At 72.8% G+C, this 57,362-nt stretch carries 44 protein-coding genes and 5 pseudogenes (1 of these 49 running past the window's edge); 11 read left to right on the top strand and 38 right to left on the bottom strand.

What is annotated here, in order from left to right; translation table 11 throughout:
• Positions 1-16: 16 nt before the first annotated feature.
• The 5 genes from ACFWVE_RS19425 to ACFWVE_RS19445 all read right to left on the bottom strand — a co-directional run bounded on the left by ACFWVE_RS19425 (position 17) and on the right by ACFWVE_RS19445 (position 6,345).
• Entirely contained in the window at positions 17-1,039 is a 1,023-nt protein-coding gene (locus ACFWVE_RS19425; RefSeq protein ID WP_384015503.1) for a TIGR03842 family LLM class F420-dependent oxidoreductase, read from the bottom strand.
• An 11-nt stretch (positions 1,040-1,050) separates the two neighbouring features.
• The gene (gene hydA, locus ACFWVE_RS19430; protein ID WP_384015505.1) at positions 1,051-2,451 is read right to left on the bottom strand and encodes a dihydropyrimidinase; all 1,401 of its coding nucleotides are present in this window, start codon (positions 2,449-2,451) and stop codon (positions 1,051-1,053) included.
• Between the two features lie 157 nt (positions 2,452-2,608).
• Positions 2,609-3,895: an aspartate aminotransferase family protein gene (locus tag ACFWVE_RS19435; protein ID WP_384015507.1), complete on the bottom strand. Its 1,287-nt coding sequence runs from the start codon at positions 3,893-3,895 to the stop codon at positions 2,609-2,611.
• Positions 3,892-4,734, bottom strand: coding sequence for a nitrilase-related carbon-nitrogen hydrolase (locus ACFWVE_RS19440; protein WP_384015509.1), 843 nt, complete (start codon positions 4,732-4,734; stop codon positions 3,892-3,894). Before ACFWVE_RS19440 ends, ACFWVE_RS19435 begins: the two co-directional genes overlap by 4 nt.
• A 186-nt stretch (positions 4,735-4,920) precedes the next feature.
• On the bottom strand, positions 4,921-6,345 hold the full coding sequence (locus ACFWVE_RS19445; RefSeq protein WP_384015511.1) for a hypothetical protein: 1,425 nt from the start codon (positions 6,343-6,345) through the stop codon (positions 4,921-4,923).
• A 175-nt stretch (positions 6,346-6,520) separates the two neighbouring features.
• On the opposite strand from ACFWVE_RS19445, the pseudogene ACFWVE_RS19450 reads away from it, so the two are divergent.
• Positions 6,521-6,868 (top strand): annotated as a pseudogene (locus tag ACFWVE_RS19450) (M24 family metallopeptidase); the annotation flags it as partial.
• Positions 6,869-7,110: 242 nt separating this feature from the next.
• Positions 7,111-9,810, top strand: coding sequence for an ATP-dependent Clp protease ATP-binding subunit (locus ACFWVE_RS19455; protein WP_384015513.1), 2,700 nt, complete (start codon positions 7,111-7,113; stop codon positions 9,808-9,810).
• Between the two features lie 68 nt (positions 9,811-9,878).
• On the opposite strand, the gene ggt is transcribed toward ACFWVE_RS19455, so the two are convergent.
• Positions 9,879-11,705 carry a gamma-glutamyltransferase gene (ggt, locus tag ACFWVE_RS19460; RefSeq protein ID WP_384015515.1) on the bottom strand — a complete coding sequence of 609 codons (1,827 nt, stop codon included), beginning with the start codon at positions 11,703-11,705 and terminating at the stop codon, positions 9,879-9,881.
• A 165-nt stretch (positions 11,706-11,870) separates the two neighbouring features.
• Between ggt and ACFWVE_RS19465 the strand changes: the two genes are divergently transcribed.
• Entirely contained in the window at positions 11,871-12,665 is a 795-nt protein-coding gene (locus ACFWVE_RS19465) for a hypothetical protein (RefSeq protein ID WP_384015517.1), read from the top strand.
• A gap of 395 nt (positions 12,666-13,060) precedes the next feature.
• Here ACFWVE_RS19465 and ACFWVE_RS19470 read toward each other — a convergent pair whose 3' ends face one another.
• The 6 genes from ACFWVE_RS19470 to ACFWVE_RS19495 all read right to left on the bottom strand — a co-directional run bounded on the left by ACFWVE_RS19470 (position 13,061) and on the right by ACFWVE_RS19495 (position 18,171).
• Positions 13,061-13,471 carry a DUF6278 family protein gene (locus ACFWVE_RS19470; RefSeq protein WP_384015519.1) on the bottom strand — a complete coding sequence of 137 codons (411 nt, stop codon included), beginning with the start codon at positions 13,469-13,471 and terminating at the stop codon, positions 13,061-13,063.
• 73 nt (positions 13,472-13,544) lie between these two features.
• Positions 13,545-14,324 carry an exodeoxyribonuclease III gene (locus tag ACFWVE_RS19475; protein ID WP_384015520.1) on the bottom strand — a complete coding sequence of 260 codons (780 nt, stop codon included), beginning with the start codon at positions 14,322-14,324 and terminating at the stop codon, positions 13,545-13,547.
• A gap of 62 nt (positions 14,325-14,386) precedes the next feature.
• Positions 14,387-15,022, bottom strand: coding sequence for an MBL fold metallo-hydrolase (locus ACFWVE_RS19480; RefSeq protein WP_384015522.1), 636 nt, complete (start codon positions 15,020-15,022; stop codon positions 14,387-14,389).
• Positions 15,023-15,071: 49 nt separating this feature from the next.
• Positions 15,072-16,370 (bottom strand): 4-carboxymuconolactone decarboxylase, encoded by a 1,299-nt coding sequence (pcaC, locus tag ACFWVE_RS19485; RefSeq protein ID WP_384015524.1) that lies wholly within the window; start codon positions 16,368-16,370, stop codon positions 15,072-15,074.
• A gap of 399 nt (positions 16,371-16,769) precedes the next feature.
• Positions 16,770-17,102 (bottom strand): hypothetical protein, encoded by a 333-nt coding sequence (locus ACFWVE_RS19490; RefSeq protein WP_384015526.1) that lies wholly within the window; start codon positions 17,100-17,102, stop codon positions 16,770-16,772.
• Positions 17,103-17,607: 505 nt separating this feature from the next.
• Positions 17,608-18,171, bottom strand: coding sequence for a Uma2 family endonuclease (locus ACFWVE_RS19495; RefSeq protein ID WP_384015528.1), 564 nt, complete (start codon positions 18,169-18,171; stop codon positions 17,608-17,610).
• 364 nt (positions 18,172-18,535) lie between these two features.
• On the opposite strand from ACFWVE_RS19495, the gene ACFWVE_RS19500 reads away from it, so the two are divergent.
• Positions 18,536-18,781, top strand: coding sequence for a transposase (locus ACFWVE_RS19500; RefSeq protein WP_384015588.1), 246 nt, complete (start codon positions 18,536-18,538; stop codon positions 18,779-18,781).
• On the opposite strand, the pseudogene ACFWVE_RS19505 reads toward ACFWVE_RS19500, so the two are convergent.
• The 3 genes and pseudogenes from ACFWVE_RS19505 to ACFWVE_RS19515 all read right to left on the bottom strand — a co-directional run.
• Positions 18,730-18,927: pseudogene (locus ACFWVE_RS19505) on the bottom strand (IS630 family transposase); the annotation flags it as partial. The gene ACFWVE_RS19500 and the pseudogene ACFWVE_RS19505 sit on opposite strands and share 52 nt — an antisense overlap.
• Positions 18,928-18,952: 25 nt before the next feature.
• Positions 18,953-19,210, bottom strand: a pseudogene (locus ACFWVE_RS19510) (hypothetical protein); the annotation flags it as partial.
• A 126-nt stretch (positions 19,211-19,336) separates the two neighbouring features.
• Entirely contained in the window at positions 19,337-20,350 is a 1,014-nt protein-coding gene (locus tag ACFWVE_RS19515; protein WP_384015530.1) for a LacI family DNA-binding transcriptional regulator, read from the bottom strand.
• A 372-nt stretch (positions 20,351-20,722) separates the two neighbouring features.
• Between ACFWVE_RS19515 and ACFWVE_RS19520 the strand changes: the two genes are divergently transcribed.
• Positions 20,723-21,688: a glycoside hydrolase family 6 protein gene (locus ACFWVE_RS19520; protein ID WP_384015532.1), complete on the top strand. Its 966-nt coding sequence runs from the start codon at positions 20,723-20,725 to the stop codon at positions 21,686-21,688.
• Between the two features lie 348 nt (positions 21,689-22,036).
• On the opposite strand, the gene ACFWVE_RS19525 is transcribed toward ACFWVE_RS19520, so the two are convergent.
• The 14 genes from ACFWVE_RS19525 to ACFWVE_RS19590 all read right to left on the bottom strand — a co-directional run bounded on the left by ACFWVE_RS19525 (position 22,037) and on the right by ACFWVE_RS19590 (position 41,306).
• Positions 22,037-22,921 (bottom strand): endo alpha-1,4 polygalactosaminidase, encoded by an 885-nt coding sequence (locus tag ACFWVE_RS19525; protein WP_384015534.1) that lies wholly within the window; start codon positions 22,919-22,921, stop codon positions 22,037-22,039.
• Entirely contained in the window at positions 22,918-23,592 is a 675-nt protein-coding gene (locus ACFWVE_RS19530; protein ID WP_384015536.1) for a spherulation-specific family 4 protein, read from the bottom strand. Before ACFWVE_RS19530 ends, ACFWVE_RS19525 begins: the two co-directional genes overlap by 4 nt.
• Positions 23,589-24,593, bottom strand: coding sequence for an NAD-dependent epimerase/dehydratase family protein (locus ACFWVE_RS19535; RefSeq protein ID WP_384015538.1), 1,005 nt, complete (start codon positions 24,591-24,593; stop codon positions 23,589-23,591). The genes ACFWVE_RS19530 and ACFWVE_RS19535 overlap by 4 nt, the downstream gene beginning before the upstream one ends.
• A gap of 6 nt (positions 24,594-24,599) precedes the next feature.
• Positions 24,600-25,313 carry an NDP-sugar synthase gene (locus ACFWVE_RS19540; protein WP_384015540.1) on the bottom strand — a complete coding sequence of 238 codons (714 nt, stop codon included), beginning with the start codon at positions 25,311-25,313 and terminating at the stop codon, positions 24,600-24,602.
• An 80-nt stretch (positions 25,314-25,393) separates the two neighbouring features.
• Positions 25,394-26,395 (bottom strand): GDP-mannose 4,6-dehydratase, encoded by a 1,002-nt coding sequence (locus ACFWVE_RS19545; RefSeq protein ID WP_384015541.1) that lies wholly within the window; start codon positions 26,393-26,395, stop codon positions 25,394-25,396.
• A gap of 85 nt (positions 26,396-26,480) precedes the next feature.
• Positions 26,481-27,893, bottom strand: a complete 1,413-nt coding sequence (locus ACFWVE_RS19550) for a hypothetical protein (RefSeq protein WP_384015543.1) — start codon at positions 27,891-27,893, stop codon at positions 26,481-26,483.
• Positions 27,890-29,488, bottom strand: a complete 1,599-nt coding sequence (gene pelF, locus ACFWVE_RS19555) for a GT4 family glycosyltransferase PelF (protein WP_384015545.1) — start codon at positions 29,486-29,488, stop codon at positions 27,890-27,892. Before pelF ends, ACFWVE_RS19550 begins: the two co-directional genes overlap by 4 nt.
• 118 nt (positions 29,489-29,606) lie before the next feature.
• Positions 29,607-31,757 carry a hypothetical protein gene (locus ACFWVE_RS19560; RefSeq protein ID WP_384015546.1) on the bottom strand — a complete coding sequence of 717 codons (2,151 nt, stop codon included), beginning with the start codon at positions 31,755-31,757 and terminating at the stop codon, positions 29,607-29,609.
• 422 nt (positions 31,758-32,179) lie between these two features.
• Positions 32,180-32,704: a hypothetical protein gene (locus tag ACFWVE_RS19565; RefSeq protein WP_384015549.1), complete on the bottom strand. Its 525-nt coding sequence runs from the start codon at positions 32,702-32,704 to the stop codon at positions 32,180-32,182.
• Between the two features lie 361 nt (positions 32,705-33,065).
• The gene (locus tag ACFWVE_RS19570) at positions 33,066-35,249 is read right to left on the bottom strand and encodes an SWIM zinc finger family protein (protein WP_384015551.1); all 2,184 of its coding nucleotides are present in this window, start codon (positions 35,247-35,249) and stop codon (positions 33,066-33,068) included.
• Positions 35,246-38,332, bottom strand: coding sequence for a DEAD/DEAH box helicase (locus tag ACFWVE_RS19575; protein WP_384015589.1), 3,087 nt, complete (start codon positions 38,330-38,332; stop codon positions 35,246-35,248). The genes ACFWVE_RS19570 and ACFWVE_RS19575 overlap by 4 nt, the downstream gene beginning before the upstream one ends.
• A gap of 162 nt (positions 38,333-38,494) precedes the next feature.
• Entirely contained in the window at positions 38,495-39,073 is a 579-nt protein-coding gene (locus ACFWVE_RS19580) for a sugar kinase (RefSeq protein WP_384015553.1), read from the bottom strand.
• Positions 39,070-40,254 (bottom strand): ROK family glucokinase, encoded by a 1,185-nt coding sequence (locus ACFWVE_RS19585; protein ID WP_384015555.1) that lies wholly within the window; start codon positions 40,252-40,254, stop codon positions 39,070-39,072. The genes ACFWVE_RS19580 and ACFWVE_RS19585 overlap by 4 nt, the downstream gene beginning before the upstream one ends.
• Before the next feature lie 314 nt (positions 40,255-40,568).
• Positions 40,569-41,306, bottom strand: a complete 738-nt coding sequence (locus ACFWVE_RS19590) for a GntR family transcriptional regulator (protein WP_384015592.1) — start codon at positions 41,304-41,306, stop codon at positions 40,569-40,571.
• A 128-nt stretch (positions 41,307-41,434) separates the two neighbouring features.
• Between ACFWVE_RS19590 and ACFWVE_RS19595 the strand changes: the two genes are divergently transcribed.
• Positions 41,435-42,457 (top strand): Gfo/Idh/MocA family oxidoreductase, encoded by a 1,023-nt coding sequence (locus ACFWVE_RS19595; RefSeq protein ID WP_384015556.1) that lies wholly within the window; start codon positions 41,435-41,437, stop codon positions 42,455-42,457.
• Between the two features lie 67 nt (positions 42,458-42,524).
• Here ACFWVE_RS19595 and ACFWVE_RS19600 read toward each other — a convergent pair.
• Positions 42,525-42,659: pseudogene (locus ACFWVE_RS19600) on the bottom strand (thioesterase); the annotation flags it as partial.
• A gap of 77 nt (positions 42,660-42,736) precedes the next feature.
• On the opposite strand from ACFWVE_RS19600, the gene ACFWVE_RS19605 reads away from it, so the two are divergent.
• Complete coding sequence (locus ACFWVE_RS19605) at positions 42,737-42,937, top strand: hypothetical protein (protein ID WP_384015558.1); 201 nt, start codon at positions 42,737-42,739, stop codon at positions 42,935-42,937.
• A gap of 93 nt (positions 42,938-43,030) precedes the next feature.
• Here the strand turns inward: ACFWVE_RS19605 and ACFWVE_RS19610 are convergent, their stop codons facing one another.
• From ACFWVE_RS19610 to allB, 4 genes are all read right to left on the bottom strand, one after another.
• Positions 43,031-44,980 carry an FHA domain-containing protein gene (locus tag ACFWVE_RS19610; RefSeq protein WP_384015560.1) on the bottom strand — a complete coding sequence of 650 codons (1,950 nt, stop codon included), beginning with the start codon at positions 44,978-44,980 and terminating at the stop codon, positions 43,031-43,033.
• 192 nt (positions 44,981-45,172) lie between these two features.
• Positions 45,173-47,095 (bottom strand): protein kinase, encoded by a 1,923-nt coding sequence (locus ACFWVE_RS19615; protein ID WP_384015562.1) that lies wholly within the window; start codon positions 47,093-47,095, stop codon positions 45,173-45,175.
• A gap of 333 nt (positions 47,096-47,428) precedes the next feature.
• Positions 47,429-48,586 carry an allantoicase gene (alc, locus tag ACFWVE_RS19620; RefSeq protein WP_384015564.1) on the bottom strand — a complete coding sequence of 386 codons (1,158 nt, stop codon included), beginning with the start codon at positions 48,584-48,586 and terminating at the stop codon, positions 47,429-47,431.
• A gap of 49 nt (positions 48,587-48,635) precedes the next feature.
• Positions 48,636-49,976 (bottom strand): allantoinase AllB, encoded by a 1,341-nt coding sequence (gene allB / locus ACFWVE_RS19625; RefSeq protein WP_384015566.1) that lies wholly within the window; start codon positions 49,974-49,976, stop codon positions 48,636-48,638.
• Positions 49,977-50,213: 237 nt separating this feature from the next.
• Between allB and ACFWVE_RS19630 the strand changes: the two genes are divergently transcribed.
• On the top strand, positions 50,214-51,020 hold the full coding sequence (locus tag ACFWVE_RS19630) for an IclR family transcriptional regulator (RefSeq protein ID WP_384015568.1): 807 nt from the start codon (positions 50,214-50,216) through the stop codon (positions 51,018-51,020).
• Positions 51,021-51,123: 103 nt separating this feature from the next.
• Here ACFWVE_RS19630 and ACFWVE_RS19635 read toward each other — a convergent pair whose 3' ends face one another.
• Entirely contained in the window at positions 51,124-51,441 is a 318-nt protein-coding gene (locus ACFWVE_RS19635; RefSeq protein WP_384015570.1) for a DUF5955 family protein, read from the bottom strand.
• A 307-nt stretch (positions 51,442-51,748) separates the two neighbouring features.
• Here ACFWVE_RS19635 and ACFWVE_RS19640 point away from each other — a divergent pair, with 307 nt between their 5' ends.
• On the top strand, positions 51,749-52,399 hold the full coding sequence (locus ACFWVE_RS19640) for an NTP transferase domain-containing protein (protein ID WP_384015572.1): 651 nt from the start codon (positions 51,749-51,751) through the stop codon (positions 52,397-52,399).
• A 213-nt stretch (positions 52,400-52,612) separates the two neighbouring features.
• Positions 52,613-54,238, top strand: coding sequence for a malate synthase A (gene aceB / locus ACFWVE_RS19645; RefSeq protein ID WP_384015574.1), 1,626 nt, complete (start codon positions 52,613-52,615; stop codon positions 54,236-54,238).
• A gap of 75 nt (positions 54,239-54,313) precedes the next feature.
• On the opposite strand, the gene ACFWVE_RS19650 is transcribed toward aceB, so the two are convergent.
• A complete protein-coding gene (locus tag ACFWVE_RS19650; RefSeq protein ID WP_384015576.1) occupies positions 54,314-55,228 on the bottom strand; it encodes a HipA family kinase in 915 nt (304 codons plus the stop codon).
• Positions 55,229-55,609: 381 nt separating this feature from the next.
• Between ACFWVE_RS19650 and ACFWVE_RS19655 the strand changes: the two are divergent.
• Positions 55,610-55,774: pseudogene (locus tag ACFWVE_RS19655) on the top strand (IS1380 family transposase); the annotation flags it as partial.
• A 252-nt stretch (positions 55,775-56,026) separates the two neighbouring features.
• Here ACFWVE_RS19655 and ACFWVE_RS19660 read toward each other — a convergent pair.
• Both ACFWVE_RS19660 and ACFWVE_RS19665 read right to left on the bottom strand, forming a co-directional pair.
• On the bottom strand, positions 56,027-56,806 hold the full coding sequence (locus ACFWVE_RS19660; RefSeq protein ID WP_384015578.1) for an SDR family NAD(P)-dependent oxidoreductase: 780 nt from the start codon (positions 56,804-56,806) through the stop codon (positions 56,027-56,029).
• 40 nt (positions 56,807-56,846) lie between these two features.
• Positions 56,847-57,362: the 3' portion of an MBL fold metallo-hydrolase gene (locus tag ACFWVE_RS19665; RefSeq protein WP_384015580.1), read on the bottom strand. It continues 438 nt past the right edge of the window; only the last 516 of its 954 coding nucleotides appear in the window; the start codon falls outside the window, past its right edge — the gene reads right to left on this strand; its stop codon occupies positions 56,847-56,849.

Here is a 57,362-nt window from a genome sequence, read left to right on the forward strand (position 1 = left end):
GGCCGCACGGGCCGGATCAGCCGTTGACCGCCGGGATCACGTGGGTCCCGTACACGTCGATCACTTTTTCCGGGGCGTCGTGCATGTCGTAGACGGCGAACTGGTCGACGCCCAGGGCGCGGAGCGCCTTCAGCTTCCCGACGTGCTGCTCCACCGTGCCGATCAGGCAGAACCGGTCGACGATCCGGTCGGGCACGAACGCGGTGTCGGGGTTGCCGCTGCGGCCGTGGTGGGCGTAGTCGTACTCCTGGCGGGAGGCGATGTAGTCGGTCAGTTCGTGCGGGACGACGCCGCTGTCGGTACCGTACCGGGCGACCAGGTCGGCGACGTGGTTGCCGACCATCCCGCCGAACCAGCGGCACTGCTCGCGCGCGTGGGCGAGGGCCTCCGGGGAGTCGTCCTCGGTGACGTAGGCCGGGGCGGCGACGCAGACGGTCACCTCGGCGGGGTCGCGACCGGCGGCGACGGCGGCGTCCTTGACGGCCTTGACCATGGTCTCGGTGAGATAGGGGTCGGCGAGCTGGAGGATGAACCCGTCGGCCTCCTCCCCGGCCATCTTCAGCGCCTTCGGCCCGTACGCGGCCATCCACACGGGGAGGCGGGAGCCCTCCCCGATCCAGGGGAAGCGGACGACGGTGCCGCCGCCGAGGTCTGCCTCCCCGCCCTCGGCGAGGGTGCGGATGACCTTCATGGCCTCGCTCATGCGGGCCAGGGTGTTGGGGGCGCGGCCGGCGACCCGCATCGCGGAGTCGCCCCGGCCGATGCCGCAGACGGTGCGGTTGCCGAACATGTCGTTGAGGGTGGCGAAGGTGGAGGCGGTGACCTCCCAGGCGCGGGTGCCCGGGTTGGTGACCATCGGGCCGACGGTGAGCGTCGTCGTGCGGGCGAGGATCTGGCTGTGGATGACGAAGGGTTCCTGCCAGAGCACGGCGGAGTCGAAGGTCCAGCCGTGGGTGAAGCCGGCCTGTTCGGCGCGCTTCATCAGGTCGACGACCCGCGAGGCCGGCGGGTCGGTCTGCAGAACGAGTCCGAAGTCCATCCGTGCTGCTCCTAGGTGAGGTACTGGCAGGTGGACCGCGGGGTGTAGACGCCGTGACCCGCGCGGCCGGTGTACTCCCGTTCGGTGATGACGGGTTCACCGCGCGAGAGGACGGTCTCGACGCGGCCGGTGACGCGCTTGCCCTCGTAGGCCGAGTAGTCGACGTTCATGTGGTGGGTCGCGGCGGAGATGACCTGCTCGGCGTGCGGGTCGTAGATCACGACGTCGGCGTCGGCTCCGGGCGCGAGGGTGCCCTTCTTCGGGTACAGGCCGAACATGCGGGCCGGGGTGGCGCAGGCGATCTCGATCCAGCGGCGGCGGGTGAGGTGCCCGTCGACAACTGCCTGGTGGAGCAGGTCCATTCGGTTCTCGACGCCCGGCAGACCGTTGGGAATCCTGGAGAAGTCGCCGCGGCCGAGGTCCTTCTGGCCGGTGAAGCAGAACGGGCAGTGGTCGGTGGAGACCACCTGGAGGTCGTTGGTGCGCAGGCCCCGCCACAGCGCGGCCTGGTGCTCCTTCGGCCTCAGGGGCGTGCTGCACACGTACTTGGCACCCTCGAAGTCAGGCTCGGCGAGGTTGTCGGTGGACAGGAACAGGTACTGCGGGCAGGTCTCGCCGAAGACGTTCAGGCCCTCGTCGCGGGCGCGCGCCAGTTCGGCGACCGCCTCCGTCGCGGAGACGTGGACGACGTACAGCGGGGCACCGGCGACCTGGGCGAGGCGGATGGCGCGGTGGGTGGCCTCGGCCTCCAGCAGGGCCTTGCGGACCTCGCCGTGGTGGCGGGGATCCGTCTCGCCGCGGGCCAGGGCCTGCTCGACGAGGACGTCGATCGCGATGCCGTTCTCTGCGTGCATCATGATCAGGCCGCCGTTCCCGGCGGAGCGCTGCATGGCACGCAGGATCTGTCCGTCGTCGCTGTAGAAGACGCCGGGGTAGGCCATGAACTGCTTGAAGGAGGTGACGCCCTCCTCGACCAGCCGGTCCATCTCCTTGAGGGTGTCCGGGTTCACGTCGGAGACGATCATGTGGAAGCCGTAGTCGACGGCGCAGTTTCCCTCGGCCTTGGCGTGCCAGGTGTCCAGTCCCTCGCGCAGGGAGTGGCCGACGCTCTGCACGGCGAAGTCGACGACGGTCGTCGTACCGCCCCAGGCGGCGGCCCGGGTGCCGGTCTCGAAGGTGTCGGAGGCGAAGGTGCCGCCGAACGGCAGCTCCATGTGGGTGTGGGCGTCGACGCCGCCCGGGAGGACGTACTTCCCGGTGGCGTCGATGGTCCGGTCCGCGGTGAACGTCTCGGCGGCCGGGGTGTCCGAGGCGGCCAGGGCCGCGATGCGGCCGCCCTCGATCAGGACGTCGGCGTGGAGTTCGTCGGAGGCGGTGATGACGAGGCCACCACGGATGACGGTACGGCTCATGCGTGCACGCTCCGCTGGGTCGTGGTCGAAAGGTGCGGGTCGTCGGTGGCTGGTCGCGCCCGCGCGGCGGCAGCCGCACATCGATCCCGGCCCCGCACCCCTTGAGGGCTTCGCCCCGCACGGGGGACGCGGGCAACCGGGGGCGGGCGTCGGGCCACTACTCGAGGCTCCGCAGGGCCTGTTCGAGGACGGCGGCGCCCTCCTCGGCCTCCGCGACGGTGAGCGACAGGGGCGGGGCGATGCGCAGGACGCTGGTGTTGTGGCCGCCGCCCTTGCCGATGAGCAGTCCGCCCTGGCGGGCGGCCTCCAGCACGACGGAGGCGGCCCGGGGGTCTGCCTCGTCGGTGCCCGGTCTGGTCAGCTCGACGCCGATCATCAGCCCGCGACCGCGGACCTCCCGCACGGCGGGCACCTGGGCGGCGACGGCCCGCAGGCGTTCGATGAGCAGGCCGCCGACCCGCCGGGCGTTGCCCTGGAGGTCGTGTTCGAGGAGGTAGGCGAGGTTGGCCAGGCCGGCGGCCATGGTGACCTGGGTGCCGCCGAACGTCGAAATGCTCTGGGAATCCAGGCAGTTCATGATCTCGGCACGGGCGACGACGCCGCCGACGGACATGCCGTTGCCGATGCCCTTGGCGAAGGTCACTATGTCGGGCGGGCCGTTTCGGGCGTGTGCCTGCCAGCCCCAGAAGTGGTCGCCGGTGCGGCCCCAGCCGGTCTGCACCTCGTCGGAGATCCACAGGACGCCGTGTGCGTGCAGGACTTCGCGGAACGCCGCGTACAGTCCGTCGGGCGGTGAGGTGAAACCGCCGACGCCCTGGATCGGCTCGGCGATCAGGGCCGCGGGCGGCCTCGTGTGGCCGAGCAGGTCCTTGAGATCGTCGACGCAGGCCGCGATGAACTCGTCGTCGCCGAGCGGGGCGTACGGGCCGCGGGTGCGCACGCCTCCGTGCACGTACAGGGTCTGCAGCGGGGACAGCCCGGTCGGGGACCATCCGCGGTTGCCGGTGATGCCGACGGCGCTGAAGGAGCGGCCGTGGTAGCTGTTGCGCATCGCCAGGACGGTGTTGCTGCGCCGGTGGGCGGTGGCGAGCAGCAGGGCGGTGTCATTGGCCTCGGTGCCGGAGGTGGTGAAGAAGACGCGGGCGTCCGGGATGCCGCTCAACTTGGCGACATGTTCAGCGAGTTCCACCATCCGCCGGTTGAGGTAGAGGGTGGAGGAATGGATGATCCGCCCGGCCTGCTCGGCGACCGCCTTCGTCACCTCGGGCAGGGCGTGGGCGGTCATGGTGGTGAGGATGCCGCCGAAGAAGTCGAGGTACCGGTTGCCCTCGGAGTCCCAGACGTGACGGCCCTCGCCGTGGGTGATCTCGATCGGCTCCTCGTAGTAGAGGGCGAGCCAGTCGGGGAGCACGCAGCGGTGGCGGCCCAGGAGGTCGCCGGTCACGGCCGCACCAGCCCCTCGTAGGCGTCGGGGCGGCGGTCGCGGTAGAAGGCCCACTGCTGCCGCACCTCCTCGATGAGGCCGAGGTCGAGGTCCCGGACCACGAGTTCCTCCTTGCTGTCGCTGGCGACATCGCCGACGAACTGCCCGCGGGGGTCGACGAAGTACGAGGTGCCGTAGAAGTCGTTGTCCCCGTACTCCTCCTGGCCCACACGGTTGATCGCGGCGACGAAGTACTCGTTGGCGACGGCCGCGGCCGGCTGTTCCAGCTGCCACAGGTGGGACGAGAGTCCGCGGTGCGTGGCGGACGGGTTGTAGACCAACTGAGCTCCGTTGAGTCCGAGTTGACGCCAGCCCTCCGGAAAGTGGCGGTCGTAGCAGATGTAGACGCCGACCTTGCCGACGGCGGTGTCGAAGACGGGCCAGCCGAGGTTGCCGGGCTTGAAGTAGAACTTCTCCCAGAACCCCTTGACCTGCGGGATGTGGTGCTTGCGGTACTTGCCGAGGACGGTGCCGTCGGCGTCGATCACGGCGGCGGTGTTGTAGTAGAACCCCGACTGCTCGACCTCGAACACCGGCACGACGATCACCATGCCGGTCTCGCGGGCCAGTTCCCGCATCCGGGTGACGGTCGGCCCGTCGGGCACGGGCTCGGCCCAGCGGTAGTGCTCGGCGTCCTGGACCTGGCAGAAGTAGGGGGAGTTGAAGACTTCCTGGAACCCGATGATCCTCGCGCCCCGCCGGGCCGCCTCGCGGGCGTGCTCCTCGTGCTTCGCCAGCATGGACTCGGTGTCGCCGGTCCAGGTGGCCTGGACCAGGGCGGCACGTACGACGTTGGCCATGAGCTGCTCCTTCGACGCGACGTCAGCGCCTCTACGCCCGTAGAAGCGGTCGTAGAGGGACGAACGTAAGCCTCGCGGACGGCCTTGCCAAGACCATCGTCGTGAAGCCGCGGAGTCGATCGTGTTTCGCACTCCGGTGGGTGAGTCCCCGTGCCGGCCGGTCCGGGCCTGTCCGGCGGGGCCCGGTCAGGCGGTGAATCCGGCGACGCGCAGGGCGTGCAGCAGGTCCCAGTACCGCTCCTCGGAGACGCCCCGGGCGGCGCCGAGGAGCAGCGGGACGAGCCGCTCGGGTCCGGGGGCCGCGCTGCGGGCCGCCTCCGCGGGAGTGCGCATCCTGACGTAGGCGTCGAGGAGCGTGCGCACCTCTCGGTGGCGGCCCTCGGCGTCCAGGGCGAGGACCGCCCGACCGGTTTCCTCGGCGGGCCGTACGACGCCCTGGCGCAGGATCTGCTCGGCGTCGTCCGCGTGCCCCGCCGCGGTCAGCGCGTCGGCCGCGGCGACCAGCCGGTCGGCGGGCAGGGAGGCGGCCTCCCACAGCAGCGTCGTCCAGTCGGCGCCCAGCCCCGCGCTCCGCATCCCGTCCGCGAGCAGTGGGAGGCGGGCGGCGGGCCACGACGCGGCCTCGGCGAGCAGGGCGTGCGCCTCGCCGCTGCGCCCGTCGCGGCGCAGCCGCGCGAGGGTGCCGACGAGCCGGTCGGCCTCCTGCCGCTGGGCCGCGTCGACGGGGTCCCCGGCCGCCCACGACTCGTCGCGCGCGCCGGGACGCGCCCGCGCCCGCTCCTCCCCCGCGTCGTCGGCGACCCCGGCGAAGCGTGCCCCGCGCGGGGTGCGGGCGGTACGGACGACGGGGGCGGGCCCGGACCCGGGTGCGGGCGTGTGCGTGGGCTCGGACGGGGCGACGGAGGGCGGTACGGCGACGGGGGCCGTCTCCTCGTCCGCCACACCGGCGAAGCGGGCGCTGCCGCGACGCCGTTTGCGCTGCTTGGGCACGGGGGCGGGCCGGCCGGCGGGGGCGTCGCGACGGGTGCCCTCCCGCTCGGGGCCCGCGCCGGGTACGGGCGCGGGCCCCGGTACGGGCGCCGCCCCGGCGGGCGTCTGCCGTGTCCGTCGGTCCAGGGCTGCCGCGCGGTCCCGGAGTTCCGCGCACCGCGCGGTGGCCCGGTCGTGGTCGTCGCGGGCCCAGGCGAGGTCGACGCCGAGCGTGTCGGCCTCCGCCCGGGTGGCGGCGCGGGCGAGGGCACCGCTCAGGTGCGCGTGCCGCTCCGCCGCGTACTCCTGCTCGCGGAGCATCACGTCGAGCCGGTCGCCGAGCGCCTCCCGGGCGCCGGGCCCGGCGTCGTACGCGGCGAGGGCGGCGGCGTGCAGGCCACGGGCCTTCGGCTTCTCGGACTCGGCGGCGCCTGCGCCGTGGACGGTACGCAGGTCCTGGAGCAGCGCCTCCACCACGTCCCAGGGCGGCACCTCACGCCCGTCGAGACAGGCCCGCATGCCGTCGGGGTCCCGGTGCCAGAACACCGCGCACCAGCCGTCGGACGGGTCCAGCCGGGCCAGCAGCCCGTGCAGGTAGTCCGTGAACTCCCGGATCCGGACCGGGAGCGTCTCCACTGCCATGGCCAACTCCCACCATCACCGGAGCACTTCGCCCCGTAGGCAACACCCCTCGTGTTACGGGGGCGCTACAGGGAGTTTTCGACAGCGGGCAAGGTGCGCCTGCCGGGCGTGGCGACGCCCGGCAGGCGCTCGCCCGAGGCCTTCGGCTCAGGCCGCGACCGGTGGCGCGACCGGCGTGGAAACCGCCGGGCGGGCCCTGGCGTCGGGCGGGCCCTGGCGTCGGGCGTCGGGCATCGGGCGTCGGGCATCGGGCATCGGGGCCGCCGTGGTCGGCAACCGCACCGGCCGCCGCGTGCACGAGGACCCGTCGGTCCCGAACGAGGGCCGGCCGGGCCGGGACACGCCCCTGCGGCACGGCATGGTCCTCGCGATCGAGCCCGTGCTCGTGGGCGGCGGCCCGGACGGCTTCCACACCGCCCCCGACCACTGGACCCTGCGCACCGACGACCACTCCCGAGCCTCCCGCGCCGAACACACCGTGGCCGTCACCGACGCGGGCCCCCGCATCCTCACCGCCCGCTGAGGGCGCCCCGCGCGGTGGTGCGGTTCCGAGGTGCTGCCCCGGAGCGATCGTGCGAGGGTGTTCTCGAGCGCGCCGCAGGCGGCACCCGCACCGCGGGGCCACGCATGTGTGCGACCGGGAGACGGCCGGGCACCCGCGTCCGGACCGTACGTCGAGCAGTGAGCGCGCCCCGGGCCTCCTTCAGGTTCCCGGTTCCGCCCGGCCCTGGGGGACCCCGCAGGGGCGGGCGGAACGGGATGTCCATGAGCAGCGGGTTCACGGGTCCGGAGGGCTACGGCTCGGACCCCTTCGGAGAATTTCTCGCACGTTTCTTCGGCGGGCCGCGCCCCCGGCAGGTCGACATCGGCCGGCTGCTGAGCCAGCCGGCCAGGGATCTGGTGCGCGGTGCCGCGCAGTACGCCGCCGAGCACGGCAGCCGGGACCTGGACACCCAGCACCTGCTGCGCGCCGCGCTGGCCACCGAACCGACCCGCGGTCTGCTCAGCCGGGCGGGCGCGGACCCCGACTCGATGGCGTCGGAGATCGACGAACGGTCCGGGCCCGTCCAGCACGGGCCGGACGACACCCCACCGCCGACGTCGCTCTCCCTCACCCCTGCCGTCAAGCGGGCCCTGCTGGACGCGCACGAGATGGCCCGGTCGACCGGGGCCGGGTACATCGGTCCCGAGCATGTGCTCAGCGCCCTGGCGGCCAACCCCGACTCGGCCGCCGGGCACATCCTGGACGCGGCCCGGTTCGCCGCCGCCGGAGGGCCGCCCGACGCCCCGGACCCGGCGCAGCCCCGCCCCGAGCGGCCCCGCACCGCCACGGGCACGCCGACGCTGGACCAGTACGGCCGTGACCTCACCGAGCTGGCCCGTGAGGGCCGCATCGACCCGGTGATCGGGCGGGAGGAGGAGATCGAGCAGACCATCGAGGTGCTCTCCCGGCGCGGCAAGAACAACCCGGTGCTGATCGGTGACGCGGGCGTCGGGAAGACCGCCGTGGTGGAGGGTCTGGCGCAGCGGATCGTCGACGGGGACGTGCCCGACGTGCTGACGGCCCGGCGGGTGGTCGCGCTGGACCTGACGGCCGTGGTCGCCGGGACCCGTTACCGGGGCGACTTCGAGGAGCGGATGACCAGCATCGTCGACGAGATCCGGTCCCACTCGGACCGGCTGATCGTCTTCATCGACGAGCTGCACACCGTCGTGGGCGCCGGGGGCGGCGGCGAGGGCGGTTCGATGGACGCCGGCAACATCCTCAAGCCGGCGCTGGCCCGCGGCGAGCTGCACATCGTGGGCGCGACCACGCTGGAGGAGTACCGCCGGATCGAGAAGGACGCGGCGCTGGCCCGCCGCTTCCAGCCGATCATGGTGCCGGAGCCCACGCCCTCCGACGCGATCGCCATCCTGCGCGGTCTGCGGGACCGGTACGAGGCCCACCACCAGGTCCGCTACACCGACGAGGCGCTGGTGGCGGCCGTGGAGCTGTCCGACCGCTATCTCAGCGACCGCCGCCTGCCGGACAAGGCGATCGACCTGATCGACCAGGCCGGCGCCCGGGTGCGGCTGCGGTCCCGGACCAAGGGCATGGACGTACGCGCTCTGGAGCAGGAACTGGAGCAGCTGACCTGCGACAAGGACCAGGCGGTCGCCGACGAGCGGTACGAGCAGGCGACGCGGCTGCGGGACCGCATCGGCGAGCTGAAGGAACGGATCACCGAGGTCGGTGGCGAGGGCCGGGTCGACGAGGGCCAGAGTCTGGTGGTGGACGCCGAGGCGATCGCGGAGGTGGTGTCCCGGCAGACCGGCATTCCGGTCAGCCGTCTCACCGAGGAGGAGAAGGACCGGCTGCTGGGTCTCGCGGAGCATCTGCGCCGGCGGGTCGTCGGCCAGGACGAGGCGGTGCGGGTGGTCGCGGACGCGGTGCTGCGCTCGCGGGCCGGGCTCGCCAGCCCCGACCGGCCGATCGGCAGTTTCCTGTTCCTCGGGCCGACCGGCGTCGGCAAGACGGAGCTGGCGCGGGCGCTGGCCGAGGCCCTGTTCGGCAGCGAGGACCGCATGGTCCGCCTCGACATGAGCGAGTACCAGGAGCGGCACACCGTCAGCCGGCTGGTGGGTGCCCCGCCCGGATACGTCGGCCACGAGGAGGCGGGGCAGCTGACCGAGGTGGTGCGCAGGCATCCGTACTCGCTGCTGCTGCTCGACGAGGTGGAGAAGGCGCATCCGGACGTCTTCAACGTCCTGCTCCAGGTCCTCGACGACGGCCGCCTGACCGACTCCCAGGGCAGGACGGTGGACTTCAGCAACACCGTGATCGTGATGACGAGCAACCTCGGTTCCGAGGCCATCACGCGGCGCGGTGGGTCGCTGGGCTTCTCGGCGGGCGGCGCGGACGCGGACGAGGAGGCGCGGCGGGAGCAGGTCCTGCGGCCGCTGCGGGAACACTTCCGGCCCGAGTTCCTCAACCGGATCGACGAGGTGGTGGTGTTCCGTCAGCTGACCGCCGTGGAGCTGCGGCGGATCACCGATCTGCTGCTGGAGGCGACGCGGCGCGGGCTGCGGGGGCAGGGTGTCGCGGTCGAGTTCACCGAGGCGGCCGTGGACTGGCTGGCGCGGCGCGGCCACCAGCCCGAGTACGGGGCGCGGCCGCTGCGCCGCACCATCCAGCGGGAGGTCGACAACCAGCTCTCCCGGCTGCTGCTGGACGGCACGGTCCGCGGCGGCGACCGGGTGACGGTGGACACGGCGGACGGGAACCTCACGTTCCGGACGCAGGCGGGGACCGGCACCGACGCGGGGACCAGGAGCGGATCGACGGCCGACACCGGGGCAGGAGCCGGGGCCGGATCGACGGCCGACACCGGGGCAGAGGCCGGGGCCGGCGGCGGGTCGACGGCCGGCCCCGGCACCGGCACCGGCCGTGAGGAGCCCCCAGCGCCGGAACCGCCCGAACGGTGAGCGCGAGGGCCCCCGTTCCCCCCGGGGGGCACGGGGGCCCTCGCCTTCCCGCCGACCGGGCCTGCGGCCTACCGCGCCGGGCGCACCACCATCGCCGAGCCGCCTCCCCGGCGGGTCTTCTCCGCCGCGGCGACCCATCGGCCGTCCGGCAGCCGCTGCACGGCGGTGGTCGCGCCGATCTCCGGGTTGGCCTGGAAGGAGTGCCCGATGGCCTCCAGCTTCTGCCGTACCGCGCTGTCGTACAGGCCGGGTTCGAGGTCGGTGCGGGCCGTGTTGCGCTGGCTGGCGCGCGGCGCGGCGATCGCGTCGACCAGCGGCAGACCGCGGTCGAGGAAGCCGGTGAGGGTCTGCAGCACGGTGGTGATGATGGTCGAACCGCCGGGCGAGCCGAGCGCCACGACCGGCCGGCCGTGGCCGTCGAGCACGATCGTCGGGGCCATCGAGGACCGGGGCCGCTTGCCGGGACCCGGCAGGTTCGGGTCGTGGACGGCCGGGTTCGCCGGGGCGAAGGAGAAGTCGGTCAGCTCGTTGTTGAGCAGGAACCCGCGGCCGGGCACGGTGATGCCGCTGCCGCCGGTCTGCTCGATGGTGAGCGTGTAGGAGACGACGTTGCCCCAGCGGTCGGCGGTGGTGAGGTGCGTGGTGCTCTCACCCTCGTACGTCGTCGGGGCCGCGGCGTGGCCGGTCGCACAGGGCGCGGGGTCGCGCGGGTCGCCGGGGGCGAGCGGGCTGGTGAGGACGGCGTCGTCCTGGACGAGGCACGCGCGGGAGTCGGCGTACCGCTGGGAGAGCAGTTCCCTCGTCGGTACGTCCTCGAAGGCGGGGTCGCCGACCCAGCGGCCCCGGTCGGCGAACGCGATGCGGCTGGCTTCGATGAGGCGGTGCAGGTAGCGGGCGTCGTCGGCGCGGGAGAGGTCGGTCGACTCCAGGATGTTGAGGGCCTCGCCGACGGTGGTGCCGCCGGAGGAGGAGGGCGCCATGGCGTAGACGTCCAGGCCGCGGTACGACGTCCTGGTGGGCGGCTGGGACGTGGCCCGGTACGCCGCGAGGTCCCGGGCCGAGAGGTCGCCGGGGCGGGCGTTCCAGCCGGATTCCGGATCCACGGGCGGCTCGTTGACCGTGTCCACGATGTCCCGGCCGATGCCGCCCCGGTACAGCGCGTCGACGCCCTTCCTGCCCAGCTCCGCGTAGGTGCGGGCGAGGTCGGGGTTCTTGAAGGCGGTGCCGACGACCGGGAGTTCGCCGCCGGGCAGGAACAGCTCGGCGGTGGCGGGGAAGTGGCGGAAGCGCGTCTCGTTGGCGGCGGTCTGGGCGCGGAAGGTGCTGTCGACGGTGAACCCGTCGCGGGCGAGCTTCTCGGCGGGCCTCAGGACCGTCCGCAGGGACGTGCTGCCCCACTTCTCGAGCGCCCGCTGCCAGGTGGCCGGTGTGCCCGGGGTGCCGACGCCGAGGCCGCTGCTGACGGCTTCGGCGAAGGGGACGGGGGTGCCGTTCTCCAGGAAGAGGCCGGAGTCGGCGGTCAGCGGGGCGGTCTCGCGTCCGTCGATCGTCCGCACGGTGCGGGACCCGGCGTCGTAGTGGACGAAGTAGCCGCCTCCGCCGATACCGGCCGAGTAGGGCTCGGTGACGCCGAGCGCGGCGGCGGTGGCGACGGCCGCGTCGACGGCGTTCCCGCCCTTCCTCAAGATCTCGATGCCGGCGGCGGAGGCGTCGGCGTCGACGCTGGAGACCGCTCCGCCGTGGCCGACGGCCACCGGGGTCTTGGCGGGTGGCGTGGCAGGGGTCCGGCCGGGCTCGCCCCGCGTGGCGGCCGTGGGCGGCGCTGCCGCTCCCGCCGAGACCACGACGGCGGTGACCGCCAGAACCGTCAGCTTCCGTCCGACACGATGACGCATCCGCACCTCCGTTGAAGGGCCGTTCCCGCAGCCTAATTCATCACCATGCCCACGTCAGGCACATCGGGGGGCGTGCCGTGGGGCGTGCCGTCGTGGCCTCCCCGGACGCCCTTTCCCCGGACGTCTCGAACACCGGTTTGCCCGAGCCCGCTAGCATGCGCGCCCATGAGTGACGACGTACGCAACATTGTTCTGGGTGTGGTCGCCTCCGGCCTCTTCGCCGCGCTGGGCTGGGTCGCCCGCACCTACCTGTGGAAGCGCAAGCTCCGGCGCAAGCAGGCCTTCTTCGGACTGCCGGAGAACTCCGAGTCGCTCCTCGTCGTCAACCGCGATCCGGCCACGGCGGAACCTGCCGTGCACCGCTTCGACGTGTTCTCGCTGCTGGAGCTCTCGGCGCTGATCAAGGACTGCGGGGCGCATGTCCAGGTGGTCACCCAGGACGTGGTCCATCAGGGTCTCGGTGAGCGCACGGAGTTCTGCGTGGGGGGCCCCGCGTCGAACCGGCGGATGGTGGCCCACATGACGGCGATGCTGCCGGGGGTACGCGTCAACATAGATCCCGAACCGGGCCCGGACCGGGGCGCCTTCCGGATCGGCACCGAGCTCTACCGGATGGAGCCGGGGGTCACGGAGTACGTCCTGCTCGCCCGGCTCACCGCCGGTGAACGGCGTGACGCCCGGCCGGTCTTCGTGTTCTGCGGCCAGCGTGCGATCACCAACCAGGCCGCCACCCGCTATCTCGCCCGGCATCACGAGCGGCTGGCCCGCAAGCACGGTTCCCATTCCTTCGTCCTGCTGCTGAAGGTCGTCAACTCGCAGGCGTACGGTCCCGATGTCGTCGAGGTGGTCGGAGACGTGACCCGCGCCGCGCAGACCCCGCTGCCGGCCCCCGCCGCCGAATCCTCTCCCGACCCGGCACCCGCTCCCGCGCCCGCCTCGCGGAAGAAGCAGAAGTCCTGAACCTCCCGGAGGGCGTGCACAGGCGGGCGACGACCGGGCGCGACCCGTCCGGCGCGCAGCTGACCTTCTGCCCTGCGGCGAACGACCCGTGGCACGGGCCGCCTTCGCCACGCGGGCAGTGATCTCCGGCTGCCGCCGGGCGAGACTGGCCGTGGTGAACCGCCGCCCCGCGGACGTGGAGCGGCAGGCCCCTCCCGGCGAGGTGTCCCCGCTGTGACCGCGGAGTCCCCTTCCTCACCGGGACGGAGAAAACATCGTAGTCGAGGCCGGGGTGGGGACGTCCCGGCGGGACCCCGCCCAGTGTTCGGGAATCCTGGAGAGGAAGTCCTCGGCCCGGCCGCTGCCCGGTGGGCGCCGGAGCGGGACCGGTCGGGGCCGGAGCTCCGCCCGGCGTCTCAGGCCTCCGCGACCTCGGCGTACAGCTGGGACAGTTCGGGCACCCCGCCGGCGGCCCAGGCGTGCCCGGAGTCCACGACGTCGAACTCCCGCCCGGAGGCGAGCCGTACGACGGGCTGGCCGTCGGGCCGGATCTCCCAGACGGCTCCTGGGACGGTGCGCACGATGACCGTGCCCAGATACAGCCCCGCGTCGTTGCCCAGCCAGGTCAGGGTGTCCTCGTCGTCCCGCCAGCTTCCCGGGACCATCTGGTCCAGCGCCTCCAACGAGGCCGGGGAGTCGTCCAGCCGGACACCGGCCCGGGCCACCTGGGAACGCAGCAGCTCGCACTCGGCGAGGAGTTCCGCGAGGCCTTCGGGATCGCGGACCCCGAGGTTTTGGCGCCGGTGGCCCAGGAAGGGGATGTTCATCCCTCCAGGGTGACATTCGTACCGCCGTCCGCACCACGGGGCGCGCGGGCGACTGCCGTCGGGCGGCCGGTGATCACACGTCCAGGTCGACCACGACCGGCGCGTGGTCCGAGGCGCCCTTGCCCTTGCGCTCCTCGCGGTCGACGTAGGCGTCGGAAACGGCCTTGGCGAACGGCTCGTTGCCGTACACCAGGTCGATGCGCATGCCGCGGTTCTTGGGGAAGCCGAGCTGGCGGTAGTCCCAGTACGTGAACGGGTGGTCGTACTTCAGCGGGCGCGGGACGACGTCGGTCAGGCCGGTCTCGCGCAGGGCCGCGAGGGCGGCGCGCTCGGCCGGGGTGACATGGGTGGAGCCCTCGAAGGCGGCGCGGTCGTACACGTCGTCGTCGGTCGGCGCCACGTTGTAGTCGCCGAGCACCGCGAAGGGGCGGTTGCCCGCCGCGTCACCGGCCACGGCGGCCTTCAGCGCCTCGAACCACCGGAGCTTGTACGCGTAGTGCGCGTGGTCCACCTCACGGCCGTTGGGCACGTACACCGACCAGACGCGGACCGGGCCGCAGGTCGCACGGACGGCTCGGGGCTCCGACGAGCCGTCGTAGTCCGGGCCGCCGGGCAGGCCCTTGACGACGTCCTCGAGGCCTACGCGGGAGAGCACCGCCACACCGTTCCACCGGCCGGTGGCGTGCACCGCCGACTCGTAGCCCAGCTCGCGCAGTTGCTCCACCGGGAACTGGTCCTCGGCGACCTTGGCCTCCTGGAGGCACAGCACGTCCGTGCCGCTGCTCTCCAGCCAGGCCAGGAGCCTCGGCAGGCGGGCGGTGATCGAGTTCACGTTCCAGGTCGCGATGCGCATGTTCCCCAACCTACCGGGCACCTCCGACAGTGTCCGACCACCGCCGTCGGACACGGTCCGGCTCACAGCTCGACCGTCGCCCCCGGGGCCAGCCGCAGGTGCGGAGCGCCGCCGAGGGCGCCGATCTGGCGGTCGTAGATCGGCCGGGCCAGGTCGGTGAGCAGGGCGTCGTGGATGTCGTAGGCGCGCTCCGGCCGGACCTCGCGGACGTAGTCGATGACCTCCGAGATCTTGTTCCAGGGGGCCATGACGGGGAGCATCAGCGTCCGGACCGGGTGGTCGGGGACGGTGAGGGCGTCCCCGGGGTGGAAGAGGGCGCCGCCGTCGACGAGGTAGCCGACGTTGGTGACCCGCGGGATGTCCGGGTGGATCACGGCGTGCAGTTCACCGTGCACCTGCACCTCGAAGCCCGCGGCGGTGAACGTGTCGCCGTGGCCGACGGTGTGCACCCGGCCGGGGAACGCGGCCGAGAGCTGGTCCGCGACGGACTTCAGGGTCCAGACCCCGGCGGCCGGGTCGGCCTCCAGGGCGGCCCTGAGCCTGCCCTCGTCGAAGTGGTCGGGGTGCTCGTGGGTGACGAGGATGACGTCCGCGCCGAGCGCGGCGTCCTCCTCGCTGAACCCTCCGGGGTCGACGACGAGGGTGCGGCCCTCCTTCTCCAGGCGGACGCAGGAGTGCGACTTCTTCGTGAGCCTCATACGTCCATCCTGCCCCCGCGGGCCCGCTCCGGCACGAGGCACCCGGGGCTCACTCCTGGGGTGTGGTCTCCTCGCGGACGACCTGCTGGGCCACGCGGAACGCGCTGTTCGCCGCGGGGACACCGCAGTAGACGGCCGCCTGGAGCAGGACCTCCTTGATCTCCGCGGGGGTGAGGCCGTTGCGCAGGGCCGCCCGGGTGTGGACGGCGAGGTCCTCCAGGTGGCCGCCGGCGACCAGGGCGGTGAGGGTGACGCAGCTGCGGGTGCGCCGGTCCAGGCCGGGCCGGTCCCAGACCTCGCCCCAGGCGGAGCGGGTGACGTACTCCTGGAAGTCGCCCGAGAAGTCGTCGGCCTGCGCCAGCACCTGGTCGACGTGCGCGTCGCCCAGCACCTCCCGGCGGACCTTCATCCCCGCTTCGTACGCGTCACGCCCGCCGCCCCGGGCCTGCGGCGGGACGGCGGCGGCGATCTCCGCGACGGGCCCGGCCTGCTGCGGCACGATCACCTGCCCCGCCCTGACCTGGACGGCGGGCAGGGCGATGTGTCCGGTGACGGACTCGAAGGCGGGCTGCCAGGCGGTGGAGAAGTGCCGGACCAAAAGGTCGGTGACGGCGGCGGGCTGCTCCACCGGCACGAGATGGGAGGCGCCGGGCACGACGGCCAGCCGGGCGTCCGGCACCCCGGCGACCAGTGTGCGGGCCTCGGCGGGGCCGGTGACCTGGTCGTCCGAGCCGACCAGCACCAGGGTCGGCACGCCGACGCTGCCGAGTTCGGCCCGTACGTCGAACGAGGCGAGGGCCTCGCAGGCGGCGATGTAGCAGCCCGGGTCCGTGGTACGCACCATCTGCACGGCCCACTCGGTGATCGCCGGCTGCGCGGCCGCGAAACCGCCGGTGAACCAACGGTCGGGCGAGGTACGGGCGATCGGGTCGAGCCCGTTCGTCCGGACGATCACCCCGCGCTGGCGGAACTCGTCGGCGGTGCCGAACCGGGGCGAGGCGGCGATCAGGGCGAGGGAGGCGAGGCGTTCGGGGCGCCGCAGGGCCAGTTCGAGGCCGATCGCGCCGCCGAGCGCGCAGCCCGCGTACCCGAAGCGCTGCACGCCGAGGCCGTCGAGGGTGGCGAGCAGCCGTGCGGTGAGGTCGCCGACCGATCCCCCCGGGTGGGCGGGGGCGCCTCCGTGTCCGGGCAGGTCGAACCGGAACACACGCCACTGCTTGGTCAGTTCGGGGACCTGCCGGTCCCACATGTGCCATGTGGTACCCAGGGAGGGACCCAGGATCAGGACGGGAGCCTCTTCTGGCCCGTCAAAGCGGTATTGCAGGGTGTTCGACGGTGTCTCACTCACGCCCCAGACCCTCTCACGTCTCACAAAATCTCACACAGCCGAGGGAAGCCGGCGGCTGGATGCACCCGCGGCTCGACTCGTCGGGCACTGCCGACGGCCTCGTCGATCGAGTCTGAGCCTCTCAGCGTGTACGCGCCCCTGACGCAGCGTAGCCTGCCGGCCGCACTCTCGCCCGGTCCTCGCGCCGACGCGCTGCTTCCTCCATCAGCACAGCTGCCAGCTGTTCCGAGCCTGCAGCAAAGCATGTGGTGCCGTCCCGAATGAACCGCCCCGGTTCAAGTAGAGGCTCCGGAGTGCTCTGAGTTCGGTGGAGGCGCGTCACCATTGCCGTCAAACGCCCTGGAGGCCCGGTCGGAATCTCCTCCGTCCGGGCCTCCAGGTTTTTGCGTGAGCAGAGTACTATGCATGTTCCATTCGGCTGATCCATCGCTGACATACGTCAACGGTGATCGGCTCGAACAGTTCAGGACTCGACACCTCTAAGAGGAATTGAGTCAGCATCTCAACGTCCACTTCGTCGATCTCGACACGCTCCAGCATGTGAATCGCCTCAGCCCATCGCGGCAACTTGAGAACGTCCATCTCTCCGGAGGTACACCGCTGTAGAACCTCTCTCACGGCATCACGACCCAAGCGTACAGACGGCCCCTCGTGTCGATCGCATCGGTTGGCGGCGTCGATCAGGCCATCCAGTGACGATTCCCAGCGAAGCAGGCTGGTCAGAGCTGGCATGCATCCGATCCCATGGACCTCATCCTCACGTGAACTCGATGTGCGCAATGCTGCCATCAGGAAGGAAGGTCGTCTTGCAAGCCAACTCCGTGACCCCTTCAGGATCTACTCGCTTCCGATACATCGCGTACGACCCGGGAACCCTTCCGGGGACCTTGTAGTAGAATTCCGCACCGCCTCCGGGGAGGCGAACGATCTGCGGAATTCGGCATCCCCAGGACTCTTCTTCATGAAGCCAGTGAGGCTCTTACGCAACGCTGGTGACAGATCATCGACGCCCGTAGCAGCAGCAACCTTTTCACCTCGTGTCAGGTTTGTGCCGCAGACCCCATTCGAATCGTGGACGAGTACCGGCGTCTCCCCCGCCAGCACATGGTACGTGTGCTGGGCGGGCCCTTTTCACCTGCGTTTTCGCAGGTCAGCTCCGTTCGGTGAGTCCGTGGAAGTCCGCTGGTGTACGCCGTTGGCGGGTCCGGTTGCCGTCAGCGTTGCTGTCAAACGGCATCTACTGTCGTGCGAGTCCAGCGGGGTCGATTGCGATGGGGAACGGGGCGTCCAGGTGCGTGGTCGCGCCGGGGAGTGCAGTCGTCTGCTCCACGTACCGGCCGCCCTGCAGCTCGTAGGTGGCGAGCATGGGGGCGGGGTCGAACTCGAGTCGCCAGAAGTGCGGGATGGCTGCCTCGGCGTACAGCATGGGCTTGACCTTGCGGTCCATGGTGCTGTTGCCCGGGGAGACGAGTTCGACGACAAGCTGGACCGCTTCGATGTCGACGGTGACGGGGTCCTCGGCGGTCGCGCCGGCGTCGGCCACAACCAAGTCAGGAACGACCAGGCCCGACGGCAGGACGACATTGACGCCCTCCAGGATCTCCACCGGTGCGCCGACGGCCCGGGCGGCCGCGTCCAGGGCGACGTGGAGGCGGAACGAGGCCCGCTGATGGCGAACTCCGGGAGCGGGGGACATTACGAGGGACTCCCCCAGCAGCTCATAGCGGGTGGTGCGGTCTTCGGGCAGGGCGAGGACGTCGGCGACGGTCCAGGGCCCTGTGTGGTCGAGGGCAACGCTCATTCCCTTTCACCTCCTCGTCCGCCCGGCAGCCGCGGTGTGACTCCGACATGTGGTACACGGCCAGCATACGGGCGCTCCCACCTGCCGACACCAGGTCTCGCTGGCACGAGCGAGACCCCGAACGCGCGGGCCGTGAAGCCCTCCGCCGGAGTGGCGTCGGCAAGGCTCGCCCACGGCTGGCCCAGGCATCCGAGTGCTGGCGCGTCCGGAGATCCCGCGGTCGACCGGCTGCTCTGGGTGCTGTTCCGCACGGCCAGGGTTCCGGGTTCGGGTGAGCGGGGCGGGGAGCCTCCCCCTGAGTGGTGGACACGCTGATACCGGATCTGCTTGATCCGGGGGGGAAGCGAGATGACCGCCGATGGCGATGAAGGACCACTCGGACGAGTTCAAGGCCGATGCGGTGGCCCTGTACGAGTCCATACCCGGCGCGACCTACAAGAGCGTCGCCGCCGACCTGGGCATCAACCGGGCCACCCTGCGCGAATGGGTGCTGCGGGACCGCGAACGACGTGGGACCACCACCTCCGCGGGGGCCGGGCGGACGCCGGCCCGGGCCGGGACGATCGGGCCGCCGAGCTGTTGGTGGGCGGCGATCAGCAGGTCCCGGTAGTCGCGCCAGGAGAAGCTCTTGCGCCCGTCACGGCGGCCGTCGTGACGGCGCGGCCGGTAGATCAGCCTTGAGCGGTTGCCGGGTTTGTAGCAGGTCAGCGCCGTGATGGAGATCCGTCTGCGGGAACGGCCGCGGACCCGCACCACCGGGGTCCGGCCTCGCGGGGACCATGTCTTCGGAGCGGGCGGCGATGGCCTGGCCACCGGCGGTGCAGTAGCGCTGGGCCCAGGTGGTGCCGTCGGCGCGCAGGTGGAGTTCGGTGGCCCCGGCGTACAACACCCTCTCGCCTCCGGCGGTGCTACGGATCAGCAGTTCACCTGCGGCGTCGTAGAGGTGGTCGGTGGCTCTGCCGTTCTCGGTGAGCCTGGCGAGCTTGCCCTCCTCGGACCACGCGAGGTCTTGGACTGCCGTCGCGCCGGGGCGCTCGGTGCTCGCCGGCAGCGACGACTTCCTGTACGTGGCGTACGGGAACACCACCATCAGCGTGGCCCGGCCCTGTCCCTCCCGGACAGCGAGCCGGCCTGCGCGTCGACGGCCGGGTCCGGGTCACGGCCGTCAGGCGCTGGAGCGGACGACCAGGCGGGTCGGAAGGATCAGCGGGGTGGGGTCCCGCCCGTTGACGAGTGCGACGAGCATGCGCGCCATCTCCCGTCCGAAAGCCTCTATGGGCTGGTGGACGGTGGTGAGCGGCGGATCGGCGATCCGGGCGACCGTCAGGTCGTCGAAGCCGACCACGGCGACGTCGGCGGGGACCCGTCGGCCGGCCTCCCGCAACGTGCGCAGCGCTCCCGCCGCCATGTTGTCGTTGGCGGCGAACACCCCGTCCACCTCGGGATGGCTCGCCAGCAGTGCGGCCATGGCGGCGGCTCCGCTGGGCTCGGTGAAGTCGCCCTCCCGCGGAGGGAACGGATCGAGGCCGGCGCCCAGCATGGCGTCCCGGTAGCCGCGGTACCGGGCGCGCCCGGCCTCGGTGTCCAGACGCCCGCAGATCGCGGCCACGCGCCTCCGGCCGCGCGAGACCAGGTGCTCGGTCGCCTCGCGCGCTCCGCCGACATTGTCGACGTCCACGTACCACCGGGGAGCCGGACCGACCGGGCGACCACCGAACACGACGGGCATCTGTGCCTCGTCGGCCATACGGGCCAGCGGATCGTCCTCGCGCAGCGCCATCAGCATGACCCCATCCGCACCCTTGGACCGAAGGAGCTCCTCGACCCGTTTGCGGCCCCGGTCGGAAGCGGCCAGACAGAGCATCAGATGCAGGTCGGCCTCCTCCAGGGCGGCCGACGCCCCCACGATCACCTGGGCGAAGAACGGATCGGCGAAGATCGACGGATCCTCTCCCGAGACGACCAGGGCGGCCGCTCCCGTCTGACGCGTGGCCAGAGCGCGGGCGGTCGGATTGGGTACGTACCCGAGTTGCCGGACGGCCCGTTCCACCGCCTCACGCTTGGCGCGGCTGACGTGCGGAGCGTTGTTGAGGGCGCGGGAGGCCACGGAGCGGGAGACACCGGCGCGTTCGGCCACCTCGTCGAGCGTCGACTGCCGACGCGGCGCATCCTCTGCCATGAAACATGAGCCCTTCCCTCTCGACCGGACGGGCAGCGTCTCACCTCGTCCCATGCCGCTGCCACCCGCCCGGTGGACGACAGGGGACCAGCAAGAACCCTCAGAGGCCGGTCAACTGGAAGCGCTTCCATTTTTGGCCCCGCCGGACCCCCGGGCATGCAAGTCGGTGAAGACGCTTGCGCGTTGACCCTTGACAGCTCAATCACCCCGTCACACCATACCGACCACACCCCAACGGTTTCGCCGCGCCATTGGGAGCGCTTCCAGTGGGAGCGCTCCCAGAGATGATCGTGCCACCGCACTTCTTCAGCGCGTCGCGCGCTCGGGACGAGAGCGTGCGACGCATCCCTGCCAGGAGAACGAGGTTCAGTCATGCGCCGTAGACTCCGCGCCTTGGCCGCAGCGCTCTTCGCTCTGCCGCTGGCGTTCACCGCCGCGCCGTCCGCCCACGCGGCCGACCCGACCACCATGACCAGTGGGTTCTACGTGGACCCCGACTCCAGTGCGAAGAGGTGGGCGGCCGCCAACCCCGGCGACGGCCGGGCCGCCGCGATCAACGCGTCCATCGCCAACACGCCGATGGCCCGTTGGTTCGGCTCCTGGAGCGGCACCATCGGCACCGTCACGGGTGCCTACGTCGGAGCGGCGGACCACCAGGACAAGCTGCCCGTCCTCGTCGCCTACAACGTCTACAACCGCGACTACTGCGGCGGGCACTCCGCCGGCGGAGCCGCTTCGCCGTCCGCCTACGCCGACTGGATCGCCCGGTTCGCCGGCGGGATCGGCAACCGCCCGGCCCTCGTCATCCTCGAACCGGATTCCCTCGGGGACTACGGCTGCATGACCCAGGCTCAGATCGACGAACGCGAGGGCATGCTCACAGGCGCCCTCGCCCAGTTCAACCGCCAGGCCCCCAACACCTGGGTCTACATGGACGCCGGCAACCCGCGCTGGGCCGACGCGGCGACCATGGCCCGGCGCCTCCACGAAGCCGGCCTCCGTCAGGCCCACGGCTTCTCGCTCAACGTCTCCAACTACATCACCACCGCGGAGAACACCGCCTACGGCAACGCCGTCAACAGCGAACTCAGCGCCCGCTTCGGCTACACAAAGCCGTTCGTCGTGGACACCAGTCGCAACGGCAACGGCTCCGACGGACAGTGGTGCAACCCCTCGGGCCGCCGCATCGGCACGCCCACCCGGACGGGCGGAGGAGCCGAGATGCTCCTGTGGATCAAAACCCCGGGCGAGTCGGACGGCAACTGCGGCGTCGGAGCCGGCTCCGCGGCCGGACAGTTCCTCCCCGAGGTCGCCTACAAGATGATCTACGGCTACTGACCGAGGGCTCCCGCCGCCCGCCCATGCGATCGGCAGTCCGCCGGGGCGGCGGGCGGCGGGCAGCGCCTCGGCGTCGAGCTTTCCGCTGTGGATCGGCGGCAGTTCGGTCAGGTGCACGAGAGCGGCGGGCCGCATGTACTCCGGCAGCGAGGCGGCCGGGTGGTCGTGGAGCGCGTCCTCGTCGAGAGTCCGGTCCGCGACGTGGTAGCCGATGAGGCTGGACGACGCTCCACCGGGTGACGCTGTCCTTCGGGGGCGGACCGAACGATCCGCCCCCCGGGCGTGTGTTCTACGGGCCTCAGCTCGCGCGCTGCTCCTTCGCCGGCCGCTTCGCGCGGTCGCGACGGGTCAGCACGGGTCCCGCCACGCCCCCAGTTCCGGCTTCTTGCGCATGGACGACAGCTTCAGCTCGCGGGACTCCGCACAGAACTCACCGGTCGGCTCCGCGTACTCCACGTGGAAGACCGCCTTGCCCGCCTCGATGAACGGAGTGAGTTCGGCGCATTCGCCGTACTGCGCGCACTCCTCGTTGACGGCGAAGTCGAAGTCGTCCACGAGCTGCGGGATCTGCGGCAGGTCGTTCTTGAGGCCCACCGACAGGCCGCGTTCGTGTGCGATGTCCGCGATCATGCGGTTGTAGCGGAGCTGGTCGGCGGCGGTGAGCGGGAACCCGGTGTCGTGGTCGTAGCCCTCCATCAGGTCCGGCTCCACCGCGTCGAAGCCCTTGTCCCGGCACATGTCGAACCGCCGCTCCATGATCGGCTTCAGTACGGGGATCCGGCGGATGTCCAGCCAGCGCTCGCCCTGCCAGCCGTTGGTGCTGCCGAGGACGGAGCGCGGGAACGCGTCCCGGTCGGGCCGGAAGTCCTCCCAGGCGCCGACGTTGACGTAGCAGATCACCTTGCGGCCGTCGCGGTGGAGGCGGGCCACGTCCGCGGCGGTGTTCTCGAAGCCGTCGATGTCGTAGACGGGCACCTCGGCCGACGGGTCGGCCCTGCCGTCGAGCTGCCACTGCCAGGCGAGTCCGGGGCGCGGGCGCCAGGGTGCCCGGTCGGGGGTTTCGGAGTTGCCGGGTGGGGCCGGTGAGGTGCGGGGCGGTGCGGACGACCGGACGGCGTCCGCGTCCCTGGCGCCGTCCGGGCCGGAGCACCCGGTCAGGGTCGCGGCGGCCAGCACGGCCAGGACGGCCGGCACCGTCAGCGCGGGCGCGAAGGGCGGAGGCTTCCTGCTCATGTCCGCCCCTCGGTTTCGGTCACGGTCAGGGCAGGGGTCAACGTGGCCCAGGGGTTGGGCAGTTCACCCGTCACAGGGCCGCAGATCCCCGCGCCGCGGTCCTGCGCGGTGCGTACGGCCAGGGGAACGAGTGCCTCGGGCACACCGTAGACGAGGTGGCAGAGCCGTTCCGGTGGGTGCGGCTTCGCCCGGGCGGAGCGGCTGAACGCGGCGACGTAGGTGGACCAGTGGCCCTCGAAGGTGACGGTCAGGTCGGCGAGGCGGACGTAGCCGGGCGCCGGGTCCACCCCGGGGTTGAGCACGACGGTCCGCGCGCCGGTCCGGCGCAGGGACCGGACCAGCCTGCGGCAGCCCGGCAGGCCGTCCGGCCCCGCGGTCACCCGGTCCAGGAAGCAGCCGTCGACCGCGTACCACTCCCGGTGCCGGCGCGCGTCGGCGGTGACCGCGGACGGGTCCCGCGCGCCGTAGTCGGTGTCGACGTAGCCGAGCAGCCGGGCACCGGCCGCCCGCAGCGCGTCCGCGACCGCCGTGAACGCCTGGTCCGGTCCGGCACCGGGGCCGTTCGCGGGGTTGAGCACGACGGCGTAGGTACGGTCGGCGGCCGTGATCAGCCGGTGCCAGGCGCCCGGGTCCTCGGCCGGGTGGACGTACAGGGGGATCAGCAGGCTCACGGCGTGCGGTCGCCTTCCGTGCCGGTGCTGTGCTTACCGTTACCGGTGGTGTCCTTACCGGTGGTGTTCGTGGCGCCGTCCGCCCACAGCGCGGCCAGTGACTCCTCGAGGGTGTACGAGGGACGCCAGCCGAGTGCCTCGCCCGCCGCCGTGATGTCGGAGCACTGCCACGGCACCGCCGCCGAGCGGGCCGAGCCTCCCGTGTCCTCCTCGATCCGTCCCCCGAAACCGGCCCGGCGGGCCAGCAGGCGCACCAGGTCGCGCACCCGGACCGCCTCGCCGCCGCCGATGTTGAGAACGGGCGGCAGCGGCCCGGCCGCCGTGACGGCGAGCACCGCCGCGCGCGCGACGTCGCGCACGTCGACGAAGTCGCGGTAGGCGGACAGGTCACCGAGCCGCAGCACCGCTCCTCCCCCTGTCTCCGTCTCTCCCTCCGCCTCCGTTCCTGTCGGCGCGCCGGCCTCGCGCAGGAGGGCGGCGACCCTGCCGGGCAGCCCGGTGTGCGGCGCACCCGGTCCCACCGGATTCCCCACCCGCAGTACCACCGCGTCCAGGCCGGAGGCCGTCACCGCCGCCGTGCCCGCGAGTTTGGTCGCGCCGTACGGTCCGAGCGGGCGGGTCGCCGCCGTCTCCGCCACCTTGGTGCCGGGTTCCCCCGGGCCGTACTCGGCGGCCGACCCCAGGTGCACCAGGCGTGCCCGGGGGGCGGCCTGCCGCAGTGCGGCGCACAGGGCGGCAGGGCCGCGGGCGTTGACCTCGGCCAGGGTGACCGCGTCCCCGCCGGTCGCGCCCGCGCAGTTGATCACGGCGTCCGGCGCCGCCTCCGCCAGGGTCTTGGCCAGCCGGTCCGGGGAGTCGGCGGCCAGGTCGATGCCCAGGCCCGCGCCGGCCCCCGCGGATGGGCGGCCGGCCTCGGGCAGCTGGGTGTCCGGCAGACCGCGCAGGTGGGCGACGACATGACGGCCCAGGTAGCCGGTGCGGCCCAGGACGAGAATGCGCATGGGTGCTCAGGCTCCCTTGAGCAGCATGGACTTGCGGGTGGTGAACTCCGCGTTGGCCCGGTCGTAGTCGTCCGGGCGTCCGATGTCCAGCCAGTATCCGTCGAACTCGTAGGCGTGCGGCGGGCGCTGGGCGGCGAGGAGGTCCAGGACGAGTTCGTCGAAGCCCAGCGGGAGGCCGGGCGTGTAGCCCTCGAGCGTCGAGCGGGACAGCCCGTAGACGCCCATGGAGACCCGGTAGTCCATGCTGGGCTTCTCGGTGAAGGCCACGACCCGGCTCGCCTGTGTGGTCAGCACGCCGAAGTCGATGTGGACCTTGCGGGCGTAGGTCGCGATGGTCAGCGGGGCACCGGACTCCCGGTGCCGGTTCAGGACGTCGGCGTAGTCGAGGTCGGTCAGGACGTCGCCGTTCATCACCAGGAAGGTCTCGGGCAGCCGCTCGCGCAGCGTGAGCAGGGGCCCCATGGTGCCCAGCGGGTTCTCCTCGGTGGCGTAGTCGATCTCCATGCCCCACTGGGAGCCGTCGCCGACGTAGGCGCGGATGATCTCGCCGAGGTGGCCGATGGCGATGGTGCAGTGGGTGAAGCCGGACGTGGCGAGCTGGCGCAGCACGATCTCCAGGATGGCGTGCTGGTCGCCGATGGGGACGAGCGGCTTGGGAAGGGCTGTGGTGTAGGGCCGCAGCCGGACACCCTTGCCTCCTGCCAGTATCACTGCGTGCATGGGGCTTCTCCTTCGGATCCTTCGTGTTCCCCGGGGACGTGCCGGACGTGGATCGGGTGGTGCGGGCCGGGCGGGACGGGTCAGATGTTGTAGATGCCGGTCTTGTAGCGGGCCAGGTTGGCCGGGTCGCGGAAGAACTCCACGGTCCGGGCGAGCCCTTGCTCCAGCGTGTGGGCGGGCTTCCAGCCGGTGGCGTCGGCGAGCCGGGTGGCGTCGGCGACCAGCCGCATCACCTCGGAGTTGGCGGGCCGCAGCCGTGCCGTGTCCTCCCGTACGTCGAGGGCGCTGTCCATGACCTTGCCGATCAGCGCGACGAGGTCGCCGACCGAGATCTCCCCGCCGGTCCCGGCGTTGAAGGTGCGGCCCACGACCTGCTCGGCGGGTGCGGTGCCGACGGCGAGGAAGGCCTGCGCCGTGTCCTCGACGTAGGTGAAGTCCCGCGTGGGCCGCAGGTCGCCGAGGGTGATGGTGCGCTCCCCCGCCGCGACCTGGCCGATGACGGTGGGGATCACCGCGCGCATCGACTGGCGCGGCCCGAAGGTGTTGAACGGCCGCAGCGTCACCACCGGCGTGTCGAAGCTCGCGTGGTAGCTGTCGGCCAGCCGGTCCCCGCCCGCCTTCGAAGCGGCGTACGGGGACTGGGTGTTGATGGGGTGGTCTTCGGTGATCGGCACGGTCCGCGCGGTGCCGTAGGTCTCGCTCGTGGAGGTGTGCACCAGCCTCGGCGTGCCCAACTGGCGTACTGCTTCGAGCACGTTGAGGGTGCCGGTGATGTTGGTGTCCACGTAACTGTGCGGCGCCTGGTACGAGTACGGGATCGCGATGAGTGCGGCCAGGTGGTAGGCGTGGTCGGCCCCTTCGAGCAGGCCGCGTACCGATCCGGGGTCCCGGACGTCGCCGAGGACGATCTCCACCTGGTCCAGGACGTCCGGGGACAGGGTCTCCAGCCATCCGTAGGAGGAGAAGGAGTTGTACTGGGCCATGGCCCGGACGCGATGGCCGGCGGCGACGAGCGCTTCGGTGAGGTGTGAGCCGATGAAGCCTTCGGCCCCGGTGACGGCGGCGAGCGGTGCGGAGGTCAACTCGGGTGTCCTTCCAGTTGCTTGAACGGGCGATGTGCGGCGGCGCCGTGTGGGTCGCGGGTGGTGGTGTCGTGCGCGCGGGCGGTCAGGCGTGCACCGCCGGCCGGCCGAGCAGCCGCAGCACGCACACCGACAGGCACAGGGCCGCGGCGCCGCAGCACAGCGGCAGGACGGCCGGCCCCGGTGGCAGGCGCAGCAGGGTGACCGCGGCGGCGCAGCCCGCGGCGGTCAGGCAGATCAGGGCGGAGGACCAGGCGACGCCGAACGCCTGGAGCAGCAGGGCCGTCCACAGCGTCGCGGCGAGGAGCAGCAGGGCGGCCGGGTCGGCTCCGGTGAGGAGTGCCGCGGGCGCCAGCGGCAGGAGATAGGCGAGCAGGCAGAGACCGAGGAGGCCGGCCGACCTCAGGAGGAAGGCGGCGGGCGTGGCGGTCGCCCGCAGCGCCGCGACCGACCAGCCGCGGTAGCGGTACAGCAGCCACTCGGCCGGTCCCATGCTCACGGTCAGCACGATCACGGCGTACGGGTGCTGCCGGCCCTCCAGCAGGACCAGTGACGCCGCGGCGAGGCCGAAGAGTCCGTAGGGCAGGGAGGCCGGCAGCGGTGGCCGGCGCGCGCCGGGGACGGGCGGGGTGCCGAGCACGCCCCGCAGCGACCAGCCGGCGGCGGCGAGGGTGGCCGCCAGCGCCAGCAGGGGCAGGCCGAGCCTGAGTACGGGGCCGGGCTCCCACCACGGCAGCAGTACGGCGCCGGCGACCAGGGGGCTCAGGGCTGCCAGCAGCAGCCGTTCCCGGGCGAGGACCAGCAGCGCCGAGGCCGCGGCCAGGTACAGCGACTGTGCGGCGGCGGCCAGGACGACCGCTCCGCCGCCGGCCACCACGGCCGCGGTCGCCGTGGCCAGGGCCGCGCCGAGGGCGGCCCCGGCCAGCAGGGTGCGGCCCGCCTCGTGGCGCCCCGTCACCAGGCGCAGGTGGGCGCGGTGCCCCAGTGCCTGGCCCCAGGCCCAGGAGACGACACCGGCCGCGATGAGGGCGGGGGCGTACCGCGCGGACTGCCCCAGCGGGGCGGCGAGCAGGTAGGCGAGGCCCGGCAGGGCGAACAGCACGCCGCGCAGCAGGCAGCGCGCGGTGTCGGGACGCCAGGGGTCGGGGGCGGGCGCGAGCTCGGGGAACGTCCTGGGGACGCGCTCGTACAGCGCGGAGGCCAGGGAGAACAGGTTCGGATGGCCGTACCGGTGCCGGACGGCGTCCGCGGACAGTCCTTCCGCCTCCAGCAGCGCGGCCACCTCGTAGGGGTGGACGGCGGGGCCGATGCGGTCGGCCAGACCGGCGGCCAGCCGGTCCACCTCCCCCTGGTCCGGAACGGGCCGCGGTAACCGCACGACGAGGGTGGGGTCGTCGGCCAGGAGGGTCCGCGGCAGCCGTGAGGCGGCTGCGACCGGCCGGAGGGCGAGGGTGTCCTGTTCGGCTCCGCCCGGCTCCAGTGCCATGGGGCCGCTCATACGGCCACGCTCCTTGTCGCCAGGGGTGACGGAACCTGTGTGCGCTCGTCCGGGGACGGTGCGGCAGCAGGGCCGGCCGGCCGCTGTGCGTACGTCCCCGCGCCGTCCCGTGTCCCCGCGCCGTCCCGTGTTCCCGCCCCGGCCGGCTGCCGCCGGGTGCCGGACAGCTCCAGGTAGATGGCGCGGAAGGTGTCGACGGTCCGGCGCAGGGTGAACTGCTCGATCACCCGGAGCCGGGCCGCCTCCCCCATGGCCGCGCGCCGGGCGGGATCGCCGAGCAGTTCCAGCGCGGCGGCGGCCATCGCGGCCGGGTCCCGTGGCGGTACGACGAGACCCGTGTCCCCCACGGCCTCGCGGACTCCGCCGACATCGGTGGACACCGTCGCCCGCCCGCAGGACATGGCCTCGATCAGCGTGAAGGGGAAGCCCTCGCTGATGCTGGAGAGCATCACGACGTTGCCCGCGGCGTACGCGTCCTTGATGTCGTCGACGCGTCCCTCGAAGGTGACGGCGTCCCCGTGACCGAGTTCGGCGGCGAGGGCCTCGCACCGTTCCCGGTAGGCCTCCCCGCCCCGGGGTGTCCCGCCGAACAGCCGCAGCCGGACGTCGGGACGCTCCGCCCTGACCAGCGCGACGGCCCGGATGAGGGTCTCCAGGTCCTTGATCGGGTCGACGCGGCCGGCCCAGCTGAGGGTCGGCGCGTCCGGTTCGGGTCCGGCCGGCGGGAAGGCTTCCGGGTCCACCCCGTTGTAGACCGTGCGGATCGACGCCGGGTCGGCCCCGCCCTCCTCCTCCCACAGCCGGTTGTAGCGGTTGCCCGGCGTGATCAGGGCGGCCCTGCGGTAGCTCTCCTCGGCCAGCAGCCGGAAGAAGCCCAGGACGAGCGCCTTGACCGGCCAGCGGTAGGGGCCGGTGCGGTAGCCGAGGTAGCGCTCGCGGAGGTAGACGCCGTGCTCGGTGAGGAGCAGGGGGACACCGTGCTGTTCCAGGGCGGCCAGTCCGGGCAGGACGGCGACGCCCCCGCTGACCGCGTGGGCGACCCCGTCCTTCGGCAGCGGCGCGGCCAGCGGGCGCAGGGCGTGCTCGAGCAGTCCGGTGGCGGTGACCGCGTCGTGCAGCGTGGGGCGGGCCTCACGGACGACCAGGCCCCGGCGGTTCCACACGGCGGTCAGTACGGCGATCGCCCGGTCGCCGCGCAGGAACGGGCCGAGTGTTCCGTCGGCGGCGGCCCGCGCCATGGTGTGCAGGGCCGGGGCGAAGCCGCTCTCCGCGCACGGGTCGAGCAGTGCCGTCAGGAACTGCTCGTAGGCACCGGCCAGGACTTCGCGCGGACGCCGCCCGGGCGGGCGGCCCTCGGGCGGGGTTCCCCACATCGGGACGGTCAGGACGTTCGAGACGTGCGCGGGCAGGTCCCACACGACGGGTTCGCGGCCGGTGCCGGTGACGGCGAGGACGTCGAAGTCGATGTCGGGCATGCCACGGACGAGTTGGTCGCACCAGACGCTCACACCGCCGTGACTGTGCGGATAGGTGCCTTCGGTGAGCAGGGTGACGCGCGTCGCGCGGGGGCGTCGCACGCCGTGGTGAACGTACATCGGTGGGCTCCACGGCCGGGTGCGGGGAGGGATGCGGGGAGGGTCGTGCAGGCCGGGTTCCGGACCCGGTCACGCGTCGGTGGCCGGGTCCGGTGTCTCGGGTGGGTCGGTGCGCCGTTCAGCTCTGCGTGGTGTACGGGACGTGGTCCCTCACGCCGGCGGGGACCCGGGTGTCCGGGGCCGGCTCGACGGCCGGGGCCTTCGCGTCCGGGGCCGGTCCGTTGCCGTCGGTGGCGGCACCGTCCGTGGCGGACGCCGGCAGGGTGAAGGAGAGGCCGGTCCGGTCCGCCGTCGGTGTCCAGCCGGACACCCGGCCCGCATAGGCCTCACCGAACGCTTCGCCCGCGAGGGTGGTTCCGGTGGGCACGGTGACGGTGGCGGTCGTGCCGTCCGGCGCCTCGACGGTCACCGTGCCGCCGGTGCGGTAGGCGGTGACCCGGCCGTCCCGCAGGGCGTCGGCCCAGGCGGCGCGGCGCTGGAGTTCGACGCCGATGTCCTTCATCCGCAGGTTCACCACGGGGGTGTTGTCGGCGAACAGGGTCTCGTAGCCGTCGAGTACGCCGTCCAGGACCGGGTAGGCGATGCGGTCCTCGGCCAGGTTGGACTGGTGGATGAAGTGCGGCTTGGGATCGTTGGCGAGGACGTGGCCGAGCGCGATCCGGGTCTCCAGGGGGACGATGTACCCGGTGTATCCCGTCGCGGTGTCCAGCGGAGCCGGCAGGCACGTCGTGGTGGCCGGGTTGTCCTCGCAGATGCCGCTTCCGCCCTGGGCGCGGCTGGTGTAGATCCAGTTGTACTCGTCGACCTGCTCGGCTGCCCGCCCGGCGTTGTAGAAGACGTTCATCGGGTAACGGGACACGGTCGTGGCCGGGCCGACCCGACGCTGGGAGGGATCACGGGAGTTGTCCGAGGCGAGCCAGGTGATGCCGTTGTCGGCGAGGGCGGGGCCCAGGTTCGGGTTGTCGTCGGGCTGCTGCGGCAGCACCTTGAGCCCGGAGTGTTCACCGGTCACCAACTCGTCGTCGTGCAGGGGAAGTCCGGCGGTCTGGCCCCAGACGCGGTTGGTGGCGATCTCGTCGGAGATGGTGGTGCGGCCGACCCACTTGGTGCTGCCGTCGGCGTGGGTGGCGCACCGCCAGGGAACCACCGTGGTGTCCTGCTCGCAGCCGAGGAAGGCGTGCGTGTAGGTGTGGTTGATCCAGCGGAACCGGTCGCGCTCGGCGATCAGCCTGTCCGCCAGCGCGTCGGCTCCGCCGTTGTCCTCACGGTGGTCGACGCTGCCGGCGGCGTTGTAGGCGAAGTCGAGGGTGAAGTCCTGCCCGTTCTGCCAGGAGGTGGCGTGGTCCACGTCGGCGGGGAGCATGCGGATCGGGTCGGGTGTGCCCCCGCCCTCGGAGCAGTCGACGTCGCCGGGGGTGCAGTTCAGCTCCGTGTCCCAGCGGTCGTCGGCGGCGAGGACGTCGTCGACGTGCACGGCGAAGTAGTTCCTGGAGGCCCCCAGGTGCACGCCGCCGGTCATCCAGTCCACGATGCCGCGGGCCAGCAGCCTGAACTGCTGCTGGTACTGGTTGTAGACGAAGGTGACGACGAGTTCCCGCCGCCCGTCGTGCCGGTACTCCCCCACCAGCGAGCCCCGCCCGCTGTGGCCCGGGATCGCGGCCTCGACGTACGGGGTGAAGTCCGCGCCGGCCACGGGTGTCGACAGGTAGGCGTAACTCTCGCCCACGGTGGGTGAGTTGTCCTCGAAGGGAACCTGGCCGTCCAGGTAGCCGAAGGGGCCCGCCCGGCCCGCGGCGGTCACCTCGGCCCGCACCCCGTCGATGCTGCCGGCGTAGCCGCCGTCGACCGGGTACTCCAGGCCCGCCTCCGGACGCGCGTAGGTGTAGGCGTCGACCTGCGGGATGTCGTAGGTCCGTTCATAGGCGGCGAGCGCCGTCATCTCGGGCGAGTTCGCCGGGAACGGGTTGTCGTTGGGCAGGACCACCGCCTGGTACTTGGCGCGTGGTCCCCCGTCCACGGTGTCGGCGAGGAAGCCCGCGTCGATGGCGGGGCGGTCGGACCGGGTGAGGTCCACTTCGGTGTACGGCGTGCCGGCGGCCTCCAGTTCGGCCGCGATCGCGTCCACGGCCGGACCTCCGTCGCTGACGACCAGGACGCGCAGGTCGACGCGGGGCAAGCCGTCGGCGGCGTGTGCGGCCGTGCTCGGCACGCCGAGAGCAGCGATGAGCGCGCCCACCGTGAGCACGGCGGTGCGTGTGATCCGCTTCATGCGGTGCAGTCCCCTCCCACGGGCAGGGGTGGACACCGCTCCGCCGGAGCCGACGCACCCCCTTGCGTGACGCCGGCATCCCCCTCAGAGGCCAGTCGTCGACGCATCCGTCGTGTCACATAGTGATGTCTTTGTGCGCTTCTTGTGGGCTGGTTGCGAAACCTGACGGAAAAGTGCGGGTGACCATCAGGGCACGGCGGTCCGGAAGCGACCGGTGCGGCGCCTCGGGACGCGGGAGGCCGGAACGGGCGCGTGGAGCGCCTGAGCAGGTCAAAGACGTGAACGGAGCACCGGCGGGCCGGGGCGGCCCGCCGGTGGGAGTGCCGGAGGTCTGGACCTCTCGGCCGGTGCGGCGCCGGACCGGATCCGGTCAACGACGCCGGGGACCGGCCGTCAGGGGCCCGGTGGGCCCGCCGGGCCCGTCAGGCGCAGAGCACCCGCGTCTCGGGCGTGTGCACCGGACCGCCGCCGGCGTTCTGGGTGTCGCTGAACTCGGCGTAGTAGTACGAGTAGAAGCCGATGTTGCCGTTGCAGCCGGAGTCGGGTGCGACCTGCAGGGTCAGCGTGACGGTCCGGCTCTGCCCGGGCGGGACGGTGGCGCCGTAGTTGGCGCCGAGGTCGGCGGGCCCGGTCCCCGCGCAGGGGGTACTGCCGGCCGCGGTGGCCAGGGCGCATCCGGTGAAGCTGTACTTCAGGTCGGGGCGCTGGGTGGTGAGCCACGTGGGGTCGATCGTCTGGTACACGAACCAGATGTCGTACGTCCTGTTGTTGGTGAGGGTCATCGACAGCTGGACCGTGCCGCCGGGCGTGGTGGTGGCGGTGTCGGTGGCGAACGTCAGCTCGGCGGGCGCGGGGTCGGCCGCGGCGGCCTGGGGTGCCATGCCGAACAGGGCGAGGACGAAGGCGAGGACGGCGGCGGGCCCGAGGCGTCTCAGTGGTGATCTCATGAGCCGGGAGGCTAGGCACGCACCCCGGCGACCGTCTCCCCCGCGAGCGGCCTCCCGTCCGCCCGCCGACCGAAAGTACACCTGCCGTGAAGGAGTTGTGCGCGCTTCGTGACGCCGGCCGGTCGGCGGCATCGCCGCACCACACGGGCGGTCCCGGCGGAGCGTCGGGGGCGACGGGCGGGGCGGAGCGGCCGCACTGCCGCACCCGGGGGCATTGGCGCGTACCGTTCGGGTGACAGGGCGGTGGCGTACGGTGACGGCTGGTGGTGGTCGGCCGTGGGCGCCCGCGTTCTGCCGCGCCGCGCCGGGCCGGGCACGCCCGGCGGCCGCAGCCCGGGACCCGCCACCGACACCTTGCGCGTCAGAGAGTGCCCGGGGTGTCCAGGCCGGTGAGGGCGCCTACGGGGTCCGGGTCGGGGGTCCCCCGGGGCCACCAGTCGTCGTGGCCGGGCTCGGACTCGTACGCGTACCAGAGGTGGTCACGGCCCAGGCGGAGCTGGACGTGCCCCCGGGGGTGGGTGAGGTGGTTGTGCCAGGGGCGGAAGGCGGGCAGGTCGGCGGCGAGGAGGAGGGGGCGGGCTCGGTCGAAGCGGCCGGCCGGCGGGTCCCAGGGATCCTCCAGGACCTCGAGCCCGGCCGGGCCCCCCTGGCGCCAGGCGGCGACCGCGCGGGCCAGCTCGGCGGGGGTGCGCCCGGCCGCGCGGGCGAGGGAGGAGTACAGCGCGCGGGTGGCGGCGGTGAGTCCGGAGCCGGGGCGGGCGGCGGCGAGCCGCACGGCGTCCTGCCACAGCGTGAGCCGGCCGACGGGGTCGCGGCCGGTGGTGAGCAGGGCGTGGGCGCGGGCGGCGGCGTCGGTGGCGAGCTGGTCGAGCGCGAACGGGTCCGGGCTGCCCGGGGCCGCCGGGTAGACGGGTGGCTGCTCCGGGTGCGGGGGCGGTGGCAGCGGTGCCGGAAGGGGCGGGAGGGTGCGCGCGGCGATGGCCTCACGTGCCCGCACCCCGGGGAGGGGTTCCGGTTCTCTCTCCCGGGTGGCACGGGCCGTGCGGGCGGCGCTGAGCCGGGACAGGGCGTCGATCACGTCGCGCTCGCCCCGGCCGCGCAGCAGGAGCAGCACGAACGGGTCGGCGTCGAGCAGCCGGGCGGTCTGGTAGCAGAGGGCGACGGCATGCTTGCAGGGGTGGCCGGAATCGGGGCAGCTGCACCGCGGTTCGAGGTCACCGGGGCGGGGCAGCAGCGGGACCCCGCAGTCGGCGAGGGACTGGGGCATCTCCTTGTCCAGCAGGGCCGCGATGTGGCCGGGCCGGTCGGCGGCCGCGTCCAGGAACCGCTCCCACTCGTCGTCCGCGAAGGTGCGCAGCCGTACCTGCACGCGGTACGGGCGGGGACGGCTTCCCTGGACGTACGCGAGGACGAGCCCGGGGGTGACGGTGATGGCGTCGACGTGCCCCCGCTCGGCGTACCGGCGTCCACGGACCAGCCGCGCGGCATCGAGCGCGCCCTCCTCCAGCGCCGTGACCCATGCGTCGCCCCACCAGGTGTCGGCGAACCCCGTGCCGTCCGGGGTGGGGGGCGGGAACGCGGGGAAGGTGCGGCGCAACTCGCCGTCCCGGGCGGGGGCCGCCATGGAGCGGGGCGTCCGGGGGGTGGCGGGGGGTGAATGAGGGGTCGGGGGTTCCTGAGGTGTCGGGGGCGCTGGGGGTGTCGGGGGTGTGTGGGCGGCCGGTGGTGCGTGCGCGGCCGGTGGCTTGTGAGGCCGGCCGTCGGGCCTCGGGAGCGGCCCGGTCTCGTCGGAGGGCGCGGCCGGGGGTGAGGACGGTGGCGGGAGCGGGAGTGAGGGGGCGGCGTCGGTGAGCAGGTCCCGTACCGCGGGTACTCCCGGCTCCTCGGCCTGCGCCTCGTCCGTCCGGCTACCGGCGGCGCGGTCGCCTCGGGTGGTACGGGGGAGGCGCGGAACGCGGGGAGCGGTGACCGACGGAGCCCGGCCGGTGTGAGGGCCGGTGGCGGTCACCTGCCCGTCGCTCCCCCGGTCGCCGGTCGCGCGCTCACCGGCTGCGCGCTCACCGGAGGACCGGTCGTCGAAGGACCGGTCACCGGAGGGTCGGTCGTCGGTCTCCGTTCGCGCGCGCAGCGCTTCCTCGCGGGCCGAGCGCAGGGCCTGCCGCGCGATGTCGCCGGGGCGCCGGGCGGGCCCCTCCACCTGCACGCCGGTGTCGGTACCGGCGTCACCGGTCGCCGGACCCCCGTGACCCGTCTCTGTCCCCGTCCCCGCCTCCGCTTCCGTGCCCCAGTCGCTCTTCGCGGCGCCGGCCCCGGTCACATACCCGTCTCCGGCTCCGTCCGCCGTCGTCTCCGGGCTTCCCGTGTCCGCCGCGCGCCGGGTCCGCACCGCCCTGCGGAGGGCTTCACGGGCCACGTCACCGGGGCGTTGGTCCTGGGTGCCCGCGGGCTCCCCGTGCTCCTCCGCGGCCGGCGCCGGATCGGCGCTCGCGCGCCTGCGGGCCGCCTTCAGGGCCTCCCGGGCCTCGTCGGACGGGCGGGGTGTCATGACGTCCTCCGCAGGGAGACCAGGTCGGACAGCTCGCGGTCGGTCAGTTCCGTGAGGGCGGACTCGCCGGAGCCGAGGATCGCGTCGGCGAGGGCCCGCTTGGCCTCGAGCATCTCGGCGATGCGGTCCTCGACCGTGCCCTCGGCGATCAGGCGGTGGACCTGGACCGGCTGGGTCTGGCCGATGCGGTAGGCGCGGTCGGTGGCCTGCTCCTCGACCGCCGGGTTCCACCACCGGTCGAAGTGGACGACATGGCCCGCGCGGGTGAGGTTCAGGCCGGTGCCGGCCGCCTTCAGGGACAGGACCAGGACGGGCGTCGCGCCGCTCTGGAAGCGGTCCACCATGCGCTCCCGCTCCGGTACCGGCGTACCGCCGTGGAGGAGGTCGACCGGCACCGCGCGCTCGGTCAGATGTGCGGTGATCAGCCGGGCCATGCCGACGTACTGCGTGAAGACCAGGGCCGAGCCGTCCTCCGCGAGCACGGTGTCGAGAAGCTCGTCCAGCAGGGCGAGTTTGCCGGAGCGGGCCGCGAGGCGGTCGCCGCCGGCCCGTGCGTGCCCGGGCCGGGCATGCTCGTCCTTCAGGTAGAGCGCCGGGTGGTCGCAGATCTGTTTGAGCGCGGTCAGCAGTTTCAGCACCAGGCCCCGGCGGCCCATGCCCTGGGCGGTCTCGATGGCGAGCATCGACTCGCGCACCACCGCCTCGTAGAGCGCGGCCTGTTCGCGGGTGAGCGGGACGGGGTGGTCCGTCTCCGTCTTGGGCGGCAGCTCCGGGACGATGCCCGGGTCGGACTTCTTGCGCCGCAGGAGGAAGGGCCGCACCAGGCGGGAGAGGCGCTCGACGGCCTCGTCGTCCTCGCCTGCCTCCACCGCGCGGGCGTGCCGGGCGCGGAAGGACGTGAGGGGGCCGAGGAGCCCGGGGGTCGTCCAGTCGAGGAGGGCCCACAGCTCGGAGAGGTTGTTCTCGACGGGGGTGCCGGTGAGGGCCACGCGCGCGGGGGTCGGGATGGTGCGCAGGGCCTTCGCCGTGGCCGAGTGCGGGTTCTTGACGTGCTGCGCCTCGTCGGCGACGACCATGCCCCACCGCTGTGCGGCCAGTGTCGGGGCGGCCGAGCGCATCGTGCCGTAGGTGGTGAGGACGAAGCCGCCGGTCAGGCCGTCCAGGGTCCGGTCCGGGCCGTGGAAGCGGCGCACGGGGACGCCGGGGGCGAACCGGTTGATCTCCCGCTGCCAGTTGCCGAGCAGCGAGGCGGGGCAGACGACCAGGGTCGGCTCGGCGCGGTCCCGTTTCAGATGCAGCGCGATGAGGGTGATCGTCTTGCCGAGGCCCATGTCGTCGGCGAGGCAGCCGCCGAGGCCGAGGGAGGTCATGAGATCGAGCCAGGCCAGGCCCCGCAGCTGGTAGTCGCGCAGGGTGGCGTCGAGTCCGGGGGGCGGGTCGGCCGGCCGGACGCCCGTGGTGAGACGGTCGCGCAGGACGGCGAGGGCGCCGACGGGGACGGCCTCGACGGTCTCGCCGTCGGCCTCCGCGGTGCCGGTGAGGGCGACGGACAGCGCGTCGACGGGATCGAGCAGGCCCAGCTCCCGTTTGCGGGCCTTGCGGACGAGGGCGGGGTCGACCAGCACCCACTGGTCACGCAGGCGGACGACGGGGCGGTGGGCCTCGGCCAGGGCGTCCATCTCGGCCTCGGTGAGCGGGTCGCCGCCGAGCGCGATCTGCCAGCCGAACCGCAGCAGGTCCTCGCTCTCGAAGAAGCCGCTCCCGTCGGTCGCCGATCCGGGGGCCGGCCGGACCACCGCCGTCGCGGTCAGGTCCTGGGCCAGGTCCCGGGGCCAGTGCACGGCGACGCCGGCCGCGGCGAGGCGGGTGGCGGCGACGCCGAGCAGGTCGTTCAGCTCGTCCTCGGACAGGGGCAGGACGTCGGGGACGTCCTGGTCGGAGAGCCGGTCCAGCGGGGGCCAGACGCGGGCGGCCCGGCGGACGGCGAGGGCGGCGTCCACGCGCGCGCGGGGGCCGAACGCGCTGTCCGCCGTCCCCGCCCACAGGGCTGCCGCGTCGGCGACGAGGGTGGGGTCGGCGAGGCTGTGCACCTGGACGACCGCCGCGCCCGCACCGCGCGCGCCGGTGCCCCCCGCACCTTCGTCGGAGCCGTCGAACAGGTCGTGGGCGGAGAGGTCGAGGCGGAGCGAGACGCGCACACCGGCGTCCATGCCGGCGGCGACCTCGGCGGCCCAGTCGTGGGCGCCGGGCAGCCGCTGGGCCTTGCGGGCGGCGAACGGCAGACCCGAGGCGTACGGCGCGGCCGGGGTGCGGGGCAGGGTGTCCGCGACCGCGTCCAGGAAGGCGCGGACCAGGGCTTCCGGCTGCGGCAGCCGGAGCGGGCCGGGGCCGGGCAGCGCGACGGCGTGGCCCTCGAAGGGCATGGCCGCGGCCACGGCGCGCAGGTGTGCCACGTCGTCCGGGTCGAGAGGGCCCGCCCGCCAGGCGTCGTGACCGGTGGCCGTCAGGCCGGGCAGCAGCCGGCCGCGGGCGGTGAGCCGCAGGGCGTGCAGGGCGGCGGCGCCCCAGCAGGCGGTGGCGGGGTGCGCCGCGGGGGTGTGCCGGGCACGGACCAGCACCGGCAGGGCCTCGTCGAGAGGGAGGGAGAACGCGGTGACCGTCTGCCGCCGGACCCCGTCGCCGTGCGGGCGGATGACGGTGAGCCGCGTACGCAGGGCATGCGCCGACGACGCGGGTACGGCGTCGGCGGACCGCGGACCACCGGCGCCGCCCACGGCCGGCCCGGCTCCGAGAACCCGGGAGCCGCCTGGCCGGACAGGTTCCGACGCGGCGCTTTCCTCCCCGGCGGGTTCCGGCCCGGCAGACTCGGACGCGGCTTCGGCGGGGGCGCTCCCGGGGTCGTAGAAGGCGACGCGTCCCTCGCGCGGCAGGGCCGACGGCAGGAAGACGGCGGCGAGCCCGACGGAGATCCCGGAGATCTCCTCGACGACGTCCGCGATCGCCGCGTCCGCCGGGCGGGCCTCCCCCGTGCCCGTGCGCGTCCCTGCCGTGTGCCGGTCGGCCGTCACGGTCGCCTCGCTCATGCGCCCTGTCACCGCCCGCCCGTCCTCGTCGCCGTCCATGCCCGCCCGTGTCGTTCGACCATCCGTCGTCGACTCTACGGGCGGGCACTGACAGTCGGTTCCGGCGGCCGGGCCCGGCCGGACCGGGCGCACCCGGTCACCGGACGGGAGCGGCGGCGCGGATCAGGGAACCGTCCGGGAGACGACGTACACCCTGGGGAAGCCCGGCTTGCCCTCGTTGACGACGACATCGTGCGTGGGCGCGGGGTTCTTCCGTTCGTTGACGAGACCGGACCAGATGCCGGGGCGGTCGAACTTCCAGCCGGTGACGTCCTGGTCGCGTTCGCTGATGGTGATGCTGTCCGGCTCCAGGTCGTCCTGCTGGACGCCCATGCTGGTGAGGAAGGCGCTCAGGCCGGCGTCGGTGGTCTCGAACTCGACGTACAGGCGGCTGGTCTTCCAGTTGTTCGTCTCGTAGGTGGCCACCCACCAGGCGGGGTGCGGGATCGGCACCTGGTAGAGGCGGCGCTGCACCTTCGACGGCCAGCCCTGGGTCAGGCTGTTCGCCGAGTACCTGGCCTCCTTGTCCTTGCCGCTGGCCCGGCTCTGGTTCGCGGAGATCATCAGGTATCCGGCGGGGACGCCGATGAGCAGCACGATGATCAGGAGGGTGAGTGCCCTGCGGCGGATCATGTGCCCGCGGCCCTCGGGCGGCCGGGGTCCGCCGAAACGGTCGGACGGGTGGGGGGTGTCGCTCGTCACGGCGTCTCCTGGACGGCTCGGCCGGCCTCCGTGTACCGCTCGTAGCGCTCGTACCGCTCGACCCGGCGGCGCTTGGCGCGGCGGAAGCGGCGGGCGACCAGGCGGGCGAGGTCGGCTGCGCCGACCATGCCGGCCTCGGGGCCGAGCTGGGCGCGGACGATGTGGGCCTCGGGGCGGTAGCCGCGGCCGGTGAGCTGCCGCTTGAAGGCGTCCCGCGCGGGTCCGATCAGCAGGTCGTCGGCGGCCGAGACCCCGCCGCCGATGACGAAGCAGGAGGGGTCGAGGGCGGCGGCGAGGTTGGCGATGCCGACGCCGAGCCACTGGCCGATGTCCTGGAGGAGCTCGATGCACATGGCGTCGCCCTCGCGGGCCAGCTCGGTGATCATCGGTCCGCTGATCTCGGCGATGTTGCCCTTGACGTGCTCGATGATCCCGTAGGCGACCGGTGAGTCGGCGGCGGCCAGCTCGCGCGCCTCGCGGACCAGTGCGTTGCCGGAGCTGTACTGCTCCCAGCAGCCGCGGTTGCCGCAGGGGCAGCGGTGGCCGCCGGGGACGACCTGCATGTGGCCGAACTCGCCGGCGACGCCGTACTTGCCGCGCTGGACCTGGCCGTCCTGGAGGATCGCGCCGCCGATGCCGGTGCCCAGCGTGATCATGACGAGGTGGTCCTCGCCGCGTCCCGCGCCGAAGCGCCACTCGGCCCAGGCGGCGGAGTTGGCGTCGTTGTCGACCAGGACGGGGACGGCGAGGCGGCCGGCGAGCCGGTCGCGCAGCGGCTCGTTGCGCCACGAGAGGTGGGGGGCGAACAGCACGCGGTTGCGGTCGGCGTCGACCCAGCCGGCCGCGCCGATGCCGACCGCGTGCACGTCGTGCCGGTCGGACAGGTCAAGCACCAGTTCGACGATGGTGTCCTCGACGACTTTCGGGCTCTTGGACTTGTCCGGGGTCTCCGTGCGGAGCCGCTCCAGGATGTTGCCGTCGGCGTCGACGACGCCCGCCATCACCTTCGTGCCGCCGATGTCGATGCCGACGGTCGGCACGCGCGGTGCCGTCAGGTGCGAGCGGCGTTCCCGGGTGCCGACCGTGCGGAGCACGGGAGCACGGCGGGAGCCGATGGGGGCGGCGCCCGCCCGGGCGGAACTCAGCGCCCTGGGGAGTGTGAGGTCGCGGTAGGTGCTCATCGTCGCCGATTCTGCCTCACGGTGACCCTGGGTGGCGTACCCGGGAGCAAAGGGGTCGCGTGACGCGCGCCGCCTCCGGGATGCTCCCGGCGGCTTCTTGATGGCCCTCGGGTGACTTCCCGAGAGCTTCCCGACGGCTTCCCGGCGCGTTCCGACGACTGCGTCCACAGGAACAAGTCTCGCATTTCGACACCTCGCTCCATGATCCGGTCACATTGTCCGGACAATGCGACGAAGATCGCCCCAAGTCGCCCGCGCCACCTGGACTTCACCGGAACTTCAGGAGCCGTGAACGGTCGCGGAGCCCAGGGGCGTCACGACCGTACGAGCAGCTGGAACTCGAACGAGTAGCGGTCGGGCCGGTAGGTGTGGGTGCCGAACTCCACGGCGCGGCCGGTGTCGTCGAAGGTCACACGCTGCATGGTGAGGAGCGGGGCGCCCCGCTCCTCACCGAGCCGCTCGGCCTCGGCGACCCCGGCGGCACGGGCGCCGATGGTCTGGCGGGCGCTGTGCAGGGTGATCCCGGCCGCGCGCATCAGCCGGTACAGGCCGGTGGCCTCCAGCTGCCGGGTGTCCAGGTCGAGCAGCCCGAGGGGCAGGTAGTTGCACAGGTACGCCATCGGCTCCCCGTGCGCGAGCCGCAGCCGCTCGATGCGGTGCACCTCGCCCGCCTCGGCCACCCCGAGGGCCGCGGCGACCTCGGGGGGCGCCGGGACGACCGTGTTGACCAGGACTTTCGTGGCGGGGCGATGACCGGCCGCCTCAAGGTCGTCGTAGAGGCTGCTGAGCTCCAGGGGCCGCTTGACCTGGCTGTGCACCACCTGGGTACCGACTCCGCGCCGCCGCACGAGCAGGCCCTTGTCGACGAGGGACTGGATGGCCTGGCGGACGGTCGGCCGGGACAGGCCGAGGCGCCCGGCCAGCTCGATCTCGTTGCCCAGCAGGCTCCCGGGGGTCAGCCTGCCGTGCTCGATGGCGGCCTCCAGTTGCTGGGACAGCTGGAAGTACAGCGGTACGGGGGAGCCGCGGTCCACGCTCAGCTCCAGCTGCACGGTCGGGTCCACTCCTGGTTTGGGCACGGCCCGAGCGTAGCCCCGTGCGTGGTGGACGGGAAGTAGTGTGGTTCGATTGTCCGGACATACGGATTGACAGGGAGGGGCACGGGCCGCAGTTTGTTCCCATGCGCATCGGGGTCATCGGTACGGGCCGTATCGGCACCATTCACGCCCACACACTCAGCAGACATCGCGACGTGGGGTCCTTGATCCTCACGGACGCCGACCCGGCGCGGGCACAGGCCCTCGCACACCGGCTCGGTGAGACGGCGGCGCCCGGGGTGGACGAGATCTACACCTGGGGGGTGGACGCCCTGGTGATCACCACGGCCACGTCCGCCCATGCCGAACTCATCGGCCGGGCAGCCCGCTCGGGGCTGCCGGTGTTCTGTGAGAAGCCCATCGCCCTCGACCTCACGGGCACGTTACAGGCGGTCGCGGAGGTCGAGGCGGCCGGGACGGTCCTGCAGATGGGCTTCCAGCGCCGGTTCGACCCCGGCTACACGGGTGCGCGTGAGGCGGTGCGTTCGGGTCGGCTCGGCCGACTGCACACCGTACGGGCGATGAGCAGTGACCCGGAGCCGCCGCCGGCCGGGTATCTGCCGCAGTCCGGCGGGCTGTACCGGGACACGCTGATCCACGACTTCGACATCGTGCGCTGGGTGACCGGACGGGAGATCGTGGACGTCTACGCCGCCGGGTCCGACGCGGGTCCCTCGATGTTCCGCGAGGCGGACGACGTGGACACCGGCGCGGCACTCCTCACCCTCGAGGGCGGCACGCTCGCCGCCCTCACCGCGACGCGGATGAACGGCGCGGGCTACGACGTGCGCATGGAACTCGCCGGGGAGCGCGACCAGATCGTGGTCGGCCTGGACGACCGTACGCCGATCGCGTCCACCGAGCCGACCGGGCCGCCGGCCGCGGACAAGCCGTGGACGGGCTTCCTGGAGCGTTTCGGGCCCGCGTACGAGGCGGAACTGAACGGGTTCGTCGAGGTGGTGCGGGGCGAGCGGGCCAATCCCTGCGACGGGCGCGAGGCCCTCCAGGCACTGCGCGTCGCGGAGGCCTGCGAACGGTCCCGCCGGGAGCGCAGACCGGTACGGCTGATGGAGATCGCGGGCGGGGCGGCGTCTGTCCACGCGTGAGCGTGGCCCTACGGGGGACATGGGCGCTCGGACGTCGATGACGCTCGAGCGCCCGGGCGACGGGGGCTCAGGGCGCGGAGGCCGGCAGGACCGTGCCCTGGGCGACGGCGCACAGGGTCGCGGTGCCGTCGTCGTCGAAGGTGTGCGGGTCGCAGCGGACGACGGCCCGGCGGCGGCCGGCGTGCACGCCCTCCGCGCGCGAGGACGCAGACCCTCGTCACCGGCCTCGCGCCCGGTGGCCGATGCGCGCGAGGGCGGCGCGCGGCGGTCGTCCCGCGCATGAGAAAACTGCTGGGGATTCTCGGCGTGCTCGCCCTGCTGCGGGGTGCCGCCTGCCTGGTGACCGGGTTCACCGCCCTGGACGTGGGCCCGGTGCGGCCGCCGGGGTTCCTGGACGGCCTCGAGATCTGCGCCGGCATCACCCTGCTCGTTCCGGGCTTCGCCCCGTTCGCCGTGGCGGAGAGCCGGAAGTCCGGCTGAGGACGGCACGTGAGGGTTCCGGGAAGCCCTTCGGTATCGCGCTTGCCCGGACGGGCACCCGGCCGGGCACCGGGCGTCGTGGGGACGCGGACGTCAGGCCGGATTGAGGGTGGTCTGCTGAGGGCCGGAATCAGGGCCGAGGGTTCGTGGGTCCGTGGGGCGGGCGACGTAGACGGGAGCGTCCGACTGGTAGAAGAGGTCGATGTCGACCTCCTCGCCGCCGACGATCAGCGTGTCCCACGCGCCGCTCTCCTGAAGCGTCCGCAGGGTCGTCGGCGCGAGCGTGGCGAGGTGGTCGCGCAGTTCCTCGTCGGCGGGCATGCCGGGGAGGCGGGGTTCGAGGCGCTCGCGTATCGCTCGCATCCGCTCGAGCAGCGCCTCCAGATCGGGCCGCTCCGCCTCGGGGCCGACGGCCGGGACCTGGGCCGGGGCCTGCTCCATGCTGCGGGCGATGATGTCCTTGATGGCGCGGGTGACGCCCTGCTCGTCGGTGGCGACCATGGCGTTCCACGCGCGGCTCTTGTGCCGGTACTGCAGCATGGACATCGCGGCCTCGTGCCGGATGAAGTCGGCGTCGCGCAACGGCCGGCCCTGCCACGTCTGGCCGAGCGAGCGGGCGAGGGACACCGCGGAGGCCAGACCGCTGTTGAGACCGCGCCCCGGCCAGAAGTGAATGGCGTTGGCCGCGTCGCCCAGCAGGAAGCCGTAGGTTCCCGGGCTCGTCGCGGTGGAGCGGCTGAGCTGCGCCGTGAACCGGGGGCGCTGCACCATGTCCAGCCGGAACGAGGTGATCGCGCTGAGGTCGTCCTCGGCCACGCCGAACAGCCTGAGGCCCTCCTGGATCCGCTTCCACAGCGGCGAGCCGCGCAGCAGGGCGGGCAGGAAGAGCGTGCCGTGGGTGGGACAGACGAATTCGTTGTCCTCGTGGCGGCTCATCACGCAGGGGCGTGCGGCGATGCACTCCTCGAAGACCTGGCGGACGGGATCGATGCCGATGACGGCCTTGGCCTCGTCACGGGTGAGCCTCATGTTCAGGAAGCCCTCGCCACGCAGCGAGTTGAGCAGGAACCTGTTCTGCGACACGGTCAGCAGGACGCTCATCTGGTCCGTGAGCGGCGACTTGACCCGCAGCCCCAGCACCACGTCCTGGAGGTGCTCGCCGTCGAGGGAGTAGATGGAGGCGTCGGCGGCGCCGAAGCGGTCGCCGTAGTGCTCGCGCGTGCGGGACCGTCCGCCTTCGCAGATCACCAGGACGTGCTCCCGGGTGAGCCCGCTCTCGTGCTCCGACGGATCGAAGCGCTTGGGCACGAGCCGGATCGCGGCCTTGCTGTTGGCCAGCTCCAGCAGCCGGTCCTCGACGTAGGCGATCCGGATGTTGCGGGGAGGCCTGCCGTCGACGGAGTCCGGCCCGACGGGCCACATCTCGGAGAAGTGGCCCGCGTCGGAGAACAGCGCGGCCTGCATCTCCTCCGTCAGCGCGAGGTACTGCCGGCTCTGGACGGTCACGACCTGCTGACGGCGGACGTTACCGTGGGTCTCGTCCTTCCAGGCCACCTTGGATCCGGTCCTGGTCCACCGTCCCTCGTAGACGGTGATCGACACGCGCCCCGGCAGCGCGTTCTCCAGCATCAGGGCGAAGGCGAGACCGACCGGGCCCCCGCCGGCGACCGTGACGCGGAGGTCGGCGGGGTTCGCCGAGGCCGCGGCGCGCGGAACGTCGAGCTGGGAGAGGTCCATGACCGTCTCCAGGGCTTCCTGTGTCTCGAACGCGAAGGTCTCGTCACCGATCCGGATGACGTCGCCGTGCTCCAGCACGTGCCGTGTGACGCGCTGGTCGTTGACATAGGTGCCGTTCCTGCTGTTGTGGTCGTGGAGGACGAACGCATCGCCCTCCACGAGGATCTCGGCGTGCAGGCGGGAGGCGCGAGTGCTGACGATGATCACATCGTTGTCGCTCTTGCGCCCGAACCGCAGGGAAGCGGTGCCCAGCACCACACTCTGACCGCTGAAGGGACCCGTGCGTCCCACGATGACCGACGACACTTCATACTCCTAGCAGACATGTCTCGGCGCCGGACGGGACCGCGTCGTGCGGTTGGTCCGGCGTGAGGACCGGATGATGCGAAACCAAGACGGAATCCGGATCCGATCGGTCACCGGATCCCTGGCTCCGGACCGGATCGGGCCGGTCGGAGGACCGCACGCCGGACGACTCGTGGCGCACCGCCCTGGCCGTCACTCGCAGTTCAGCGAGAACGGCACTGTGTCGGACACCGTCTGCTGCGACGACCGGATCTCCACGCCCATCGCGCTCGCGAGCGTCCCCGCCTGCGAGTACGTCGCCACGCGCACCGTCTCGCGGTGGGTGCGGGGGCCGCCTTCCGAGAACGTCAGCGTCCGCCAGGTCCTGTCGACCACGGACCCTTCCGACGACACCCACCGGTAGGTGAACCGCACGGGCAGCTCCGTCACGGTGAAGGTGGCCGTGAACGCGGGGGCCTGTTCCTGCGGTGGCGGGCAGCTTCCCGAGTACGTCGTGTTCGTGCCCGTGACCGCCACCGACACCGACTGCTGCGCGGAGGCGTCCGATGCGTCGCCCCCTGCGGCGGAGGAACCGTTCTGCTCCTCCTGTGTGGGGGAATTCCCGTTCGCGCCGGGGGCATTGGCGTCCCCTCCGCCCTCGTCCTCCCGGCTCACGAGGGCGTAACCCAGCCCTCCCAGGAGCAGGGCGGAGACGACAGCCGCCACCAGCACGTACCCCGTGCGCCGGCCGCGGCGTGACGGAACGGACTCCGGCGCCTCGACGGCGACCGTTGCCGGAGCCGTCGAGGGTGAGGGCGACGACGAAGCCGGCGAGGACACGAGGGGCGGCGCCGGGGGCGTCCGGTCCGGGGGCGTCCGGTCCGGGGGCGTCCGGGCTGAGACCGCCGCGGTGTCGTGGGGGGACGAGGGATGTGCGGTGGGGAGTGCGTCGGCGGCGGCCGTCGGGGAGGCGTCGGGCGAGGTCTGCGCGGGAGCCACCGGTGTCTCGGTGGTCGTCGCGGTGTCCTCCTTCGACGAGGGCTGTACCGGGAGCCGTATGCCATCGGTCGACGCGTCGACGGCCGGCACGTCGACGGTCCGCGCGTCGACGGTCGGCACGTCGACGGTCCGCGCGTCGACGGTCGGCACGTCGACAGTCCGCGGGTCGACGGTTCGCGGGTCAATGGACCGTGGGTCGACGGCCCGTGGGGTGGCAGTCGGCGCGTCGACGGTTGCGTCGACGGTCGGCGCGTCGACGGTGTCCGTCTCCGCGGTGTCCACGCCGGACGTGCCGCCCTCGGCTACGAGCCGCAGGTCCTGCGCGGTCCGTTCGGCGGAGAACCGTTCGGCGGGGTCCTTGCGCAGGAGTCCTTCGATGACGGGGGCGAGCGGGCCGGCCCGGTGCGGGAGGGGCGGTTCCTCGTCGACGACGGCGCGCAGCGTGCTCAGGGCATTGGCCTGCCGGAAGGGTGACCGGCCCTGGACGGCGGTGTAGAGCAGCACGCCCAGGGACCACAGGTCCGTCGCCGGACCGAGAGCACGCCCCAACGCCTGCTCCGGTGCGAGGTATTCGGGCGAGCCGACGACCTCGCCGGTCATCGTCAGAGCGGTGTCGCCCTGCACCACGGCGATGCCGAAGTCGCTGAGGATCACTCTGCCGTCGTCGTCGAGCAGGACGTTGGCGGGTTTCACGTCGCGGTGCAGCACTCCGGCGGCGTGGGCGGCGTGCAGCGCGGACAGGACCTCTGCGCCGATCCGTGCGGCCTCCCGAGGAGACAGCGTCCCCTGGGACTTGAGGAGGTCGGCGAGCGACCGGCCGCGGACGAGTTCCATCACGATCCAGGGACGGCCACCGTCGGTGACCACGTCGTGGACGGTGACGACGTTGCGGGCGGTGACACGGGCCGCGGCCCACGCCTCGCGCTCCAGCCGGGTGTACATGCGCTCGACCTTCTCCGCGGGCAGCCCGGCGGGTGCGCGTACCTCCTTGACCGCGACCTCGCGGTGCAGCACCTCGTCACGGGCGCGCCACACCGTTCCCATGCCGCCCTCCCCCAGGCCGGACAGCAGACGGTAGCGGCCGGCGACCAGCCGCTCGTGGCCCGCGTCCGAAGACGCTGTGTCCTGATGGTGCATCGGGCGGTTCTCCCTCGTCTCTCGGACATGCCGGGTGCGCCCGGACGCCGCCCATCCGGCCGGCATCCCTCAACCCCCCTGACCTTTCGCCTCGTGCGACGACTCCGTCACCCTCAACTACACTTAGGCCAGGCCCTTTTGATTCTCCGAAGTCTAACAACGCCGTCTCCCGCCCTCTGCCCCGCGAGATGCCGGTGTCCGCCCTCTTCGTCGACGCGAGCAGACCGGCCTCGGCGCGCGGGAGCCCTCGTACTGCGGCTGCGGGCCCGGATCGGGGCCCGGGGCAGGACGCATCCCCGCCTCGTCCACCGCGGCCCCGGCCGGCCCGGTGGGTCAGCCGCCCAGTTCCCGGTGGCGGGCGGCCAGGGCGGCCGACCCCTGCTCGGTCAGCGAACCGAACAGGCGCAGCCGGGAGATGCCCCCGTCGGGGAAGACGTCCACGCGCGCGTGCGTGCCGGTCGCCGGGGCGGGGAGGACGAAGCGGTGGTTGGTGTCGGGCTGGAGACGGGTCCGGGGCAGGATCTCCCGCCAGCCGCCGTCCCCACCCTGCCCGTCGGCTCTGCCGTGCTCCGTGTCCCGTACCGACACCGACGCCCAGCCCGCGCTGTTGCCCTTCAGGTACACGGTGTCGATCTCGAGGGCGCGGATCTCCGCCTGGCCCGCGAGCCGGTAGCGGATCCAGTCGTGCCCCCGGTCACGGCGGCGCCGGGTCTCCCAGCCGTGGTCCATCTGGTGGGAGCGGCCGGGCCTGATGGTGTTCGCGGGCGGTGAGTAGAAGCGGTCGGACGCGTCCTCGACCCGGCCGCCGTTCTCCAGGGCGACGACGTCGAAGGTGCCCAGGGCCTCCAGCCACACCGGGTCGGGGGCGACCTCGCCGTGCACGCGCAGGCGCGCGATGCCTCCGTCGGGGTGCTGGGACAGGCGCAGGTGGGTGTAGCGCCGGTCGGCCGGTACGGCGAAGCCGTTGGCCGCGTGGCCGCCCACCGGGGTGCGCGGCAGCAGCGTCGTCCACGTCACCTCGTCCGACAGCAGTTCCTCCGGTGCCGGGGAGCCGGGCACCGAGGCGCCCTCGACCGACACCGCCTGGGGGTGGTTGCCGCGGAAATGGGCGGTGTCGACGACGATGCCGTGGACGACTCCGGGCGCGCCGAGGCGGATCAGCGCCCAGTCGTGGTCCTCCGCCGCCGGCCAGGGATGCCCGGCGCAGGAGCCGCGGCGGCGCCGGGTCTCCCAGCCGTCCATGATCTTGCCCTTGTGTCCGAAGTGCTCGGGGTCGAACACGGCACGACCGGGCAGCAGCAGGTTCTCGCGCTCGGCGAAGAACTCGTCGTTGGCGGCGACGACACCGGCGCCGAGCCGGCGGTCGGCGAGGTCGGTGAGCTGGGTGAAGGGGAAGTCTGCGGTGCGGTAGTCCGCGTACGGGTCACCGCCGCCGTAGGGGCGCGCGTCGCCGGTGAAGCGGGCCGCCGGGGTTTCGTGCTGCGCGGTCACGGTGATCCGGTCCTGCCTTTCGGTGGTCGGTGGCCAGGGGACGCGCGGGTCAGGGGACGCGGGTCAGCAGCCGGCCCTGCGGGGCGGTGAACTCGCCGTCGGTCATGATGCGCCGGCCGCGCAGCCAGGTGGACTTCACGACGCCGTACAGGGTCCTGCCCGCGTACGCCGTCACGCGGTTGCGGTGCTGGAGCCCCGCCGGATCGACGGTGAAGGTGTCGTCGGGGGCCAGGACGGCGAAGTCGGCGTCGTGGCCGGGCGCGATGGCGCCCTTGCGGCCGTCGAGGCCGGCGAGTCCCGCCGTACGCGTCGACATCCAGCGCACGACGTCCTCGAGGCCGTGTCCCCGTTCGCGGGCCCCGGTCCAGACGGCGGGCAGGCTGAGCTGGAGGCCGGAGATGCCGCCCCATGCGGTGGCGAAGTCGGCCGTCTTGAGGTCGGCGGTGGACGGGGAGTGGTCGGTGACCACGCAGTCGATGACGCCGTCCGCCAGCGCCTGCCAGAGCGGGTCCTGGTTGGCGGCTTCGCGGATGGGCGGGCAGCACTTGAACTCGCTGGCACCGTCCGGGACTTCCTCGGCGGTGAGGGTCAGGTAGTGGGGGCAGGTCTCGACGGTGACGCGTACCCCGTCGGACTTGGCCTCCGCGATCAGCGGCAGCGCGTCGCTGGAGGACAGGTGCAGGATGTGCACGCGCGCGTCGAGGCGTTTCGCCTGCGCGAGGAGCCGGGCGATGGCGGTGTCCTCGGCGTGGCGCGGGCGGGAGGCGAGGAAGTCGGCGTACTTCGGGCCGCCGTGCCGGGGGGCGGCGTCGAGGTGGTCCGGGTCCTCGGCGTGCACGATCAGCAGCCCGTCGAAGGCGGCGATCTCCGCCAGGGCGCGGGCCAGTTGGTCCTGTCCGAGGTGCGGGAACTCGTCGACGCCGGACGGCGAGAGGAATGCCTTGAAGCCGAAGACGCCGGCCTCGTGCAGCGGGCGCAGGTCCTCGACGTTGCCGGGCAGGGCGCCGCCCCAGAAGCCGACGTCGACATGGGTCCGGCCGGCGGCGGCCTGCTGCTTGGTGCGCAGACGGCCGGTTGTCGTCGTCGGCGGGAGGGAGTTGAGCGGCATGTCGACGAGCGTGGTGATGCCGCCGGCCGCCGCCGCGCGGGTGGCGGTCCAGAAGCCCTCCCACTCGCTGCGGCCCGGGTCGTTGACGTGCACGTGGGTGTCGACCAGGCCGGGCAGCAGGACGTCGTCGCCGAGGTCCGTCAGGCGGGCCGCCCCGGGGACGGGTGCCTCGTACGGCAGGACGGCCGTGATCGTGCCGCCGGCGACGGCGACCGAAGCGGCGCGCGTCCCCTCGGGAGTGCTGACGCGTGTCGAGCGCAGCACCAGTTCGACGTCGGACACCCGCGCCCTCCTGAGCCTCCACGGTCACTATTTCAACGTTCTGTTGAAGGAGTCTTCACTCCCGCTTTGGCGCCGTCAAGAGAACACCGCCCGCACGGGCACCGGCGGCCGGCCTCTGGACTGTTCCATGAAGCGGAATTAGAATTTCGGGAAACAGAATGTACGAATGCACAGACAGGCAGTCGATCGACTGCCGGGTAGGCTTTCCCCTTCCCGCCAGTCCGAAAGGAACGCGCCGTGCCGACGTCCAGCGCCAGCACCAACGACTCCGTCCGGTCCGCCCCAGGCGGCGGGGTGCAGTCCCTCGAGCGCGCCTTCGACCTGCTCGAGCGGATGGCGGACGCGGGCGGCGAGGTCGGCCTCAGCGAACTGTCGGCCAGCAGCGGGCTGCCCCTGCCGACCATCCACCGCCTGATGCGCACCTTGGTCGGGTGCGGTTACGTACGCCAGCAGCCCAACCGCCGGTACGCGCTCGGCCCGCGCCTGATCCGGCTCGGCGAGTCCTCCTCCCGGCTGCTGGGCACCTGGGCCCGCCCGCATCTGGCCCGTCTGGTGGAGGAGACCGGCGAGACGGCCAACATGGCGCTGCTCGACGGGGACGAGATCGTGTACGTCGCGCAGGTGCCGTCCAAGCACTCCATGCGGATGTTCACCGAGGTCGGCCGCCGTGTCCTGCCGCACTCCACCGGCGTGGGCAAGGCCCTGCTGGCCGGCTTCCCGCCCCAGGAGGTACGGGCCCTGCTCGCCCGTACCGGGATGCCCGCGGCGACGGACAGGACCATCACCACACCGGAGGGTTTCCTGGCCGCGCTCGACGAGGTGCGCCGCCAGGGCTACGCCATCGACGACAACGAGCAGGAGATCGGCGTGCGGTGCCTCGCCGTCCCCGTGCCCGACTCCCCCACCCCGGCCGCCCTCTCGATCTCCGGTCCCGCGGGGCGGGTCACGGAGGCGGCGACGGAGCGGATCGTGCCGGTGCTCCAGCAGGTGGCGGCGGAACTCTCCGAGGTGCTCACCGCCCCGGGCAGCGGCCCCACGGTCTGACCCGGCCCCACGGTCCGGCCCGGCCCGACTCGAACCGGTCGCCCACCGCGACCACAGCGCCCGCGCACGCCCCCCTTTCGAGAGGCGTGCGCACAGGTGTGCGTCACCCCCGGGGTGACGGCCCGAACAGATCCACCGCGTCCCGCACTTCGCCCAGTCCCCGGCCCAGTGCGCTCACCGAGCCGATCGCGCCGGCGATCAACAGCAGGGAACGGCGTAACCGGGGAATCTCGGGGTTGCCGCCGGCCGCGAGGGCGTCCAGTGCGGCGAGTTCGTCCTCCGCGATGATCCGGTCGGGGAACTCCGCTGGATGGGCTGCCAGTTGGCGACGCAGTCGGGCCACGGCGGAGCGCAACTCCGTCACCCGTGGATCATCCTCTCGACTGCCGGTCGCATGCCGCTGCTCTACGCTCCGCAACACAGTCCTCCCCCCTCACACGTGGCGGTGCGCCTCCCCACCGGCCCCGCCGCCCCGTCGGCCGGTGCGCGCCAGTAAACGCCACCCCACCCCCTCCGCGCCAGTCCGCTACGTCATCGCCTTGCTCCACAGCGTGACATCGCAGGCCGGACGCGCCCCCTTCGCACTCCCCGTTTCCACCCCTTTCCACCCCTTCCGGGCCGTCCACAGCGCCCTTCCACCACATCACCCGCCGCGACACCCCCACGCCATCCACCGTGCTCCTCCGGCACCGGCGGTGGCCCGTGGGGGATTGAGGTATGCAGAACACATGACGACACCCCGGACGAGCCCGGACTCAGGACGGACCGCGGGACAGGTGGCGGGGCTGCTGCTCGCGGCGGGTGGCGGCCGGCGGCTGGGCGGCCGCCCCAAGGCGCTGCTGACGCACCGGGGGCGGCCGCTGGTGGAGCACGCGGTACGGGCGTTGCGCGCGGGCGGCTGCGAGCGCGTCCACGTGGTGCTCGGCGCGCGGGCGGACGACGTACGCGCACGCGCCGCACTGCCGGACTGCGTGCTCGTCGACAACCCGGACTGGGAACAGGGCATGGGCTCGTCCCTGCGGGCCGGGCTCGCCTCGCTGGCCGGTACGGAGGCGCGGGCCGCCCTGGTCCTCCTGGTCGACCAGCCCGGCATCGGCCCGCAGGCGGTCGCGCGGGTACTCGCCGCGTACGCGGCACAGGAGGCACAGGACGCTCCCCTCCCGGACACCCTGCTCTCGGCGGCCTACGCCGGCGTGCGCGGCCACCCCGTCCTGTTCGGGGCCGCGCACTGGGCCGGTGTGGCCGCGACCGCGACCGGCGACCGGGGGGCGCGCGCCTACCTGAAGGAGCACGCGGAGGCGATCGCCCTCGTCGAGTGCGGGGACGTGGCCGAGGCCTACGACATCGACACGGAGGAGGATCTGAGCCACCTCGAGTGAGCGGGTGCCGCCCGCCCGGCCCGAGGCGTCCCGAGGTGTTCCGAGGTGTCCCGAGGTGTCCCGCCATCAACAAACCATTGAACTTCCACGATAAGGAAACTATTATCCACAACCCAGAGCGCTCTTCGGCCCCGCCCCCCTCCCCCGGGCGCTCCCCGCCGTACCCGGGCCGACCGGCACCCGGTGCCTGCCCGCCGAAGGAAGTGACAGCTGATGTCCGCACCAGCGCCGCACCCGCTGGCCATCGTCGACGCCGAGCCCCTGCCCCGGCAGGAGGAGGTCCTCACCGAGGCGGCCCTCGCCTTCGTGGCCGAGTTGCACCGGCGGTTCACACCCCGGCGGGACGAACTCCTCGCCCGTCGCGCGGAGCGCCGTGCCGAGATCGCCCGTACGTCCACGCTCGACTTCCTCCCCGAGACGGCCGCCGTCCGCGCGGACGACTCCTGGAGGGTGGCCCCCGCCCCCGCGGCCCTGAACGACCGCCGGGTCGAGATCACCGGCCCCACCGACCGCAGGATGACCGTCAACGCCCTCAACTCGGGCGCGAAGGTGTGGCTCGCGGACTTCGAGGACGCCTCCGCGCCCACCTGGGAGAACGTGGTCCTCGGCCAGCTCAACCTGATCGACGCCTACGCCCGGACCATCGACTTCACCGACCCGGCGTCCGGCAAGTCCTACGCCCTGCGCCCGGACGGGGAACTGGCGACGGTCGTCACACGCCCCCGCGGCTGGCACCTGAACGAGCGCCACCTCACCGACGCCGACGGCACCCAGGTGCCCGGCGCCCTGGTCGACTTCGGGCTGTACTTCTTCCACAACGCCCAGCGTCTGATCGACCTCGGCAAGGGACCGTACTTCTACCTCCCGAAGACGGAGTCCCACCTCGAAGCCCGCCTGTGGAACGACGTGTTCGTCTTCGCGCAGGACCATGTGGGCATCCCCCGGGGCACCGTGCGCGCCACCGTCCTCATCGAGACGATCACGGCCGCGTACGAGATGGAGGAGATCCTCTACGAACTGCGCGACCACGCCTCGGGATTGAACGCCGGGCGCTGGGACTACCTGTTCTCCATCGTCAAGAACTTCCGTGACGGCGGGGCGAAGTTCGTCCTGCCGGACCGCAACGCGGTCACGATGACGGCCCCGTTCATGCGGGCGTACACCGAACTCCTCGTGCGCACCTGCCACAAGCGGGGCGCACACGCGATCGGCGGTATGGCGGCCTTCATCCCGTCCCGCCGGGACCCGGAGGTCAACAAGGTCGCGTTCGAGAAGGTGCGCGCCGACAAGGACCGCGAGGCGAACGACGGCTTCGACGGCTCCTGGGTCGCCCACCCGGACCTGGTCCCGATCGCCCTGGAGTCCTTCGGCCGGGTGCTCGGCGACCGGCCGCACCAGAAGGACCGGCTGCGCGAGGACGTCGACGTCGGCGCCGCCGACCTGATCGCGATCGACTCCCTGAAGGCGACGCCGACGTACGCGGGTCTGGTCAACGCCGTGCAGGTGGGCATCCGTTACATCGAGGCGTGGCTGCGCGGCCTCGGCGCGGTGGCCATCTTCAACCTGATGGAGGACGCGGCCACCGCCGAGATCTCCCGTTCGCAGATCTGGCAGTGGATCAACGCGGGAGTCGTCCTCGACAACGGCGAGTTGGTCACCGCGGAGCTGGCCCGCCGGATCGCGGCCGAGGAACTGGCGGACGTCCGCGGAGAGCTGGGCGAGGAGGCCTTCGCGGCGGGCCACTGGCAGCAGGCCCACGACCTGCTGCTGACGGTCGCCCTGGACGAGGACTACGCCGACTTCCTCACCCTGCCGGCCTACGAGCAGCTCAAGGGCTGACCCGCACGACACGCGCCCAAAGGCCGGTGGCCCCCGGCACGCCCCACCGCAGCGGGGCGTGCCTCGGGCCGGCGGTCATCCCAGGTGCACCGACCAGTCCTGCTCCGCCGCGGGCTTGCCGTGCAGATCGGGAACGTTCTTGAGCCAGGCCGGGCGCCCCTGCCGGGAGCGGGCGGCACGGCGGGCGTTCTCCGCGGCCAGTTCCCGCGCGCCGGGGAAGTCGGTCGGCAGCCACGCCGCCGAGGCCCGTACCCGCGCGTCCAGATACCTCACGTATGCCTCGCGCGCCGCGTCGGGCGTCGCGAAGTCGGGCTCACCGGCGAGCCAGGCGTCGGGAACCTCGGCCGTGATGGAGCGCAGCAGTTCCTCGGTCACCCGGGGCGCGAGCTCGGCGTCGGCGGCGCGGACGTCGGGCCCGTGGCCGCCGAGGGCATGGTGGCGGAAGTCGTACGCCTTCGCCGGGTCGGACGCGTCCCAGCGGTGATGGAAGACGAGCGCGGCCCCGTGGTCGATGAGCCACAGCCGGGGCTCCGCGACGCCGAGCGTCGGCCAGACCATCAGGTTGGAGGAGTGCACGGTCCGGTCCACGTTCACCGTGAGGGCGTCGAGCCAGACGATCCGCCCGGCCTCCACCGGGTCGACGGGAAACACCTCGGCGACCTCGGGGGTGAAGTCCCGCGCCCCCGGCAGGTAGTCCATGCCGAGATTGGTCCCGGCACTGGCCTCATGCAGCTCCCGCACCTCCTGGTGCGGCTCACCGCCGGCGATCACCGGATCGAAGTCCACCAGCACCAGTTCCGGGAACCGCAGCCCCAGCGCACGCGCCAGCTCCCCGACGACCACCTCGGCCACCAGCGCCTTGCGCCCCTGCGCGGACCCCGTGAACTTCACGACGTACGTCCCGCAGTCGTCGGCCTCGACGATGCCGGGGACGGAGCCGCCGGAGTGCAGGGGCGCAATATAGCGGGTCGCGGTAACCTCTCTCAGCATTTCCCAAGGCCCCAGATGTCGTTTGCCTTATATTCCATGACCACCTCTGACGCGGTGCAATCCGGGGCGACCTCTCCGGTCAGCCCTGGGGAGAATCCGGGGAGTCTCGACCGGCACGCTCGTCTCCCCGCCTCCCCGCCTCCCAGCAGTCCGTCGATGGCGGTGCGCCCCTTGCTTCCGGCCTCCGGCCTCCGGCATGAAGTGAACATAGTAACCGAGCGTGACAGCCAGGGAGGAGCGCCCGAGCCCTCGCGCCAACGTCACCACGGACTCCCCTGCCTCCAGCATGATCGGGACGTAGGTGTGCCGCAGCGCGGGAAAGCCGTCCTTCGATGCCGCTTCCCACTGCCAGTCCCTGGCGCCCTTGGCGCGCGGCGAAATGATGCCGGCGGGCAGGTGATCGTGGGCCTGGACGGGACCCCGGTCGTCGCGCGTTCGGACAAGCAGGATGCGGCTTTGACCTGGAAGAAGGCCTACGGCCACCACCCGCTCGCGGGATTCGTCGACCACGGCCCGGGAGGAACCGGTGGCCTCCCCGCCGTCCTGTAGGGCCTGCCCTGCGGATCGTGCCGGAGACGCGGGGCCGGCACGCCCTCCCCCGAGCTCTTCGAGCAGGGGGTGTCCCCAGCCGCGTTGTCGTCACGCTCCGATCGTGGCTGTCGTAACCGTCCTCTACCGACGGCTTTGGCACGAGAGCCGGGAGACCGTCCGTCCTCTGGGGGTCTGTCCACCGAGCCCTGCGGCGGTACGGCGGCTGAACGGTCTCCACGACATCACATCGACGCCCGAGCCCCTGCGTCAGTAATTCCCCAGCCCCCCGCACACGTTCAACGCCTGCGCCGTGATCGACGCCGCCGCGTCCGTCGCCAGGTAGCCCACCAGGCCCGCCACCTCTTCCGGCGTGGAGTAACGGCCCAGGGGGATCTTGGCGTTGAACCGGTCGTGGACGTCCTGTTCGGTGATGCCCCAGTGGCGGGCGTAGCCCTCGCGGACACGGACGGCCATCGGGGTCTCGACGTAGCCGGGGCAGACGGCGTTGACGGTGATGCCGGTCTTGGCGAGTTCGAAGCCGACGGACTTGGTGAAGCCGACGACGCCGTGCTTGGAGGCGGTGTACGGAGCGGCGTACATCACACCCTGTTTGCCGCCCGTGGAGGCGATGTTGACGATGCGGCCCCAGCCAGCTTCCCGCATGCCGCCGTTGCGGAGCACCTCGCGGGTGACGCGGAAGACGCCGGTCAGGTTGGTGGCGAGGACGTCCGCCCACAGGTCGTCCTCGATGTTCACCGTCTCGCCGCCGCCGTTGCGGCCGGCGCTGTTCACGAGGATGTCGATGGAGCCGAAGCGGTCGACGGCTGCGGACACGGCGGCGCTGACGTCGGCGGCGGAGGTGACGTCGCAGGAGATGCCGTCCGCCTCGTGTCCCTCGGCGCGCAGGTCGTCGACGACGGCGGCGATGTTCTTGGCGTCGCGGGCACATCCGTAGACGGTGATGCCCTGTTCGGCGAGAGTCCGGGCCACCGCGAGGCCGATGCCGCTGCTGGCGCCCGTGACGAACGCGGTCTTGCGAGAGGACATGGATTTTCCTCCGGTCGTTTCGTTGGGGTCGGATGGCCGGTCAGGCGGCGCAGGGCGGCAGGCCGCCGTGGAAGGCGACCATCTCCCGGAAGGCGGCGGCCACGTCGATACAGGCGCCCGGCGCGAGCCCTTCGGCCTCGGCGTACGCGCGGTGGAGGTTGGCGACCAGCCGCTCCGGGTCCTGGAGCCCGGCGAACGGCCCGAGGTCGGCCTCGCGGGCGACGGCCATGGGGGTGCGGCCCGCGCGCAGTCCGTCACGGGTGAGGTCGCGCACCCGCTCCAGGTATGCGGCGGTGGCGTCCAGCGCGTCGGTTCCGGTGACCGGGCCGTGCCCGGACACGACGACCTCGGGGCCGAGCCCGCGCAATACCTCCAGGGCCCGCAGGGAGCCCTCGACCGAGCCCATCAGTACGAAGGGGGTGACCCCGGACCAGACCACGTCCCCGGCGAAGAGGACCTTGCGCTCCGGGATCCAGGCAACCACGTCGCCCGGCGTGTGCGCGGGGCCTATGTGTAGTAGATGCACCGTCAGATTTGCTGTGTGCAGCGTCAGTTC

It is taken from the genome of Streptomyces sp. NPDC058632 (genome assembly GCF_042717095.1).
Lineage (GTDB): Bacteria > Actinomycetota > Actinomycetes > Streptomycetales > Streptomycetaceae > Streptomyces.

Bases quoted from the DNA above. Each gene is read 5' to 3' on its own strand.
- ACFWVE_RS19425 (WP_384015503.1), bottom strand. From the start codon at position 1,039: ATGGACTTCGGACTCGTTCTGCAGACCGACCCGCCGGCCTCGCGGGTC.
- hydA (WP_384015505.1), bottom strand. From the start codon at position 2,451: ATGAGCCGTACCGTCATCCGTGGTGGCCTCGTCATCACCGCCTCCGAC.
- ACFWVE_RS19440 (WP_384015509.1), bottom strand. From the start codon at position 4,734: ATGGCCAACGTCGTACGTGCCGCCCTGGTCCAGGCCACCTGGACCGGC.
- ACFWVE_RS19445 (WP_384015511.1), bottom strand. From the start codon at position 6,345: ATGGCAGTGGAGACGCTCCCGGTCCGGATCCGGGAGTTCACGGACTAC.
- ACFWVE_RS19455 (WP_384015513.1), top strand. From the start codon at position 7,111: ATGAGCAGCGGGTTCACGGGTCCGGAGGGCTACGGCTCGGACCCCTTC.
- ggt (WP_384015515.1), bottom strand. From the start codon at position 11,705: ATGCGTCATCGTGTCGGACGGAAGCTGACGGTTCTGGCGGTCACCGCC.
- ACFWVE_RS19465 (WP_384015517.1), top strand. From the start codon at position 11,871: ATGAGTGACGACGTACGCAACATTGTTCTGGGTGTGGTCGCCTCCGGC.
- ACFWVE_RS19470 (WP_384015519.1), bottom strand. From the start codon at position 13,471: ATGAACATCCCCTTCCTGGGCCACCGGCGCCAAAACCTCGGGGTCCGC.
- ACFWVE_RS19475 (WP_384015520.1), bottom strand. From the start codon at position 14,324: ATGCGCATCGCGACCTGGAACGTGAACTCGATCACCGCCCGCCTGCCG.
- ACFWVE_RS19480 (WP_384015522.1), bottom strand. From the start codon at position 15,022: ATGAGGCTCACGAAGAAGTCGCACTCCTGCGTCCGCCTGGAGAAGGAG.
- ACFWVE_RS19490 (WP_384015526.1), bottom strand. From the start codon at position 17,102: ATGCCAGCTCTGACCAGCCTGCTTCGCTGGGAATCGTCACTGGATGGC.
- ACFWVE_RS19495 (WP_384015528.1), bottom strand. From the start codon at position 18,171: ATGAGCGTTGCCCTCGACCACACAGGGCCCTGGACCGTCGCCGACGTC.
- ACFWVE_RS19500 (WP_384015588.1), top strand. From the start codon at position 18,536: ATGAAGGACCACTCGGACGAGTTCAAGGCCGATGCGGTGGCCCTGTAC.
- ACFWVE_RS19515 (WP_384015530.1), bottom strand. From the start codon at position 20,350: ATGGCAGAGGATGCGCCGCGTCGGCAGTCGACGCTCGACGAGGTGGCC.
- ACFWVE_RS19520 (WP_384015532.1), top strand. From the start codon at position 20,723: ATGCGCCGTAGACTCCGCGCCTTGGCCGCAGCGCTCTTCGCTCTGCCG.
- ACFWVE_RS19525 (WP_384015534.1), bottom strand. From the start codon at position 22,921: ATGAGCAGGAAGCCTCCGCCCTTCGCGCCCGCGCTGACGGTGCCGGCC.
- ACFWVE_RS19535 (WP_384015538.1), bottom strand. From the start codon at position 24,593: ATGCGCATTCTCGTCCTGGGCCGCACCGGCTACCTGGGCCGTCATGTC.
- ACFWVE_RS19540 (WP_384015540.1), bottom strand. From the start codon at position 25,313: ATGCACGCAGTGATACTGGCAGGAGGCAAGGGTGTCCGGCTGCGGCCC.
- ACFWVE_RS19550 (WP_384015543.1), bottom strand. From the start codon at position 27,893: ATGAGCGGCCCCATGGCACTGGAGCCGGGCGGAGCCGAACAGGACACC.
- pelF (WP_384015545.1), bottom strand. From the start codon at position 29,488: ATGTACGTTCACCACGGCGTGCGACGCCCCCGCGCGACGCGCGTCACC.
- ACFWVE_RS19560 (WP_384015546.1), bottom strand. From the start codon at position 31,757: ATGAAGCGGATCACACGCACCGCCGTGCTCACGGTGGGCGCGCTCATC.
- ACFWVE_RS19565 (WP_384015549.1), bottom strand. From the start codon at position 32,704: ATGAGATCACCACTGAGACGCCTCGGGCCCGCCGCCGTCCTCGCCTTC.
- ACFWVE_RS19570 (WP_384015551.1), bottom strand. From the start codon at position 35,249: ATGACACCCCGCCCGTCCGACGAGGCCCGGGAGGCCCTGAAGGCGGCC.
- ACFWVE_RS19575 (WP_384015589.1), bottom strand. From the start codon at position 38,332: ATGAGCGAGGCGACCGTGACGGCCGACCGGCACACGGCAGGGACGCGC.
- ACFWVE_RS19585 (WP_384015555.1), bottom strand. From the start codon at position 40,254: ATGAGCACCTACCGCGACCTCACACTCCCCAGGGCGCTGAGTTCCGCC.
- ACFWVE_RS19595 (WP_384015556.1), top strand. From the start codon at position 41,435: ATGCGCATCGGGGTCATCGGTACGGGCCGTATCGGCACCATTCACGCC.
- ACFWVE_RS19605 (WP_384015558.1), top strand. From the start codon at position 42,737: ATGAGAAAACTGCTGGGGATTCTCGGCGTGCTCGCCCTGCTGCGGGGT.
- ACFWVE_RS19615 (WP_384015562.1), bottom strand. From the start codon at position 47,095: ATGCACCATCAGGACACAGCGTCTTCGGACGCGGGCCACGAGCGGCTG.
- ACFWVE_RS19640 (WP_384015572.1), top strand. From the start codon at position 51,749: ATGACGACACCCCGGACGAGCCCGGACTCAGGACGGACCGCGGGACAG.
- aceB (WP_384015574.1), top strand. From the start codon at position 52,613: ATGTCCGCACCAGCGCCGCACCCGCTGGCCATCGTCGACGCCGAGCCC.
- ACFWVE_RS19650 (WP_384015576.1), bottom strand. From the start codon at position 55,228: ATGCTGAGAGAGGTTACCGCGACCCGCTATATTGCGCCCCTGCACTCC.
- ACFWVE_RS19660 (WP_384015578.1), bottom strand. From the start codon at position 56,806: ATGTCCTCTCGCAAGACCGCGTTCGTCACGGGCGCCAGCAGCGGCATC.